Below are 57,671 nucleotides of genomic sequence, written 5' to 3' on the forward strand. Positions count from 1 at the left end.
CGCCCGTACGCGTCCCGTCATCACCGCGCGTTCCAGGACGGGTTGCGTCAGACTGGGGGACGACCGGGCGGACCACGGGGGAGGGGCGGGCCGATGACGCGGGCGCGGCCGTCGATGCAGGAGCTGATCGAGGGGCGGCGGCGGCACGGGTTCGTCGGGCGCGGGGCCGAACGGGCCACTTTCCGCGCCAACTTCGACCTGCCACCCGAGGACGAGCGGCACCGGTTCCTGTTCCACGTGCACGGCAACGCGGGCGTCGGCAAGACGTTCCTGGTCCGCGAGATGGAACAACTGGCGCGTGAGCGCGGCGCGCTGACGGCCTACGTCGACGAGAGCGTCGGCAGCCTGCCCGAGGCCATGGCGGCGATCAGCCGCCGGTTCGCCGCGCAGGGGCACCGGTTCAAGGAACTGGACCGCCTGCTGACGGCGTACCGCGAGCGGCGGCACGAGGCGGAGGCGGCCGCCCTCGCCCCGCCCGAGTCCGAGCGGCCCGGCCCTTCGGCGGGCAGCCTGACGGTGGCGCGGGCCGGACTGGTGGGGCTGGGGATGGTGCCCGGGGTCGGTGCCCTCGCCGGGGTCCTCGACCCCGCCCAACTGGCCCAGGGCGCGGACCGGTTGCGGGCCGGACTCAGCGCCCGACTCCGCAGCCAGGAGGACGTGCAGCTGGTCCTGTCGCCGCACGCCGTGCTCACCCCGGTCCTCATCGCGGAGCTCTCCGAGGCGGCGTCGGCCGTACCGTGGATCGTCCTGTTCTTCGACACCTACGAGCGGACGGGACCGTTCCTCGACGCGTGGCTCCACGCGGTGATGGCGACCCGGGAGCACGGCCTGCTGCCCGCCACGGTCGTCGTGGTGACCGCAGGGCAGCGCCCCTTCGACACCTCCCGCTGGGGCGGCTTCACCGACTTCGTCACCGACCTGCCCCTCGGCCCCTTCACGGAGACCGAGGCGCGGGGCCTCCTCGCCGACAAGGGGGTCGTGGCGGAGCCCGTGGTCGAGGAGGTGCTGCGCCTCACGGGCGGACTGCCCCTGCTCGTCTCGACACTGGCCGAGCAGCGCCCCGCCGACCCCGACGACATCGGCGACCCCTCGGCCACCGCCGTCGAACGCTTCCTGAAGTGGGAACCGGACCCGGTCCGCCGGGCGGTGGCCCTCGCGTGCGCCCTTCCCCGGAGCCTCGACCTGGATGTGTTCCGGGCGGCCGTGGAGTGCGCCGACGAGGACGCCGACGCGCTGTTCGGCTGGCTGCGCGGGCTGCCGTTCGTGGACGGCCGCGGTGACCGGGTCCGGTACCACGGCCTGGTCCGCGAGCCGATGCTCCGGTTGCAGCGGCGCCTTTCCCCGCGCGGCTGGACCGAGCGCCACGAGAGGCTCGCGGAGGTCTTCGGCCGCTGGCGCGGCGAGGCGGGGAGCGGACTGTTCGCTCCCGACGAGGTGTGGAAGCACGAGCCGTGGCGCCGGCTGCTGCTGGAGGAGTCGTACCACCGGCTGTGCGCCAGGCCGCTCGCGGCGCTGGGTGACGTGCTGTGCAACGTGGTCGAGGCGTGCCGCGCCGATCAGGTGGCCGGGCGCAACTGGGCCAGGATGCTCCAGGAGGCCGGAGACGCGGCGGGCGACCCGGCCCTGCGCGAACTGGGCCGGGGACTGAGCGAGGCCCTCGCGGACGACGAGGACGGGGTGTCCGGGGCGATGGATCTGCTGCTGGCCCGCCCCGCGCTGCGCGGCCCCGGCCGGGCCCTGGCGCACGGGGTGCGGGCCAGGGAGCTGCGCAACGGCGGGGAGTACGAGCGGGCCCTGGCCGAGTACGACCGGGCGGTCGAGATCGACCCGGACGAGGCGCGGGTGCACTACGGCCGTGGCTTCACCCACCAGCTGCTGGGTGACTTCACCGCGGCGCTGGCCGCTTTCGACCGCGCGGACGAGCTGCGGCCGGACACGGGGTGGATCATCGCGGAGCGGGCGGAGACGCACCGCCTGGCGGGCCGCTTCGAGGAAGCGGTGGCCGACTTCGACCGGGCCGTCGCCCTCGACCCGACGGACGCCGAATCGCTGGCCTCCCGAGCGGTGTGCCGGCACGCCCTCGACCAGTTCGAGGCGGCGGGCGCCGACTTCGACCGCGCGCTGGGCATCGACGAGCACCACCTCTGGACGCTGGTCCGCAGGGCCCGGCTGCGCCGTGACACGGACGAGTGGGACAAGGCGTTCGCCGATCTGGACCGGGCGGCCCGCCTCGAGCCGGACTCCGCCTGGGTCGCGTCGGAACGGGGCGACGCCTACCGACTCGCGGGCCGCTTCGAGGAGGCCGTCGCCGAACTCGGCCGGGCCATCGGCCTCAAGGCCGACTACGCCTCGGCCCTCGCGGGCCGCGGGGTGTCGCACCACGAGCTGGGCGACAGCGCGCGGGCGCTGGCCGATCTCGACCGCGCCGTCGCGCTGGAGCCGGACTACTCCTGGGCCCTGGTGATGCGGGCCCGGGTGAGGTGGCGGCTGGAGGACCTGTCCGGCGCGAACGAGGACCTGCGGCGCGCGCTCGCGGCGAGTCCGGAGGCCGACTGGATCGAGGTCGAGCTGGGCAACGCCCTCCGGATCGAGGAAAGGCACCAGGAGGCGATCACCGTCTTCCGGCGCGTACTGGAGCGGGATCCCGGCAACGCCTCGGCGCTCGGCTGCCTGGGAGCGACCTACCGCGACCTGAAGGACTACGCGGCGGCGCTGACCTGGCTGGACCGGGCCCTCGGGGCCGAATCGGACTACGCCTACGCGTACGACCAGCGAGCCCACGTGTTCCTGGCAACCGGGCGGACCGAGCAGGCCCTCGCCGACTGGGAACGGCTGATCGCCCTGGGCGGGGCCGGAGGCCGGGACCGGGACGGGGACACGGCACGCTGCAAGATCGTGGAGACGCTGCTCCACTGCGGCCGGTGGGACGAGGCGATGGCCCGGCTGTCCGAGGCGGACCCGGCGCCGGGCCAGGACGACCCGCTCGACCTCGACCTCGACCTCGACTACCTGCGCGTCGAGGTCTTCCGGCACACCGGGGAGTGGGCGCGGGCCCGGCACCTCTCGGAACGGCTCCGTGCCGAGGAACCGGTACCGGGCACGTTCCTGCTGGCGATGACCGAAGCGCGGTCCCGGGGCCGGGCGGCCGCGGAACCCTGGTGGCGTGAGCTGGAACGGCTCCTGGACACGGAGGAACCGGACGAGCTCACCCGTCTGTCGGGCCGGTGCATCATCGGCTGGGCCCTCGGGGACTGGGCCGACGCCGACCGGGGGCTGGCCGAGGTCCTGGCCGCGGACCCCGACTGGGACGACCTGGCCGAGCTCGCGGACATCCTCACCGAACTCCTGCTCGGCCCCGGCAGCGACCATGCCCGTCTCACCCCGCGCCTCACGACGGTCACTGCGGCCCGCGACGCGATCCGGGCGCGCTACACGGACTGACGGCGGGCGGGTCCGAAGCCTGCGAATTCTCCCGAACACTGCCCATACCCGACCGCTTGGGGACACCAGGACCACATCCCCTTTATGGATCCGCGGCCTCAACCGACCGTTCCCGTTCGATTACAGTGCTTAGCTGTCGGACGTACGGACGGTGCCTCAGGAGGTCTCGGTGGGTGCGACAGCCGGTGCCGTCTGGGGCCGTGGTGAACAGCAGGACTTCCGCAGCCGGGTCCGCGGAACGCTGCTGGGCGCGGCCGTCGGTGACGCCCTGGGCGCGCCGCTCGACGCGCTCTCCCTGGAGGAGATCCGGTCGGCGCACGGCGCGGAGGGTCTCCTCGACCTGGCCTCCGCGTACGGCCGGCGCGGCGCCGTCACGCACCTCACCCAGCTCGCCCTGTTCAGCGTCGACGGGCTGATCCGTGCCCAGGTGCGCCGCGACACCGGCGCCTGGCATCCGCCGTCCGACGTGCACCGCGCCTACCGCCGCTGGGCGGCCACCCAGAGCGACTGGGGGCCCGACGAGCGCCGCAAGGACGACGGCTGGCTGGCCCGCGAGGAGTGGCTCTACGCCCGCCGCGACCCGGCCAGGGCCAATATCCTCGGCCTCGCCGACGAGATCATGGGCACGCTCGACGCGCCCAAGAACCCCGGCGAGCCGGGCCCCGAGGCCGCCGCCCGCTCCGCGCCCTTCGGGCTGCTGGTCGGCTGGGAGCCGCAGCTCGTGATGCAACTCGCCGTCGAGTGCGCCGCGCAGACGCACGGTCACCCCACGGCCTACCTGACGGCGGGCGCGTACGCCGTGATCGTGCACGCGCTCGCCCGCGGCGAGAACCTCGACGCGGCCGTGCAGCAGGCCCTCGCGCTGCTCGCGACCCGTCCCGGGCACCAGCGGGTCGCCGACGCGCTCCAGCACGCGCTGGGCGCCGTACGGCAGGGGATGCCCTCACCGGCGGTCGAGGAGCTCGCCGCGGGCGGCACCGCCGAGGGCGCGCTCGCCGTCGCGGTGTACTGCGTGCTCGTCGGCGAGGACGTCCGGCACGGTCTGTGCCTCGCGGTGAACCACGGCGGTCCCTCCGCGGTGACCGGCGCCCTCACCGGCGGACTGCTGGGCGCCCTGCACGGCGAGACGGCCCTCCCGCCGGCCTGGCTGGCCGAACTGGAGGGCCGTCCCACGGTGCTGGTCCTCGCGGACGACTTCGCGATGGAGATGACCCAGGGGCCCGCGCTGCACGGGCCCACCGGATCCTCCCCGGGGTGGCTCGCCCGCTACCCGCGGGCCTGAGCCGTCCCGGAGCGCACGCACCGTACGCCCCGGACCTTCCCTGACCTCTCGCTCCGTTCGTCCTTCTAGTCCTTCACCGGGGTGCCCACCACCCCGTCCGGCGCCCCCGCCGGGGCCGGGACCGCCGCGGCGGCCGATCCGTCGTCGTCCGTGTTGATGATCTCGATGAGGGCGTCCCGCTCCGGGGTGTCCTCGGGCTTCAGGAAGCCGATGAGGATGTACAGGACGAGCGAGATGGCCATCGGCACGGAGACCTGGTACTCCAGCTTCACGTCCGTGCGCTGGGAGAAGTCCAGGTTGTAGTTGACGAAGAAGAAGGCGAGCAGACCGCAGGCCCAGCTGGTCAGCGCCGCCGTCGGGCCGGACTTACGGAACGGCCGCAGCAGACCCAGGATGAACGGGATCGCGATCGGTCCCATGAGCCCCGCCACCCACTTGATGACGACGGTGATGATGTCCTTGAACGTGGGGGAGTTGACCTGGGTCGCCACCGCCATGGAGAAGCCGAGGAAGGCGACGGTGGTGACGCGGCCCGCGATGAGCCCCGCACGGGTGTCCCAGGCGCGCGCCGCCTTGGAGAGCACCGGCGCCACGTCCCGGGTGAACACGGCCGCGATGGCGTTCGCGTCCGAGGAGCACATGGCCATCGTGTGCGAGAAGAACCCGACCACGACCAGGCCCAGCAGACCGTGCGGCAGCAGCTGCTCGGTCATCAGCCCGTACGCGTCCGAGCCGTCCGGCTTCTGCGCCGTGACGAGGAGGGGCGACAGCCACATCGGGATGAACAGGATGACCGGCCACACGAACCACAGACCGGCGGAGAGGAAGGCGGACCGGGTGGCCTGCTTCGCGCTGCCCGTCGCCATGTAGCGCTGGGCCTGGTTCCACATGCCGCCGTTGTACTCGAACAGCTTGATGAACAGGTACGCGATGAAGAACACCGTCATGTACGGGCCCGCGAACCCGTCCGCGTGACCGTGCAGCTTCGGCGAGTCCAGCGCCTTGGAGAGGCCGCCCTGGTCGGAGATCTTGTTCAGCGCGATGATCAGCATCGCCAGACCGGCCAGCAACTGGATGATGAACTGGCCGAGTTCGGTCAGCGCGTCCGCCCACAGCCCGCCGATCGTGCAGTACACCGCCGTGATGCTGCCGGTGATGAGGATGCCCTGGGTGAGCGTGACGCCGGTGAAGACGCTGAGCAGGGTGGCGATGGCCGCCCACTTCGCGCCGACGTCCACGATCTTCAGCAGGATGCCGGACCACGCCAGCGCCTGCTGCGTCGGCACGTTGTAGCGGTCCTTGAGGTATTCGAGCGGTGAGGCGACGTGCAGTCGTGAGCGCAGCCGGTTGAGCCGGGGCGCGAAGGCCTTGGCGCCGATGGCGACGCCGATGGCGATGGGCAGTGCCCAGGTGACGTACGAGGTGATGCCGTAGGTGTACGCGATGCCGGCGTAACCGGTGAACATCACCGCGCTGTAGCCCGACATGTGGTGCGAGATGCCGGACAGCCACCACGGCATCTTGCCGCCCGCGGTGAAGAAGTCGCTGACATCGTCCACACGCTTGTGGGACCAGACACCGATCGCGGTCATGACGCCGAAGTACGCGACCAGGACGGCCCAGTCGAGACCGTTCATGTGCCCCCTCCAGGGGTCCGCCTTGTGAACCTGCAGATACCGGACGGCACTTCGCCAGTACCCATGGGGTCCCCCCTGCTCGAGCGAGCCCGAGAGCTTGGGGAGGGCGGCGCCCCCGTGCGGGAGCGGGGACTTCGGGGATTGAACCGCTGGTTCGACCAGCCGGTCAAGACCTCTCGTGGTCACAGATATGAACGCAGATCAGAAAGCAGAACGATTTTGCCTCTACTTTACCCGTCGGGCTGTTGTCGTGCTCGTGACGTGGAACACACGATGAGCGGGCACTTCGCCAGAACCACAGCACCACCCACAGCAGCACCACAGCAGCAATGACCAACCGACAGCCGTACGGGATGCGGGTCCCGTGCGCCTGGGAGAGGGGGCCGAGCCCACCGCGCCGCCTAGCGCATGAGTTCGCCCGCGTTCACGAGCAGGGACTGTCCCGTGATCGCCCGCGACCGGTCGGACGCCAGGAACACCGCGGCGTCCGCCACGTCCCCGTCCGTGGCCAGCTCGGGCAGGGCCATCCGTTCGGTGAGCCGCTTCAGCACGTCCGCCTCGGGCACCTTCTCGGTGTACGCCGTGAACTGCACGTACGCCTCGACGGGCGGGCCCCACATCCAGCCGGGCAGCACGGTGTTGACCCGTATCCGGTGCGGACCGAGCTCCCGTGCCAGGGAGTACATCGCGCTCGTCAGCGCGCCCTTCGAGGCCGCGTACGCCGCCTGCCGCACCTGGCTCGGCGCGGCGACCGACGACTGCGTGCCGATGATGACGACCGAGCCGCCGCGCTCCTTCAGGGCGGGCAGGCAGGCCCGGGTCATCCGCAGCGTGCCGAGCAGGTTCACGTCGATGACCGACCGCCAGGTCGCGAAGTCGGCGTCCTCCAGACCGCCGAAGTAGCTGTCCCAGGCGGCGACATGGACCACCGCGTCGAGCCGCCCGAAGCGCTCCGCCGCGAGTGCCGCCAGGGCCTCGCACTGCCCCTCGTCGGTGATGTCCGTCGCGCGGAACGCCGTGTGCGCGCCGTCCGGGTCGATTTCGGCCGCCGCCTTGGCCAGGTTCGCCTCCGTGCGCGCCCCGAGCACCGCGTTGCCCCCGTCGCGCACCACGGCCGCCGCGACCTGATGGCCGAGCCCCGCTCCGACACCCGACACCACGACGGTCCTGCCGGTGAGCAGTGGCATCGCATACCTCCGGGACTCTGGCGAATTTCCTGACGGGGCGTCAGAGTATGGGCGTCCGGCGGAGGAAGGAAGTCCCGCGCACGTTCCACCGAGGAAGGAGACCGTCCATGTCTGAGGAGACCCGCAGCGAGACCTACGCGGAGCTGGCCGCCCTCGGCCCGTACGGCGTCCACCCGGGCCACGCCCTGATCACCATGGTCGAACCGCACCCGGGCCACGAGTACGCCTACAACCGCTGGTACGAGGACGACCACTACTACGCCGGCGCCATGGCCATGCCCTGGATGTACGCCGGACGCCGCTGGGTGGCCACCCGCGACCTCCAACTGCTGCGCTACCCCGAGAAGTCGGCGGTCGCCCAGCCGGTCACCGCGGGCTGCTACATCTCCACCTACTGGGTCACCGACGGCCGCTACGACGACCACATGAAGTGGACCGTCGGCATCAACAGGCGGCTGAACCGCGACGGCCGCGTCTACCAGGACCGTACGCACGTCTTCACGGCCTTCCAGGACCACGAGGCCACCGTCTACCGCGACGGCGCCGCCGGCCCCCGGGACTTCCACGCCCTCGACCACCCCTACGCGGGGCTCGTGGTCGAGGTCGTCGACGCCGAATCGGCCGACCGGCGGGCCGAACTGCTGGAGTGGCTGCGCTCCCGCCATCTCCCCGGGCGGCTGGCCGGCTCGCCCGCCGCCCTGGTCACCCTGTTCCGGCCGACCCCGCTCCCCGGAGACCGGATGACCTACGTCAAGCAGGTCGAGGGCGTGGATACCCGGCTGACCCTGCTGTGGTTCCTGGAGACGGACCCGCGGGAGTGCTGGGAGGCGTCCTTCACGGGCCTGGACGAGGCCGTGGCCGAATCGGGGCTCGGGCGGGTGGAGTTGGTGGCCCCCTTCGTCCCCACGGTGCCGGGAACGGACACGTACGTGGACCGGCTGCGCTGAAGAAGGGTGCCCTGTGGCGAGTGAGCCGAAGGGGCGCGTCGGCTTCTCGGCACCGGCTCCTGCGCCCCGGAGGCGAACCGAGCCCCCGAAGAAAGGGCCGAGCCCCCTCGGCCAGGACGGCGGGCCGGTCGAGAGGGCTCTTTCGGTGGAACGTATGGAGTTGTACGGCCATGTGGCGTCGGACGGATCAGACGAGGTCGGAAGACCCTCGGCTCACCTCGGCCACGAAGGTGTTCCACGCGTCCGCGGGAAAGGCCAGCGTGGGTCCGGCGGGGACCTTGGAGTCCCGTACGGCCATCGCCGAGTGCACGGGGGACTTGACCTCGACGCAGGCGCCGTTGCCGGTGGAGTAGGAAGACTTGGTCCACGTGTCGGTGGCGCCCTGCTGAATTGCCATGATCGCTCCAGAAAGCAGTCGTTCTTCGATGAGTTGCCGCCATCGACGCCATCGCGGCGCTGTCACCGGGCCGCGGACCCGTCAGGTGACCCGCGGTTCGGTTTGCGCCAACGTTGTTGCTTGGTGGCGTGATCGACGCTACTCGCCAACATCGGCTGGCGAAGCGACTATTCACTCGACTGGATGGCATATTCCAGTGGGGTCTTCCGCGCTGAGGTGACCAAGGTGTATTGTCCGGCACCTCATCGGCGGGGGCGCCCTCGCGAGGCCGCCCCCGGGCCCCTCAGCGCGCGTAGTCCTTCGCGAGGTCGGCGATGAACTGACGCGACTGCTCCACGTTCAGGGCCTGCGCCCTCAGGTGCTCGTACATCACGCTGTACTTCTGGACGTCGTTCGCCTTCTCCAGGTACAGGTCGCTGGTCACGCCCTCGATGTAGACGACGCTGGAGTCGGCCGCGTCGGGGAACTCCAGGATCGCGTACTGGCCGTTCAGGCCCGGGTGCGCGCCCATGTCGAAGGGGATCACCTGCACCGTGACGTGCGGCAGTTGGGACTGCTCGGCGAGGTACTCCAGCTGCTCACGCATGAGCGAGCGGTTGCCGACGGCACGGCGCAGCGCGGCCTCGTCGAGGACGGTCCACAGCCGCAGCGGGTTGTCCGGGGCGGAGATTCGTTCCTGCCGCTTCAGCCGCACCTGGACGCGCTTGTCGATGTCGGCGGCCGCGGTCTCCGGCAGCGCCCCAGCGATCAGCGCCTCGGCGTACGGGCGGGTCTGCAGCAGCCCCGGGACGACCTGCGGGTCGTACACGCGCAGGCTCGCGGCGTCCGTCTCCAGGCCGATGTAGACGCTGTACGGGATGTCGCCGAAGGAGTGCCACCAGCCCTGCTGGCGCGAGTCCTTGGCCATCTGCATCAGCGAGTCGACGATCCGGTGGTCCTCGACCTCGTAGACCCCGCACAGATCGCGGACATCGCGCTGGCTGATGCTGCGCCTGCCGTTCTCCAGGCGGCTGATCTTCGACTGCGAGACCAGCAGTCGCTCGGCGACCTCTTCGGCCGTCATGCCCTTGAGCTCGCGGAGCCGGCGCAGCTCCTGGCCCAGCCGGCGCCGCCGGACGGTGGGATTGACACTTGACGCCACGGGACGTGCACCTCCGGCTGCGGGCCTGTACTTTGCGTATCTGCTGTTGAGCAGATTGCCACCAAGGTGCTTTCTACCGCTGGGAAACGGCGTATATGCGCTGGGTGGGCGCACATTCGCGGATTCGGCGTGTATACGCGGACCTGCGCGGTCTCCGCGGGCCCGCGAACTCCCTTTGGGAGATCCGTCGATGAGGTCCCGCAGAGGCGGACACGGCCCCTCGGAGAAGTGCTCTCCCCGGACGCGGCCGTCCTCGGATGCGGCCGCGCGGGGCGGCGGAACCGTGTCGTCGTCCGGACGTACGGTCCCACCACCCCGCGCGAGCCAGCGGCTCCCGAACCGGATCATGGGGACTGCGGTGCGGCACTCATGTCTTACGGCGGTGCTGGCGGTGCGGGTGCTGTGGGTGCTGCGGGTACTGCCGGCATTGCGGTGGTGCGGGCCGCGGTGGGGCTGCGGCTCAGTGCGCCACGGCGCGCGCCATCGAACCATGACGCGGTTGCATCGGAACACCGCGGGCGGTCTCCGGTGCGGACCTGACTCCGGCGGTGGCCGGACGGCCTGCCGGTGCCGGGCTGCGGCGTGGCTGTGCGGCCACACCGTTCTGAACGTCCATCACGGCGTGCGCCACGAGGCCGCCCATGGGGTCGTGCCTGATCAGATCCCGCAGCCGGGATCGGGACGACCGTCCCTCGTTCCCCGGATACAGGTGCTTGCCGAGACCGACCGCATGGGCCAGCGCGGCGAGCGCCGCGGTCCGCGGGTCCGGCGGGACGCCGGTGCGGATCGCGTTGTCCAGCCGGGTTCTGATCTCCCGGCTGATATCCGTGTCCGTCGCTTGGTAGCGAGTCGTCGGAAGCACCCCGCACATCTGGCCGGCCACGGCATGGACCATGCCGCACCTCTCCAGATGCGAAAGGTAGGTCTGGCGCAGCCCCAGTCGGGGTCCGCCAATCCAGTTGACCGCGCGTACGGGTGCTCCGCGTCGGCGAAGCAGTTCCAACGCACAGTCCAGTGTTGGATCTCCGGTCGGCCGTGGCACCACCACGGCGATACGATCCCCGTCTGGGGCTATCCGTCCGGCCAGCGCCAGCTCCACTAGCTGTGCTCCGGCCAGACCGAGGTCGAGCGACTGCGGCTGCGCGGTGGTACCCGTGGCCGGGTCCAACGCCAGCAGCAGAAGCTCCTCCGGAATTGTTCTGCGGCTCTTGCCCATCCATGCCTCCCCGCGTGGATGAATGACAGGGTGACCCCTCTCACATTGGTCTGTCGAGAGCGCCTGACCGGAATATGAGGGAACCGGCAGGTATGTCGTTCTCGTCTACCGCAGGGGTCAGGCCCTCAGACAGGACACTGGTACATGGTTCGGACAGCGGTGTCCGGGCGGCGGTTCAAGGGTTTGACGGTTCGGTTCGGCGCGCGGAGCGCGTGCGTCGCATGGAGGAGGCATCGGTGGCGGGCGAGTCCCCCGACAGGTCGAAGCAGCACGAGTCGTCGGCGTCGTCGGCAGAAGCGACGCCGGTGACACCGGCGCCGGTTCCGAGTCCGGCGCGGTCGGGCGCGCCGGTGTCGACGTCGACCCAGAGCTCGGCTCCGGCCGACCCCCGGATGGCGATGGCCCGTGAACGGGCCGCCACGGTACGGGTGGATCAGGCGACGGCGGTGTTCTCCACGAAGGCGCTGTCGGCGGACGCCTCCCGCACGGCCGAGTCCGAGCGGACCTCGGAGTCCGAGGCCGTGACCGACGCCGCCGGGGGCAAGACCGCCGAGGGCGACACCCGGCTGCGCGCGGCGGTGGCCGCGTGGGTCGCCGGATCGGGCGAGCCCGCTCCGGCGGGCGCGGACGCCGGACCCGGGGACGGTGACGGCGCCACGGCCGACACGGACGGCGCCGCGACGGACGGCACCGACACGGACGGTGCCGACCCGACGGCCGACGCCACCGGCGACGGTGCCGACGACGCCGGGCAGGAGCCCGGAGGGGCCGACGACGCGACCGACACCGCCGACGCTGACGCGGCGTCCGAGCGGGACGCGCAGACCGCCGCCGCATCCGCCGCCGACCTCGAGACCGACGAGGAGCGCGAGGCCGACCAGGAGCCGGAAGCCGCCTCCGGCGAGACTCCCTCGCAGGACGAGTCCGAGGACGAGTCCGGCCCGACGTCCGCGCTGGACGCCGCTCTCGCGTCCCGAGCCGCCGCAGAGGCCGCGGACGAGGCCGCCGCCGCGGCCGCGGACGAGATCCGGCCCGAACCGCAGACCGAACCCCAGGACGAGCCTCAGGACAAGCCCCAGGCGGCTCGGGACGACGAGCCCGAGGACCGGCCCGCGGCCGCCTCCGCGCGGGCAACCGCTCCCGCGCCCGAGCCCGCGGCCGGCGACCGGCCCACGGACGCCTCCAAGGGCCGTCCCGGCAGCGACTCCGGCTCCGCCGACGAGACCTCGGACACGAAGCCCGACGAGACGGGCGAGACGGGCGAGACCTCGGACACGGGCGCGGACTCCGCCCCCGAGCCCCCCGTCGATCAGCCCACCGCCATCTTCAAGGCTCCGCGGCCTCCGGCCGTGGACCAGCCCACCACCATGCTCAAGCTGGGCGGCGCAACCCGCGGGCCGGCCGACGGGAAGCCCGCCACCGGGCCGGCCGGCAAGCCCGCCGACAGGCCCGCCAAGGCCGACGAGAAGGCCGCCTCCAAGGCCGACGAGCGGCCCGCCGACGAGCGGCCCGCCGACGAGCGGCCCGCCGACGAGCGGGGCGCCAAGCCCGGCGACGAGCGGGGGGCCAAGCCCGGCGGCGACCCCGAGCGCACCAGCAGGTTCGTCCCCCTCAAGCGGCCCGACGAGCCCGCCGCCCCGCCGCGGCCGAAGCCCGCACCCGCTCCGGGGAGCACCGACCGGCCGGCGGCGGCCACCACGGCCATGCCGCAGGTCGGTCCCGAGCGCACCACCCAGCAGCCGCTTCCGCCGAAGCCCCCGCTCGACCTGCTGGCCGAGCTGACGAACACGCCGCCGCCGCCGCAGACCCCGGTCCGGACGTTCGTGCGGCGGGTCAAGATCTGGACCCCGCTGGTCCTGCTGCTCGTGGTGATCTTCGCAGTCGCACAGGCCTTCCGTCCGTTGCCGGCCCCGGGTCTCACGCTGACCGCCGGCGAGACGTACACCTTCGACGGCGGCACCCTCGACCTGCCCTGGCCCGGTCAGGGCCAGTCCGCGATCGAGGTCGAGGGCGTGGGAAGCCTCGGGACCGACGGCAAGCAGACCCCCGCCCCCGTCGCGAGCGTCGCCAAGATCATGACGGCGTACGTGATCCTCCAGGAGCACCCGCTCAAGGGGAACGAGGACGGCGAGAAGATCACCGTCGACCAGCAGGCCGAGGACGAGTCGAAGCTGCCGGACGAGTCGACGGCGGCGATGTCGAAGGGCCAGCAGTTCACCGAGCGCCAGATGCTCCAGATGCTGATGATCCCCTCCGGCAACAACGCGGCGCGGCTGCTGGCCCGCTGGGACTCCGACAGCAAGGGCTTCGTCGCCAAGATGAACGCCGCCGCCAAGGACCTCGGCATGACGAACACGACGTACACGGACCCGAGCGGTCTGCAGAAGACGACGGTCAGCACGGCCACCGACCAGATCAAGCTGGCCAAGGAGGTCATGAAGAACGACGTGTTCCGCAGCATCGTCGGGATGGCCAAGGCGGATGTCCCGGGGCTGGACAACACGATCTACAACAACAACGACCTGCTGGTGAAGCAGGTCGGCGTGATCGGCCTGAAGACCGGTTCGTCGACGCCCGCGGGCGGCAACCTGGTGTGGGCCGCGACCAAGGTCGTGAACGGGAAGACGCAGACGATCTACGGCGCGGTGATGAACCAGAACGCCGGCACCGGCAAGGTCTGGGACAGCCTCCAGCTGGCGCTCGGCAACAGCCAGAAGCTGATCGACAAGGTCCAGAAGAGCCTGATCACCGCCACCGTGGTGAAGAAGGGCCAGGTCGTCGGCTATGTGGACGACCAGCTCGGCGGCCGGACCCCGGTCGTCGCCACCAAGAACATGTCGGCGGTCGGCTGGCCCGGTCTGAAGACCCGGCTGTCGATCGGCGAGGGCACGTCGGCGGTCCCGCACTCCGGCAAGGCGGGCACCGTCGTCGGTCAGCTGACGGTCGGTGACGGCTCCAGCCAGGCCGTGAAGATCCCCGTCGCGCTCCAGTCGGACCTCGCCGAGCCCGGCCTCGGCGCGAAGCTGACCCGCGTCGGCTGAGCGGACCCGGACACCGATGACGTACGCGCGCACGCATCGGTGACGTACACCGGGGAGCAGCACCCGCACGCACTCTGTCGGACGGCGCCCCACCCGGGCGCTGTCCGGGGGAGTGCGTGCTAGCGTCGCGACAATCGGGGCTGCTCGCGAGCCGCGGGTCCCGGCCCAGAACGGACAACGGGACACGGGGAGAACCTTGCAGTGGCGACAGCGGAGAAGACCCACGCCGACGACGCCGATCCGGGCAACGGAACGGGCCCGCGAATACCGCTGAACGGCCGTACCCACGAGGCGGTCCGCGGCGAAGGCGAAGGCGGCACCGAAGGCCCCGGTGACACCGAGGACCCCGACGGGACCGGACCTCCCGCGTCGGCCGGCGCCGCGCTGTCGAACCTCTTCCGCCGCCATCCCGTCCTTCTCTCCACCGTCCTCGCCGGCGTGCTCCACGTGGTGTGGTTCTTCACGTTCGCGAACAGTGGTGGGGACCTGGCGGCGCAGGACGCGTGGGCGGAGTTCGTCGGCCGGCACCCGGACTCGGCGTACAACCTCGCCTGGTACGGCGGAATGCACCCGGTTTCGTACAGCATGGTCTCGCCGTATCTGATGTCGGTGCTCGGCGTCCGGACGACGATGATGATCGCCGGGACGCTCTCGGCCGGCCTGCTGACCATGATCCTGATCCGCAGCCGGGCGGTCCGGAACCCGGCCGCTCCGGCGCTCGCGGGTGTCTTCGCGCTGCTCTGCAACGCCATCTCGGGCCGGGTGACGTACGGCCTCGGCACGATGTTCGCGCTCGCCGCGGTCGCCGTCGTGTTCTGCTGGCCCTACCGCTGGCGCTACAAGCGCTGGGCGAAAGCCCTGTGCGCGGCGCCGCTGGCCGCGCTCGCGACGGCCGCCTCACCGGTCGCCGGACTGTTCGTGGGTCTGGTGGCGGTGACCCTGTTCCTCCAGAAGCGCCGCCCCGGCGCCTACGCCCTCGGCATCGCCCCGGCGCTCGTGGTCGCGGTCTCGGCCTGGCTCTTCCCGTTCTCCGGCACCCAGCCGATGGAGTTCTACTCGGTCATCCTGCCGTTCGCGTACGCCGTGCTGGTCTACCTCCTGGTTCCCAAGGAGTGGCTGACGGTACGGACCACGGCGGCGGTCTACGGCCTCGGAGTACTCCTCGTCTGGCTGATCAGCTCCCAGATCGGTTCGAACATCACCCGCCTCGCGATGCTCTTCGCGGGCGTCGTCCTGATCGCCGCGCTGCCCTTCACCGTGCGGAAGTCGCGCAAGTGGTACGCCATCGTCCTCGCCGTCCTCGTCTTCAACGGGTGGATCGGCTTCAAGTCGATCGACGACATCGTGCACACGACCCCGGCGGCGTCCTTCGGGCGCGAGTTGGCGCCGCTCGTCAACCAGCTCCAGGTGGTGCACGCCGAGAAGGGCCGCGTCGAGGTGATCCCGGCCCGCTCGCACCGCGAGGCGTCCGCCCTCGCCCCCTACGTGAACCTCGCCCGCGGCTGGAACCGCCAGGCCGACATGGAGCGCAACCCGCTCTTCTACGACGACACGCTCAACTCCGCGAACTACCACGAGTGGCTGCAGCGCTGGGCCATCCACTACGTAGTGCTGCCCAAGGGCGAACCGGACGGCGACGGCGGCCTGCGCGAACGGGAGCTCGTCCAGCGGGGCATGCCTTATCTCCGGCAGGTCTGGGCCGACGCCAACTGGCAGCTCTTCACCGTCACCGATCCCACTCCGCTCGCCGAGCCGAACGCCGTCGTCGACCGCGCCGAGCAGGGCGAGCTGACCATCGAGGTGAAGAAGGCGGGCCGCATCCTCATCCGCATCCCGTACTCGCCGTGGCTGAGCATCGTCGACGAGGACGGCAAGAGCCTGAAGCCGCCGCAGGAGACGAGGGCGTCGAAGGACAGCGGGGACGGCGCCTCGAAGGCGTACGACAACCTCAACGGCTGTCTGATGCCGACGGAGGAGACCGCGGCGGGCGACGAGTGGACGGAGCTGCTGGCCCCGAAGCCGGGCACCTACCGGCTCGCGGCGCCGTACCAGCTCCCCCGGGGCACCCCGTGCCCGGAGGAGCTGCGCTGAGTCCCGGCCACCGGTGCCGTACGGGCACCGGTCCCGCGTGAGGTGACGGGCACCGGTCCCGTGTGACGCGACAGGCACCGGTCCCGTGTGACGCGGCAGGCACCGGGCCCGTGTGACGCGACAGGCACCCGGGCCGTGGGGTGTGACAGGCACCCGGGCCGTGTGGTGTGACAGGAACTAGAACTGCTCGAAGGGCCCGCAGTAGGGCAGGCCCGCGTCCTCCGGACGCTGGTCGCGGAAGAACCGGACGAGCAGATCGCAGAAGTCCTGAGGCCGCTGGAGATGGGCCAGATGCCCGCACTCCGCGATCGTGGTGAAACGCGAGCCCGGCAGGTCCGCCGCCACCGAGCGGACCATGCCGGGCGTGGTGAGCGTGTCGTGCTCGCCGGTGAACGCGAGATACGGCACGGCGGGGACGGGCGCGCGCCGGTACCACTCGTGGGCCAGCAGACGCCGGTTCCGCTCGACCGTCACGGCGACGTCGCGCGGGGTCTGCGCCGCGAACTGCCGGTACATCAGCCGGGTCAGCGCGGCATGCTTGCGTACGGTGCGGTCGCCGGGCGGCGGCACGAAGCACCGTACGAACTCCTCGGCGGTCTCCTCGACGCGCCCCTCCTCCAGAAGCCGCACCCATCCGACGAGCGCCTCGGCGAACCAGTCCGGAATGTGGTCCGACATCCCCTGTACGGCGACCCGGCGCAGCAGCTCCGGATACCGCTGGGCCAGCCGGAGCCCGACCGCCCCGCCGTAACACCCCGCGTACAGGTTCACCGGGCCGAGCCCGAGCTCGCGCAGCAGGTGTCCCGCGCACTCGGCGAGGAAGTCGATCCCGTGCTCGGCGGGCAGGAAGTCGGCGTCCCCGAACCCGGGCAGATCCACCGTGACGACGGTCCCGAGCTCCCCGAGCCACCGCTCGTGCCGCACCCAGGAGTACCGCGTCTGGTCCGAACCGCCCAGCACGAGCAGCGGCTCCGTGACGGGGGCGCGGTGCCGTGCGACCCGGGCGGTGTACGCGTACCCCTCCCACGAGAGCCGGCGCTCCTCGACTTCCGTGGATGCCCCGCCTCCCGGCGCCTGGGCGGGAATGTCGAGCGAGGAAGCGACAGAAAGCACAGCGAACTCCCGAGAGGGGACGAGACCACCGAAACTCCCACTCGTACACGGCTACCGGGTGCGACGCCCGCAATGTCACACGAAGGTGGGCGCTGCACCACACGAAGGTGGGCGCGGCGCGGCACGTCGGCCGCGCCACGCCGTCACCTCACTTCGCGTCGCCCCACTTCACCTCAGGTCGCCTCACCTCACCGGGAACGCCACGTCGCACACGGCGTCGTCGGGCCCCGCCGCGTCCCAGTCGGCGAAGTAGATCTCCCGGCACGGGCCGTCGGAGGACAGTCCCCGCTCGGTGATCCAGCTCTCGACCGCCTCGAAGGCGGCGAGGATCTGCGGGTGGGCGACCTGCGCCTTGCTGATGCGGACATAGGCGATGCGCTGGGCCGGCTGGACCCGGACCTCCACCCCGGTGGCCCGTCCCCGCCCCTGTGCCCAGGCCCGCGCCGCGGCCTCGTCGGCGACCGGCACGCACGCCTCCGCGGGACCGTCGCTCTCCACGCTGACCTCGGCGTAGTACACGACGAAGGGCGGCCCCGTGACACCCCCGGCCTCCCGGGCACCCTCCTCCAGCCGTCCCAGCGAGCCGGGGATCCACACCGGCAGCTCGGGCGCCAGGACGTGCCGCTTCTCGGTCAGTACGACCTGCTCGGGCACCTCGGCGGTCTCGACGACGAACTTCTCGTACATCTCGGAACTCCTCCCGGAAAGACGTCCACGGAGGTAGTCGGCGAGCGCCCGCTGCGAGGCGAACCGCGCCTCGGCGCCGTCCCAGTACGTGGCGAGCAGCGCGGCCGCGTCGGCACCGCGCGCCTCCACCACGTCCGCGATCCGCGCCAGCGGCATGTCCAGCTGGCGCAGCAGCGCGACGAGCCGGGCCCGTTCGGTCTGCTCGGCGCGGTAGTAGCGGTAGCCGCTGTCCGCGTCGACATACGCCGGGGGCAGCAGCCCCAGCCGGTCGTACAGCCGCAGCGCCTTCGCCGAGAGCCGCGCCCGTGAGGCGAACGCGCCGATGGTGAGCAGATCCTTGTCCACCCTGTCATCCTCCGTCACCGGGCGCCTTCCGCCCGGTGACTAGGACGCTTTCCCTTGCCCCAGGGGCAAGGTCAACGGCAGGGCTCAGCCGATCGCCTTCTCGACGGCGGAGACGAGCTCCGCCGACTCCGGCTCGGTCTGCGGGGAGAAGCGGCCGACGACCGTGCCGTCACGGCCGATCAGGAACTTCTCGAAGTTCCAGCGGATGTCACCGGTGTGCCCCTCGGCATCGGCGGTGCCCACCAGACGCTCGTACAGTCCGTGCCGCCCGTCGCCGTTCACCTCGACCTTCTCGGTCATCGGGAAGGTCACGCCGTAGGTCGCGGAGCAGAACTCGGCGATCTCCTCGGAGCTGCCGGGCTCCTGTCCGAGGAACTGGTTGCAGGGCACCCCGAGGACGGTGAAGCCCTGGTCGGCGTAGCGCGCGTGCAGCTGCTCCAGACCGGCGTACTGCGGGGTCAGACCGCACTTGGAGGCCACGTTCACGATGAGGACGGCCTTGCCCGCGAACTGGGACAGATCGGCGGAGCCCCCCTGGAGGGCCCCGATCTCCACGTCGAGCACAGAGTTGTCAGTAGTCATAAGCGGATGCTAACTCCGGTAGGTGACGGGTCCGCCGGTCCCGCCGGTCCGACCGTCGCGCTGCGCTGTGACAAGCACCTCACCGGCGGCCGTCCGCGAGTACAGCACCGACCGCCCCGCCCGCCGCCGCTCCACCAGCCGCGCGTCCAGCAGCACCCGCAGATGCCGCCCGACCGACCCCAGCCCCTGCCCGGTCACGGCGACCAGCTGACTGGTGGACAGGGGGGAGTCGAGGAGGACGAGCACCCCGGCGCGGGCGGTTCCGAGGAGCGCCCCGAGACTCTCCGGCACCGCCTCCGCCCGTACATCGGCCAGCGCCCCCGTGCACGGGTAGACCACGGCGTAGCGGCGGGACTCCTCCCAGGACACCCAGCCCGCCTTCGGCGTGACGGGCACGAAGACCAGCTGGGCGCCGGAGATCTCGCGTGGCGGGTACTCGTGGAGGTTGACCTGGAGCCGGTTGCCGCCGAGCCAGCGCGTTCCCGGCCGCAGTCCGTCCAGCGCCGCCGCCCAACCGCCCTGGCTCAACTGCGCGGTCCGCGCCACCACATCGGCCTCCAGGACGCGCCGCCGTCGTTCCCAGTCGGGGCGTACGGACTCCTCCCAGAGGGCGGTGAGCAGCGCGGCGGCCCGCCCGGGCAGATCGTCGCGGTCCGCGAGACCGGCGGGCAGCGGACCGCCGACCGAGCGGGCGAGATGGGCGCGGGCCTCTTGGGGCGAGGCCTCCCGCACCCGGGCGACCTCCGCCTCGAAGGTCTCGTCGCCGTAGGGAGTCGGGGTCAGGAAGTCGGCGATCCACGCCTGCCCGAGCCCGCAGCGGACGAGCAGCGCGGTGACCGGGTCGGCGGCCAGCCGCTTCCGGTACGCGGGCAGATGGACCCCCAGCCAGCCGCGCTCACCGGGATGCGTCGCGGTCCCCGCGTGCAGCATCTTCAGGCAGGCGAACGTCTCCGCCAGCGGCGACAGCACGAAACGGCTCCCGGCGAGCGTGTCGGCGTTCACCTGCCACCAGCCCATCCCCGCACCCCCTTCTCCTCGGGCCCCTTCTCCTCGGGCCCCTTCTGCCGGGACCTGGTTTTCATCGGGACTCGGTTCTGGCCGGGACTCGGTTCTCGCGCGCCGGGACCCGGTTCTGGCCGGGACCCGGTTCCCGGGCGGGACCCAGTTCCTCCCGGGAACCCTTCTCCCCGGACGTTTCGCCACTGCGCGAAACATTATCGACCGCCCGTCCGGCCCCGGAGACTCCGCGCATGCGCAGCTACTCCGAGCTCTTCCGCACGCGGGAGTTCACCCCGCTCTTCCTCTCCTCCTGCTTCAGAACCGCCGCCTCGACGGTGAGCGGTCTGGCCCTCGCCACCCTGGTCTACCGGGCGACGCAGTCACCGCTGCTCACCGCGCTCAGCATGTTCGGCCCCTCGCTCGCCCAGGTGGTCGGCGCGACCACCCTGCTGTCGGCCGCCGACCGGCTGCCGCCGCGGGCGACGGTGGCGGGTATCGCGGCCCTCTTCGGGCTCGGCACGGCGGCCATGGCGATCCCCGGTCTCCCGGTTTGGACGATCTTCGCCCTGCTCCTGCTCCTCGGCCTGATCCAGTCCTGCGGCGGCGGGGTCCAGTGGGGCCTGCTCAACGAGGTCCTCGCAAAGGAGGGCTATCTGCTGGGACGTTCGGTCTTCAACATGATGAGCGGAGTGGCCCAGGTCGTGGGGTTCGCGACGGGCGGCGTCCTGATGGCCCTGCTGTCCCCGCGGGTCACGCTCCTCCTCGCCGCCGGCCTGTACCTGGCGGCGGCCCTGACCGCCCGGCTGGGCCTGACACCCCGCCCGCCCCGCGCCACCGGCCGCCCCTCCATCGCCCGGACCTGGCGCACGAACGCCCGCCTCTTCTCCTCACCGGAACGCCGCACCCTCTATCTCCTGCTCTGGGTGCCGAACGGCCTGGTCGTCGGCTGTGAATCGCTGTACGTGTCGTACGCGCCGAGCCGGGCCGGCGCGCTGTTCGCCTTCGCGGCGTTCGGCATGTTCGTCGGGGACGTGACGACCGGCCGCTTCCTGCCGCCCCGGGTGCGCGCCCGTCTGGGCGTCCCCTTCCTGCTGCTCCTCGCGACGCCGTACCTCTTCTTCGCCCTGCGTCCGGGTGTGGCGGTCGCCGCCGTCCTCGTCGCCGTCGCCTCGATCGGCTTCGGGTCGAGCCTGATCCAGCAGGAACGCCTGGTGGCCCTGATCCCCGACGAACTCAGCGGCCACGCCCTCGGGCTCCACACGGCGGGCATGCTCACGATGCAGGGCGTGAGCGCGGCGCTGGCGGGCGGGATCGCCCAACTCGCCTCGCCCGGAACGGCGATGACCGTGATGGCCGCCGCCTCGGTCGCCGTGACGCTGACACTGGCCCCCTCGCTGCTCCGCCGCCGCGGCGCGTCCCCCGATCGCGGACGTCCGGAGGTGCCCGCACCGAGCGGACGGCAATCCGAGCTGAACTCCCCCTGAACGGCCGAAGGTTGTACGACAGCGCTCACAACCACCCGCCCCTCGCCGGAGTCGCGGAGTCGCGGAGTCGCGGAGTCGCGGGGTCACGGGTTACGGGGTCGCGGGTCGCGGGTCGCGGGTCGCGGGGTCACGGGGGGCACGGGGGGCACCGAGTCTGTCGGGCAGACCTCCTGAGGCCCGGGCCTGCCCGGTAGGCCTGCTGAGGCGGGGGTCTGCCGAGGCCTGCCGGGCACGCTTCCTGCGCCGGGGTCTGCCGGGCAGACGTCCTGAGGCTCAGGTCTGCTGGGGTCTGCTGGGCACGCTTCCTGAGGCCAGGCCTGCGGGAGTCTGCCGGGCAGGCCTCCCGCGCCGGAGTCTGCCGGGCAGGCCTCCCGCGCCGGGGTCTGCCGGGCACGCCTCCCGCGCCGGGGTCTGCCGGGCACGCCTGCTGAGGCGGGGTCTGCCGAAGCTCGCCGGGGTGGATCCCCGGAACCGGCTCCCCGGCTTCGCCGCTCATGGCCGGAGGCGCCGGTCGCGCTCTCCGGCCAACCTCTTGCGCACCCACAGAAGCCCCGCCACGCCGCCCACGACGGCCATGTACGCCGTCAGCGGCCCGTCGTTCAGCAGGAGACCCGGCGAGGCGACGCAACCCACGATGAGCAGCCATCCACACCCGGCGACCACGAGGTCCGCCCCGTCAGGACGCCGCCGCTCTTCATCCATGCTTCCCCAACTCCTTCTCTCCTGAGGCCTGTTCGCAAGCCTGCACCCGCGTATCGCGACTCGCCGACCGCCGGCGGGAGCGCTGCGGCTTCTCGAGCCGGGAGACGCGAGACGTCGCGGCATTCCGGATTGCAGACGTCCAGGTGTCCAGGCGTCCCGGCACTGCCGTGCGGCGGGGGCTACCGCTTCAGCGCCCTGCACCGCTTCATCAGCGCGGTGATCCGTGCGGGGTCGGCCCGACCGTTGAGCTCGGCCACGAGATCGTCAGGACACAACTCGTAGAGATCGCCCCACCATCGACGCCCCCGGTTGTCCCAAACCCGGTACCCACCCGGCACCCCTCTGGCGACGTAGCGTCTCCGGCTCACTGTCCCCCCGCTCCCGGTACAACCGCGCCAGTCGGGCGCTGTCCCTCGACCCCGCGCTGCCGTCCGTGGCGGGCTATTTGGTGAGCGCGTCCACGAGAGCCACGAACACGCCCACGCCGAGGACGGCGAGGACAACGAACACGAAAGCCACCAACGAGCAGCACGAGGCGACGGCCACCATGAACCACGCCCGGCCTCTGGCCCGTTGATACCCGGCGTCGTCGTCCCAACCCTCACCGCTCACGTCGCCCCCTCTACCTGCACTGTACAAAGCGAACGCCGGAGCGCATCAGACCTGGGCTCCTTCCGCCTGGCGGAGATCGGCGATCCGCTCGCCGACACGCATCTCGACCGCCACGTTGAAGGCGGGTGCCGACAGCAAGGGCGACAAGGCCGTTTACGAGGTCCGGCTCACGGGTCCGAAGAACTGCACCGTCGCCATGTCGGACGCGAAGCAGATCACCCTCGGTTTCACCTACACCGCCGTCTGACCCGCGCGAAGGGCCGGCCCGGGAGGAAATCCCTCCTGAGCCGGCCCTTCTGTCTGTGTGCCCCCGGCAGGATCCGAACCTGCGATACCCGCTTGAGGAGTTCGATTCCAGCCCGCTACCGCTGCTGCCGACGGCCGCGGCGCGTGGGCTGCCGCGGTGGCTGGGTCAAGGTGATCTGCCGGATGAGTTGGTGGAAGCAGGTGAGGGACGCGAGAGCAGGCAGGCAAGCCCCAGTGATACCGGTGAAGGTCCTGTCCGCCTGTGCTACGCACAGCACCATCGCGACGGAGGAGAAGAGCAGAACGACGAACCATGAGTGCACGGCTCGGCGCTGATGCAGGGCAGTCCGGAGGATGGAGAGAGAGGCCACCATCCAGGGGCCGTACACGAGAAGAGGCCACAACGGGAGCATTCCGCCTCCTGTTCCGGACGTGATGCTCTGCAGAGGCTTGTAGGCCACCATGCCGCCGAAGACGCTGACCATCGCCACGATGACGGCAACGAGTGCGACGATGACGAAGCTGGCGATCTGCAACCACTTGAGCCGGACCTTTCGGACCCGCATCTTCCGGTGCCCGGCAGAAGAGCGCCGGGTGCGCGGCAGCTGAGCGGTGAGGTGCGCCAGACTCTCCATCGGGTCGGTGAAGTCGGCATCGGGCGAGGACTCGCTGCGAGGCGGCGGCACCCTGGCCGTCTGCTCCGCCGGAACGGCCTCCTGCATGAGATAGGCGAGTTCCTCGACCGGGTCCCAGCCAGCGTCGGGTGGGGTCAGGGGAACCCCTTCGTGCACGCTGTCGACAGGTCCGCCGTTCCAGCCGGTGCCCGACCCGTAGGAGTATGCGTCGGAATACCCTTCGCGCCGCGCAAAGGGCGGATCTACATAGTCATGATTCATAGGAATGCGCCCCTCGGGCGCGGTCCACGTGACGGCCGGAGCCCTCCTGGCCGTTCCACCGCGAATCGAGTTCCTCCCGGATCGCCTCCAGCAGCGCGATGAACTCGCGAAGCAGTGGCTCCGTGATCTGACGTTCGATCCGCACGCCGTCCCCGATCACGGTGTCCTGTACCGCAAGGGCCGAGTACGCCGCACCAGGCGGGGAAGCGTATTTCCCCACTGTCAGATCACGGACCGCAGACAGGCCATCCGTCCTCGCGTTGCGTTGAGGCAGGCCCTGGGACCTTGCTTTTGTCATATACCGCTAACGCCGCTCCCCCTCCTCCAGATGCGCGGCAGATGAGTGACCCTGTCGTTGTGAAACGTGAGGAAGGAACTTCTTGATTGATTTCCTATGTATCTCACTCGCACTTTATGGGTCGAGCGGGTCTTCTTGTGTTTTCTTGAGTAGCAAAGAGGATTCACCGCCGGTGGCCAGGGGCGATGAACACCTGCACAGGTCGACGGATGTCGCACTTCAGGATTCGAACCTGCGGCACCTGCTTCGGGAGTTCGATCCGAGCGTGCCCCGGCAGTGTGCCTGCTCGGCTGCCTGCTCGGCTCAGCGCGCGAAGTTGGCTCCGAATCGGGAATCCTTTTCCGGCGCGTTCAGTGTGCTGGGGCTGAAGGAGGCGATGTTGGTGGTCGTCAGGCCGGTCTTCGAGCCGCGCAGGAGCCAGGCCGCGCCCGAGTTCTGGTAGGTGCCGTCCTCCTGGGGAGTGCCCACGGCGAGGTCCGCGCGATGATTGGCGTTGACGTCCGCGAGCAGTACCGAGGCGCCGAAGTTGTCGCCCTTCTCGGATGCGCCCGGCACGCCGGACGTGGACTGGTTGAAGGCCTGTGCCCCGGTACCGGTGAGGCCGGCCGCGCCGCCCTTGAGCAGGACCACCGCGCCTGCCTCGCGGACCGAGCCGATGTCCTCGCCGGGTACGCCCACCGCGATGTCCGGGTAACCGTCGCCGGTCACGTCACCGGCGGCGAGCGAGTAGCCGAACTGGTCGCCGTAGTCCGTGTCGCCGTTGCCCGCCTCGCCGACGCCCGGGACGCCCGCCGAGTCCTGGTTGATCTTGACGGTACGGGTGGAGAAGCCGGACGCCGAGCCGTAGACGACGCGGATGTCGCCGGCCTGGTACTCCCTCGTCTCGGAGACGTGGTCGACCTGGCGGGCGATGAAGTCGCCGTAGCCGTCCTTGTTCACGTCGGCGACGATCCCGCCGACCGTGTAGTAGCCGGAGGACTGGAAGGTCTTGCTCAGCCCGGTGGACGTGCCCTTCCACAGGCGGGACGTGTACTGCATCTCGTCGAAGCCGTGCTGGGTGACGACATCGACCTTGCCGTCCCCGGTGACGTCGCCGACGGTGAAGTCCTGCGGGCCGTCCTCTTCGTCGAAGGCGAGCGTGTCGGTCGACGCGGGCACCCCGGCGCGGGTGAAGGGACCGAAGCGCACCTCCAGCGCACCGCCGGTGTTGGCGACGAGGTCGGCGTGACCGTCGCCGTTGATGTCCCCGGCACCCACGTCGTACGTCCTGCCGGCGAGTGCGGCGCCGCCGCGGAGTCCCTGTGCGGAGCCCCACAGCACCACGGGCGTGCGGTAACCGCCGACCACGAGGTCGGTGTAGCCGTCCTCGTCGAGGTCGCGGCCCGCTGTCCAGCTGCCGAAGGAGTCGTACTCCGTGACGTCCCCGGGGACGCCCTCGGTGGCGCGCGTGATCAGCTCGGAGTGCGTGGTGTCGGCCCCGGCGGAGGAGCCGTACACGACCGACAGGTAGCCCGCTTCGCCGACGCCCGACACCGTGGCGTTGGGGGCGCTGATCGCCAGGTCGGCGAACCCGTCGCCGTTGAAGTCGATCACCGGCGTCGTCGTCGTGGCGGAGGCCGGTGCGGCCAGAACCACGGGGGCGGTCAGCAGCGCGGCGAGCGCGGCACAACTCACGGCGGAACGACGGCGGGTGCGGTTGGGCACGGAGACTCCCGGTATCGGTACCTGGTACATCGGTCGTTCATGTTGACCACCGCCGCTGAGAAATGGTTGTGGTGCGCGTGACTTGGGCCGGAGAACGAGCGAAGCACCACTAGGACGACGGCCCGCACCACAAGCGGCCACCCCGGGCCAGTCGTGCGGCACCCGCAAGCGCCCATGAGGCGGAAACGGAGTCGGCCCGGCACGAGGCCGGGCCGACTCTGCCTGGCCGTCGAGTGCTACTGCACGTCGACGTAGTCGCCGGTCGCCGAAACGGCCGGAGTGGTCGTGGTGCCGGCGAAGTTCCAGCGCCAGTAGCCGTCCACGGACGCGGTGGTCGTGGTCTGCAGGTCACCCGTGCTGGAGGTGCTCACCGTCTTGATGGTGGTGTAGGTGCTGGTGCCCGCCTTGCGGAACTGGAGCTTGACGGGCCGCGCGGTGTAGCCCGCGTAGACGTCGGTGTCCCAATTCGCCCGGGTGAGCTTGCCGGTGACCTTGAGCGTCTTGCCCTTGGCTATCGGTTCCGGGCCGGCGTTGACGGTCAGTTTCGAGTACCGCTGGAGGCGGGTGGTCGTATAGGCGTCCCGCTGGGTCCAGCTGTCGTCGTTGGCCCATACGTCGACTCCGACCTTCCAGGTCCCGGCGTCGGCGTTGGTGAGCCACCAGTCCGGTTCGAAGGTGAAGGTCTTCGAGCAGGTGGATGTGGTGGCGCTGGAGGCCACGCAGTCCGCGGGGGTGGTGTCCTCGTTCGGCGTGATGTAGCCGTCGGGGTTGTCGGGATCCGTTCCGCGCCACAGGTAGAAGTCCGCGTCCCAGATGCCCGACGGGTCGGCGGCGGTCACCGAAACCGTGACCGTCTTGTCGGCGAGGCCGACAGCGATGCTTTTACCGCCGTTGACGGAGACGTCGACGATCTGGATGTCGCCGACGGTCTCGTCCGCGTACGCGGCAGGGCCGGTGAATCCGCCCAGCGCGGAGGCGGCGGCGAGCACGGCGAAGGTTGCGCGCTTGCGCATGAATCTCCCACAGTGAAGAGGACGCGCCCGCCGGATACATGACACGGCGGGCAGGATGAAGGGGCTGACGCTCCGGTCAGGACTTGGAGAGCCTGACCTCCGACTCCTGCTGTCCGGTGTCGGCAGTCACCGGGTAGTCCCGGTCGTTTGCCCGGGCCCTGCTACGCATCGTTGCGGGGCCGGCTTGGAAAGAAGTGCCAGATTCCTGGCTGGTGAGGCTGACAGACCATGGGACGGGCGAGCCCGGGGTGCAGGCCACGGCTGTCTCGTAGGACGCGGCCGGTGTTCCCTTCTTCTGGATCTGGAAGATCTGGCCGACGAGCGAGACGCTCGTCGGCTTGTTGCACGTCACGGTGCCACCGACGGTGATCCGACCCGCCGGTACCTCCACCGTGCCCTCGGGGTTGACGTCCATCCCCATGGCGAGTTCAAGCGGAGGTTCGGGCATGACCGCGTGAACCGCACCGCGCAGAGGCACCGTTGATCCATTGCAGTACTGCTCGAAGGTGGCGTCGAGCTCATGGACGTAGCCGTAGGGGCCGAACGTGATGTGTTCGATGGTGAAGGAGCCGGAGTTGGTGTTGCACCATTTCTCGGTGCCGTTGTCGGTCCCGCTGAACACCAGTTCCGGATCCCCCGGCTGAGCGTCGGGCCATTGCTTCGTGCCGGTGTACGTGGTGCCCTCGGTCAGCTTCTGACCATCGGGGGCGGCGATGTTGAGACGCCAGAGGGTGCCTTGGTCCGCGTCTATCGCGACGGTGAGGCTGTTCTCGTCCGTGCTGCCCTGGACGTCGAACATCTGGACTGCTCCAGTCGTGTACTCGTACGACTGACCGCCTGAAATGGGCTCACCCGCATCGCCGCTGAAGCTCAGCGTTCCCGATGTCGAGCTGTAGGCCTGCGCGGTGTCCGTCAATGGCGCGGCCGTGAGCGCAACCGTCATCGCCGCGACAGCGCCCACTGCCCGGGCCAGTACGCGTTTCGGCATGGCGCTTCTCGTCAAGTCTGCCCCAAGGAAGTATGTCGATCTTGGCCGATCGGACGTGCCGCTCATGTGCCGCTGAGGGCCAAGTCGGACGAAACGTGAGTGTGGGTGAGGCCGTCGAACCTCACTAGAGGAGCGCAGAAGCTTCAGCAAACGTCACAGCAGCCTCACAGGTCCCGTTCGTCGGATGCGGCCTGGACCGCACAGGGCGGGCACCGGCGACGGCGACCCGGCTCCTGCCGACCGTCTCTGCGCCGTGATCCGCGACGGGCGAGGACATACCTCCGGCCAGGACGGCAACGACTGGTCACAGTCTCTCGGCCCGCGGTGTGAGGGCGGCGCAACTGAACTTCTCACGCGGCCTAACAGGTCGGAAACCGGCCGCTACGGCGGTCGGACTAGCTTCGTGACTATGAGGGTGTGGACGCCAGTACAGCTGGCGCTAGATAGATTTGACGCAATCGGCAAGAGCGTTTTAGGCAAGGGCAGTTCGGGGCGCCGCCGCAGTGGCCAAACGCCTCCTGGCCGTCGGCCGGTGCCTGGTTGGCGCAGTATCAAGGGCCGTGTGGCGGTGGTCATCGCGGTCCCGATCTGCCTGCTGCTGGCGGTGGCCGGTCTCGCCGTGCACGGCCGCGCCGTGGCCCTCGGTGACGCCCGGACGACCCGTTCCGAGGTTGGCCTGAGCCTGCGAATCCAGGCCCTGGTGCACCAGCTGCAACGTGAACGCGGCCTGACCAACGGCCTGTTGGGAGGCGAGGAGGAGTTCCGCCCACCGCTCGCCGCTACTCGCAAGCGCGTTGACACGGCACTGCGCGGAATGCGCCACGAAAGCGCCGTCGACGATGTCATTCAGCGGCACTTGCGGCGCCTTGGCGACATCCGGGCCGCCACCGACAGGGGCAGCGCCGACAAGGGCACCGCAGACCGGGCCGCGACACTGAACTTCTACACCACCGCCGTCGAAGCCCTCAACGCCGTCGACCCGGTAGTGGAAACCGTGAACGGCACCGACCGTCAACTGGGTGACGGACTCACGGCGTTGCGGGAACTGGCCGCGGCCAAGGAGTCGGTCGCTCTCGAACGCGGCCTCCTCAATGGCGTGTTCGCAAACGGCGGCTTTCACGGCCGCGAGTACCTCACGTTCACCGAGGTACGTGCCACGCGCGTCGCCGCCCTCGCCCGTTTCCGGCAGATCGCCACCGCACCCCAGCGCGCGGCTCTGAAGAACGCCTTCGGCACCGAGGACGCCGAACGCGCCACCGTCTACGAGAGCCGGGCGGAAGGCGCCGCCGATGGCTCCGCGCTGCACGCCGACGCCGGCGCCTGGTGGGATGCGATGACCGTACTCGTCGACGATCTGTACGCCGTCCAGCAGTCGGTCGGTGACGACGCGAGGGACCGGGCCGACCGGCTCAGCCACGACGCCGAGATCGGCCTCGCCGCCTATCTCGTCGCGGGAGCGCTCATTGCCGCCTTCGTAGCGGGCCTCGCCGCTTTTGCCTCCCGCTCCCTCACCCGCCCGCTGGGCGCGCTCGCCGAGGCCGCCCACGACGTGGCGCGGCACCGGCTGCCCGCGACTGTCGCCCGTATCCAGCAGTCCCTGCAGGACGATGCTGAGATCCTCCCGCCGGCGGACGCGCCGGACAACCTCGATTCACGGCTGCTGGGCGGCGCGGCGGAGATCGCCGAGGTCGCAGCGTCCCTGCACCAGGTGGAACACACCGCCCTCCGGCTGGCTGCCCAGCAGGCCGGCCTGCGCCGTAACACCACCGAATCGCTGGCCAATCTCGGCCGCCGCAACCAGAACCTCGTGCGTCGTCAGCTCAGCCTCATCACCCGCCTGGAACGGCAGGAACTCGACCCGGACGCCCTCGCCGAGCTCTTCGAGCTCGACCACCTCGCCACCCGTATGCGGCGCAACGCCGAAAGCCTTCTGGTCCTGGTCGGGCAGAATTCGCCGCAGCCCACGGCAGCACCCGCCGACGGCCTGGAAGTCGTCCAGTACGCCGTCGCCGAGGTGGAGCAGTACCGACGGGTCCTGATCGCCACCGTGGAGCCGGTGCGGGTGCGCGGGCACGCCGTCGCCGATGTCGCCCACCTCCTTGCCGAACTCATCGAGAACGGGCTGACTTTCTCGCCACCGACCGAACCGGTCGAGGTTCACGGCTGGTACGACACCGAGGACAACACGTACTGCTTCGCTGTCGTCGACCACGGCATCGGCATGTCCGAAGCCGACAAGGAACGTGCCAACGCCCGCCTCTCCGACGCCGGCGAGGAAGCCTTCCTCGCCACGCCCACTCGGTTCCTCGGCCACCTCGTCGTCGGCCGACTCGCCCACCGCCTCGGTGAAGGTGCCCAAGTCCACCTCTTCGACACCACCGGCGGCGGCCTGTCCGCACTCCTTGCCCTCCCCGGACGCCTGCTCGCCCCCGTGGAGGCCCCCTCCGTCTCACCCCCGCCCGCCAGGCCCGCTGTCTCCTCCCTGCTCAACGGCTTCCGAGCAGGTGTCGCCCGTGCCGAGGCCCGAAGCACACAAGGAGCGTCATAGTGACCACCGCCATCCAGAATTTCGGCTGGCTCATCTCGGAGTTCGTACGCACCGCCGACGGCGTCACCGATGCCGTCGCCGTCTCCACCGACGGCCTGCTCATGGCTGCCTCGGACAGCCTCGGCCGAGATCGCGCGGACCACCTCGCCGCCATCGTCTCCGGCATCACCAGCCTCGCCCAGAACGCGTCCACCACACACGGCTTCCGCGGCATGAAACTCGTCATGATCGAAATGCTCGGGGGTTTCCTCATGGTGGGTCGCATTCGCGACGGCAGCTGCCTCGGTGTCCTCGCCGCCGAGGGGTGTGACGTCGGCCTGGTCGGCTATGAGATGGCCACCCTCGCCGACCGCGCCGGAGAACTGCTCACCCCGCAGTTGGTACGCGACCTCCACTCCGCTCCACTGGTCGCGGGATAGTCGCGGCGCGCTCCGGCTACCTGCGTCTCGGGCCCCTGCATCCGCGACAGATCCCCGCTGTCCGCGCGCGCACCGCATGCGTGCCATACGAGATGCGTGCCACGAGCGCGGGGGCTCTCCTGTCCGCCGGACAGAAGGGCCCCCGGCCCGGTGCTTCTCTGTGCCCCCGGCACTATCCGAGACGCGGAGCCCCGGGCCGTAACAGTCCTGGGGCTCCGTGGTCTTCAGAGAGCGGACTCGGGTCCTCCGCGTGCAACGAGCGCGCGGGCGGCGACAACGACCTCTTCCTTGAGCTGTTCCAGCGGAGTGCTCCAATTGGCGTCCCAGTCGTTCAGCTGAACGGCACAGGCGACGATCGGTTGCAGGCGGTTGGGATAGCCGAGTTCTGACGCTGCTTCGACCCATATGAGGTCGGCGCCGGTCGCCGGGTCCAAGGAGCCGTCGACGATCTGAGCGGCCAACCAGTGAGCCAAGGCCCACCTGGCAGCGGTTGGGTCCGCCGGCACCTCGAATCCCAGCCCCAGCTCGTCCACGACGTGATCGAACAGCTCCCGTGCCTCATGCTCCTCACGACGGCCCAGGCCGGCGAGGAGGGCAAGCGACGGGGCATCGACGTCGGCTAGAAGAGCGTCGAGGCCGGCCTGGATGAGGCGGTCCGAGCCGACGTGACGTCCGAATGCCTGAGCTCGTGCCAGTTGCCTCAACCGGTCGAGAGCCTCGTCTCTTGTCACGCCGGATGCGCTCCGTTCCGTCCCCGTTGACGTCAGAACTGGATGTCAAAGGCCCCGGACCATGATCGGTCCGGGGCCTTTTCCCGTGTGCCCCCGGCAGGATTCGAACCTGCGACACCCGCTTTAGGAGAGCGGTGCTCTATCCCCTGAGCTACGAAGGCGTGCGGATCGTGTGCGATCCGGTAGCTAGCGTAGCGGATGCGGGATGGAGGCTGGGAAAGTTCCCGTCCGCGCAGTTGGGGCGGGGCTGGGTCGGCTGGTCGAGGGGCGAAGGTCGAGGGGCGAAGGTCGGGGGTCGGGCGGCGTCGGGCCTCGGTCATCTGGCCGGAAGGCTGGAGAGGGCCGGGCGGGTCAGGTGGAGCATGCGGGTCAGCCACTGGTCTCCCGTTTCGCGCGGGGAGTGCGAATGAGAGTGGGAGTGGGAGTGGGGGGCGCGTGGGGGCTGGAGGGGCGGTGGGGTGCTCGTGGGGACGCGGGGGAGGGCCGTGGTGCCGGTGATCATGGACAGCATCAGGGCCGCGGCTGTGCGCACGTCGACCTCGGGCAGCAGCGAGCCGTCGCGGCTCGCCCGGCGCAGGGTCCCGTGCAGCGCGCCGAGCCAGTTGAGGTGACAGTGGAGTGAGGGGTCGTCGGGGGTTCTGATCTCCTGGGTCAGGCGAGCGCCCGCACGGACGACCAGGTCCGTTTCGAGGAGGCCCACGAGGGTGTGGGCCATGGCGGTGGCAATCTCGAAGGCCGGGGTCTCGCGCCGCATCAGCTCCACGAGCGCGGCGCCCGACGTGACGCAGGCCTCCGCCTGGACGGCCCGGGCAAGATCGGACTTGGCCGCGAAGTGGAAGAACAGGGCGCCCTTGGTGACCTGCGCGCGTTCGCTGATCACGGAGAGCGTGGCGCCTTCGTAACCGGCCTGGTCGAACACGGTGGAGGCCGCTCGGATCAGGTTGCGCCTGGTTCGCTCGGACCTCTCCTGCTTCACCACGACGCGATCACCCGGACGCTCCTTGTCGTTCGGCCGCTGTTTGTCCTGCCGCCAGCGACGCTAGGAACCTGCTTTCGGGTCTGTCAACGGGGCCGGGTCGTACAGATCATCTTCACGCCATTGCGGTAATCCCCAGGAGAGACAGGGGAGTTGCGCGGGCGGATATGGCCGGAGACGGGCGGGACGGCGGCTCCGGTCATCGCGTCTCAGGTCAGCTGCACCAGCCGGAAGCGGCCCGCGACGCGCAGGTCCGCCTCGATGCGGGTCGCCGTCGCGTGGAGGTCGGGCAGTACATCGCGGACGCACTCCTCGGCCGTACGGCGACTGCTGTGCATGGCGACGTTCAGCGCGGCCACGACTCGTCCGCCGCGGTCGCGCACCGGGACGGCGATGGACCGCAGCCCCTGCTCCAACTCCTCCTCGACCATGGCGTATCCGGCCTTCCGGACCCGGTCCAGCTCGGCCCGGAAACGTTCCGGGTCCGTGATGGTCCGCGGGGTCAACGGGCTCAACTGCTCGGGCAGCGCGGCGGAAAGACCACCCCACGGGCCGACGGACGGCTCTCCGGAAGGGTGTACGGAAGGGGCCACGGGCTCACCGGGGCGTCCGAGGAGTCCGTCCTCGAGTCCCTCCGTCCCGCGGGTCTCCGGCAGATCGGCCAGGATGACGCGGCCCAGCGAGGTGGCGTACGCGGGCAGCCGGGTGCCGACGGTGACGTTCACGCTCATGATGCGCCGGGTCGAGACCCGCCCGGTGTACTGGATCTCGTCGCCGGCCAGCACCGCGAGCGACACCGAGTCGTGCAGCCGCTGCGAGAGTTCGGTCATGTGCGGGGTCGCGATCTCGGGGAGCGAGGTCCGCGAGAGTGGCGGGAAGCCGAGGCTCAGGACGCGCGGGGTGAGCCGGAAGAAGCGGTCGTGCGTGCTGACGTATCCGAGGTGTTCCAGCGTGATCAGGGCACGGCGGGCGGTCGCTCGGGCGAGTCCGGTCGCCTGGGCGACCGCGGTGAGGGTCAGTTCGGCACGCCCCTCACCGAACGCGGTGATCACGGTCAGTCCGCGGGCCAGCGACTCGATGAACTCCCGCCCCAGTTCGTGCTTGGAGGCGCCGGTCCAGTCGGCGAGCCCGGAGGGCGTGGTGGCGTCCCCGGCGTCGGCCCGCGCGTACCTTTCCGCGGCGAGCGCGCTCTGCTCCGGTGCCGCCTGCGTCGACGCCTCCCGTTCTGCCGCCGTCCGCTCCGACGCCCTCCGCTCCGGCGCCGGCTCCGCTTCCAGCGTCAGCACCCGTTCCATCTCGGCCACCGCCATCCGCAGCCGTGGCAGCAGCACGTCCCGCAGGTCGGTGGCGCTGTGCCGGCTCGTGTGGCTCACCACGTTCACCACGCAGGCGATCCGCCCCGCCTCCCGTACGGGCATCGACACGGCGACCAGCCCGGGCTCGATCAGCTGGTCGTCCAACGCCCAGCCCGTCCTGCGTGCTTCGGCCGCCCGCTGCTCGAAGTCGTCTCCGACGGTGGGGAGTTGGCCGGCCGGGAACGCGGTGGTTTCCGTCCTCCCGTCGTACGGTCTGCTCCGTGCCGGTACGGCGGGAAAGCCGCGGTCCTCCGGGTCGGTCGCGCGGCGTTCCCGCCAGCGTGCCCACTCCTCCTCGCTCCATTCGGAGGCGAACAGCGCGCCCGGCGCGGTGCGTTCGGCGGGGAGCAGGTCGCCGATGCGGAAGCTCAGGGACATCGCGCGGCGCCGGGTCGCCTGATGGATGAAGCGGATGCCGTCCTGGTCGCCGACGGCGAGGGACACCGACTCGTCGAGTTCGTCGGCGAGCGCGTCCGCGTACGCGTCCAGGAGGCGGGGAAGCCGGAGAGCGGCGAGATAGGCGTTGCCGAGTTCCATCAGCCGTGGGGCGAGTATGGCGTCCCGGCCGTCGAGGCGTACGTATCCCATGCGCGCGAGGGTCGCCGTGATCCGGTCGACGGTGGACCGCGCGAGCCCGGTGGCCCGCTCGAGTCCGCTCAGACTGGACGCCCCGTCCGCCTCGGTCAGCCGGCGCAGTACGGCGATCCCGCGGATGAGCGGCGTGACCGCCTCGTCAGGCACCTCGGCCCCGGCGGAGGCCCGGGCGGAGATCCCGGGCGAGGTCCCCGAGACGGGCACCCCGGCCCCCTCCCCCGTCCCGACTCCGGTGGTCGATGCCCCGGTGCCAGGCCCAGCGCCCGACCCCGAACCAGGCCCCGACCCCGTGCCAGGCCCTGTGCCGGAGCCAGACCCCAACCCTCTGCCCGACCCCGTGGTCGGCCCTGCGTTCGATGACGTGGCGTTCGATGACATGGGCTCTCCGTTGCGGCTCTCAGAAGAGTCACCGTGTGGCGGATCTCGGATGAGTCACCGTGTGGCGGATCTCAGGTGAGTCACTGTGTGGCTTGATCTCAGATGAGCCACGGTAATGCTTGCCCGGCCGTCGAAGCAGGTCGGCCGCTCCTCGGCGCGCGCCGATCCGCCGCCCGCACCCCTGCCCGTCCGCCTGTCCGTCCCGTCCGCCCGCTCATCCGGCTGCCAGGCTGCCCGTGCCGCCGGCTGTCCGTGCGCCCGGTTGTCCGTCCGGCAGCCCGTCCGGTCGCCCGGTGGCTCCCCTGGCGGCTCCCCGGTCAGCGGCGCGTCACGTACACCCGATACTTCCCCGCGACGTCCGCCGCCGCGACCCGGACGGTGAGTCCCGCCTTCGGGTCCTTGAAGGTCTCCCCGGGGGCGAAGGGTGCGTCGGAGAGTTCGGCGTGGACGTTGGGGGAACGGGTGCAGCCGCCGCTGTCCCGGTGGGAGTCGTACACCGTGACGGGCCCGTTCCCGGTGTCCACGTCCGCGTCGACCTTGTAGACGAGGATGCCGGGATGGCAGACCGCGGAGTCGTTGCCCGCGCGGGTGCGCAGTTCGAGGACGAACCCGCTCCGGGCGCTGGTGGGTATGACGACCAGCTTCGCGCCGCCGGGCCGGGCCAGCGGGGTCAGCTTGTACTCGGTGGTGCCGGGCGCCGCCGCGCAGCTCACCTGGGAGGCGTCGAGCCAGCCGAGCTTCCACTTGTGCCAGCCCAGGAGGTCGTTGTCGGCCCCCCAGTCCTCGCTCATGATGTCCCAGTGCCCGACCGCGCCGCCGCCGTCCTGGGTGTAGAGGTCGGGCAGACCGAAGGTGTGGCCGTTCTCGTGCGGCAGTACGCGGTAGCCCGTGTCGGCGTAGGAGCCGGAGCCGTCGTCCTGGCGGCTGTAGACGAAGGACGCGTTGGCGACCGGGACGCCGTCGGCGACCGGCGCCTCGGTGTTTCCGGCGAAGGTCACCGACAGCACGGTGTCCAGCGCGGAGGGCCCGGCATTGGGTGTGACCAGCACGTTCATGATGTCGTACGAGCGGAAGTCGACCTCGGGATCGGCCGCGGCCACGATGTCCTGGACCAGTTCGCGGTACCCGGGGTCGAAGGGCGCGCCGCGTTCTATGCCGTACTCCTTGAAGGGCTTGGGCATCCGCAGCCAGTGCCGGACGGGGGCGTCGGGGCGGTAGTCGAGGCGGCCGTAGGAGGCGGTGCGGAACCATTCCTGCGTCTTCGGGAAGAACTCGTCGTACCGGTCGCGGGCGCTGCCCTTGCCGGGTGCGTCGGAGAAGTCGACCATCAGGGTCAGTGCCCGGACGGTACCGGTGGAGCGGGCGTAACCGGACGAGGTCGGAATGCCTTCGCCCATCTGGATGCCCGACGGGCCGTTGATCATGCAGGGACCGAGCGCCGTGGAGCGGGCCAGCGCGCTGGAGCCCGCCGTGGCCGAGCCCGCCGTCAGGTGCCCGGTGCCGGCGGCGGTGCTGACCGCCATCGTCAGCACGGTCACCGTGGCGAGCGCGGCCACACGGCGCGGGCGTATCCGGCGGGTGGACGGCTGCATGCGGGGGCCCTTCGCTCCACGGCAGCCGCCGGTCTCCGACTGCACCCTTGCGATCACCCTGAGTCGCCGACGCGCCGGGCGCGCGCTGGATGGGCCCGATCGGGTTTATCTCCGGGAGGACCTGAAACGGCTTCCGGGGGGAGGGCGCAGCGGGGTTCCGGTGGCCCCGGGAGGCAAGGCGGGAGACCGGACTGGACACCGGACTGGAGGCAAGGCGGGAGGCCGGACGGGTGGCAGGGCGGGAGGCCGGACGAGAGACCGGACGGGAGACCGGAAAGGCTCGGCGGACCTGGGCCAGAAAGGCCCGGCGGACCTGCGCCGGAACCGCCCGGCGGACCTGGGCCGGAACCGACGCGGGATCCGTCAGGGATCCAAGGGTCCGGCGGGGTCCGGCAGGCCCCTCGGGGATCCCGTAGCGATGTGACGCAGGTCACACACTTCTCTCTCGATCGGGGAAATAACCGGGGATCGTTTCCCCGTTTAGTCATACGTCCGAGCGAAACGGGGAGCGAATCCCCGGATCGCACTCAAGCTCAGAGACGCTTCGAGGAGTACGCCGTGGAGACCGCAACCCCCGTGCAGCGCCGAGTGGCCAGGCCGCGTGCCGACGCCCTGCGCAATCGGGAGCGGATCGTCGCCGCCGCCCGCGAGATGTTCGTCGAGTTCGGCGCCGAGGTGCCGTTCGACGAGATCGCCCGCCGGGCAGGTGTCGGCAACGCCACGCTGTACCGCAACTTCCCCGACCGCGACGCCCTCGCCCGCGAGGTCGTCTGCTCGGTCATGGACCGCACCTCGGAATGGGTCGAGGAGGCGCTGGAAGCGGGGGGCGACGCCTTCGAGTCGCTGAGCGGCTTCGTGCACTTCGCCGCCGACGAGCGGATCGGCGCCCTGTGCCCGATGCTCTCCGAGAACTTCGACCAGAACCATCCCGACCTGGTCGCCGCACGCGACCGGATCACCGACCTGCTCCAGCAGCTGATGGCCCGCGCCCGCGAGGCCGGACAGCTGCGCCCCGACGTCGAGTTGGGCGATCTGATGATCGCCGTCAGTCAGCTCACCAGGCCGCTGCCCGGCACCGCGTGCCGGGGTATCGACCGTTTCGTGCACCGTCATCTGCAGCTGTTCCTGGACGGTATGCGGGCTCCGGCCCGCTCCGAACTGCCCGGAGCGGCCGCCAACCTGGAGGAACTGCGACGAGCGTGACCCTGCGCGGACGCCGTGATCGTGGGCGGACCGACGGACCGGCCGATGAGGCGGCCGGTCGACCGGGAGCCGATGAGTCCGGCACCCGGCGCCGGTCAGAACTCGTGACCCGTACCCGTACTCAGCGCTCGTCCCCATGACCCGTATTCATCACTCGTCCTCATAACGCGCACGGCGCACTCGTCACTCGGGCGAGTCGTACCGAGCCGCTTCCCGGCCGTCACCGTCGACGAGCCGTGCCTTTTCACTGACTTTTTCGCTACGAAGTCCCGGAGTGGGTACCCCCATGTCTGAAACAGGAATCACCAAGGCAGTCCCGGACCCAGCGTCCGACGCGCACAGCAACCGCTGGAAGGCGCTCGTCTTCATCGCGCTGGCCCAGCTGATGGTGGTGCTGGACGCCACGATCGTGAACATCGCGCTGCCTTCCGCCCAGCAGGACCTGGGTATTACGGACGGCAACCGGCAGTGGGTCGTCACGGCCTATGCCCTCGCCTTCGGCGGTCTGCTCCTCTTCGGCGGCCGGATCGCCGACCTGTGGGGCCGCAAGCGGGCGTTCGTCGTGGGCCTGGTCGGCTTCGCCCTGGCCTCCGCCCTCGGCGGCGCGGCCCAGAGCGGCGCGATGATGTTCGGCGCCCGCGCCCTGCAGGGTGTGTTCGGCGCGCTGCTGGCGCCCGCCGCGCTCTCGCTGCTCGCCGTGATGTTCACCGACGCCAAGGAGCGCGCCAAGGCCTTCGGCATCTACGGTGCGATCGCCGGTGGCGGTGGCGCCGTCGGCTTCATCCTCGGCGGTGTCCTCACCGAGTACATGAACTGGCGCTGGACCTTCTTCGTCAACATCCCGTTCGCGATCGTCGCGGCCGCGGGCGCGTACTTCGTCATCCGTGAGCCGAAGGGCGGGCGCAACCGTTCGCCGCTCGACATCCCGGGTGTCGTCCTGTCCACCCTCGGTCTGGTCTCCCTCGTCTACGGCTTCACCCGCGCCGAGTCCGACGGCTGGGGCGACTCCACGACGGTCGGCCTGTTCGTGGCTTCCGCCCTGCTGCTGGCCGCGTTCGTCTTCACCGAGTCCAAGGTCAAGGCCCCGCTGCTGCCCCTGCGCGTCATCACCGAGCGCAACCGCGGCGGCGTCTACCTCTCGCTCGGTCTCGCGATCATCGCGATGTTCGGCACCTTCCTCTTCCTCACCTACTACCTGCAGATCGTGAAGGGCTACTCGCCGATCTCGACCGGCTTCGCCTTCCTGCCGATGATCGCGGGCATGATCACGGGCTCCACGCAGATCGGCGCCCGTCTGATGACCCGGGTCGCGCCGCGGCTGCTGATGGGCCCCGGCTTCCTGGTCGCCGCGCTCGGCATGCTGCTCCTGGCGCAGCTGGAGATCGGTTCGTCGTACGTCTCCCTGGTGATGCCGGCGATGCTGCTGCTCGGCCTCGGCATGGGTACGGCGTTCATGCCCGCCATGTCGCTGGCCACGCACGGGATCGAGCCGCGTGACGCCGGTGTCGCCTCCGCGATGGTCAACACCTCGCAGCAGGTCGGCGGCGCGATCGGTACGGCCCTGCTGAACACGATCGCCGCCTCCGCGACCACCGTCTACATCAAGGACCACATCGGCGGCGCCACCTCCGCGTCGCAGCGTCAGCTGGTCCAGGCGGAGGGCATGGTGCACGGCTACAGCAACGCGATCTGGTTCGCCGTCGCCATCCTCGTGGTCGCCGCGGGAATCGCCTTCACCCTCATCAACACCGGCCGTCCGGACGCCACCGCGGTCTCCGGTTCGACCACGGGCGAAGGCGCCGAGGACGAGCTGAAGGTGCCGGTCATCGCCCACTGACGGCCCTTGGGTACCCCGGGTACTTCGCCTACGGCGCGCACGTCGCGTACGGGCGGGGGTGGGGACGCCCCGCCCGTACGACTCCCAGGGACTGCCCCGGCTCCGAAAGCGACGGAGCCGGGGCAGTCCCGTGTCCGGACCCGGCTCCGAACGCGGCGGAGCCGGGGCGGTCCTGTCCGGACCCGGCGGACGCACTCGCGTGTGCCGGCAGCAACCCGGCGGGGACGCGTGCCACCGGCGTGGCCGGGGAGTGGCGCACGGCGGCCGGGGGAGTGGTGCGCGGCGACCGGGGGAGTTCTCGCGCGGTCAGGAGTCCTGGCCGGTTGAGTCCTAGCGCAACCAGGGCAGGTCGGCGCCCGCTTCCTTCGGCTGGAGCCCCTCGGCGATGATCCGCATGGCCTCGCCGAAGGCCTTCTGCTGGTCCGGACCGAGCCGGTCGAACAGGGCCTGGCGTACGGCGGCCACGTGTCCCGGCGCGGTACGCCGCAGCACGTCGTAGCCGTCGTCGGTCAGGACCGCGAACTGCCCCCGCTTGTCGGACGGGCAGTCCTCACGGCGTACCCAGCCGCTCTTCTCCAGGCGCGCGACCGCGTGCGAGAGCCGGGAACGGGTGATCTTCGCGTTCATGGCCAGCTCGGTCATCCGCAGCCGGCGGCGCGGTGCCTCGGCCAGCTGCACCAGCAGGCCGTAGTAGATGTGCGGCATGCCCGCGTCGCGCTGGAGCTGACGGTCGAGGTGGTCCTCCAGGAGGGTCGTGGCGTGCATGTACGCGCGCCAGATGCGCTGTTCCTCGTCGGTGAGCCAGCGCGGCTCTTCAGCGGGAGCGGGTGCCGTGTTCATGTACTCCACTGTACGAGCCCTTCCTTGAAACTTAAACAAACTGGGCGTAGCCTCGGTGAAGAACTTGAGACTTTAAGCAACTGCTTCAAATATCAAGCACCGCGCCGTACGATTGAACCCTCTGGAGGGAGCCGCCATGTCCGCCGCCACCGAGGAGCGCCCCGCGCCGGAGCGCATGCCCGCCCTCTATCTCAGCCATGGTGCCCCGCCGCTCGCCGACGACCCGGTCTGGCCCGGCCAGCTCGCCGCCTGGTCGGCCGACCTGCCGCGCCCCAAGGCGATCCTCATGGTGTCCGCCCACTGGGAGGAGGCCCCGCTCGCCCTCGGCGCGATCGAGACGGTCCCCCTCGTGTACGACTTCTGGGGCTTCCCCGAGCACTACTACCAGGTGACGTACGCCGCCCCCGGCGCCCCGCTGCTCGCCGAGTCCGTGCGCAAGCTGCTCCGCGCGCCCGGTACGCCGGTGCAGGACATCCCGGACCGCGGACTCGACCACGGCGCGTACGTCCCGCTGAAGGAGATGTTCCCCGAGGCCGACATCCCGGTGCTGCAGATCTCCATGCCGACGCTCGACCCGGTCCGGCTGTTCGAGATCGGCCGCAGGCTGGCGCCGCTGCGCGACGAGGGTGTGCTGATCGTCGGCTCCGGCTTCTTCACCCACAATCTCGCGGCCCTGCGGCACACGGGCGGAGGAGTCCCCACCTGGTCGAGCGAGTTCGACGACTGGGGGCACCGAGCGCTGGAGGCCGGTGACGTGGACGCGCTGCTCGACTTCGAGCGCAAGTCCCCGGCGGGCCGCCTGGCCCACCCGCGCACGGAACACTTCGCCCCGCTCTTCGTGACCATGGGCGCGGCGGACGCCGCCGGAGAGCTGGACGGGCAGCGGTCCGTGATCGACGGATTCTGGCTGGGAATGGCGAAGCGGTCGGTGCAGTTCGGCTGAGTGCCGTGTGCCCGGCGGTCCGCGGTCCCGGTCCGGGGCGGCCGGACGGCGCTGCCTAGAGGTCGAGTTCCTTCTCGTACCAGGCGACGTCCCAGTAGCGGCCGAACTTGCGGCCGACCTCCCGGTAGGTGCCGACATGGCGGAACCCGAAGCGTTCGTGCAGCCGCACGGACGCTTCGTTGGGCGGCACGATGCCCGCGTAGGCCCGGTGCAGGTCCTCGGTGGCGAGCGCCGCGAAGAGAGCTTCGTAGAGGAGCGTGCCGACACCGCGGCCCGCGGCGTCCGGAGCGAGGTAGACGGTGACCTCGACGGAGGTCGAGTAGGCGGGTTTCACGCGAAAGGCGCTGGATGTGGCGTACCCGAGAATCGCCTGTGAGTCCGCGTCCGTGGCAACCATCAGGCGGTGCGGTCCGTCTTCAGGGTGGGAGAGCAGCCACGAGCGTCGCTCGTCCGGGGCGAAGACGGCGGTGTCAAAGGTGACGGGCGTCTCACGCACGTAGTGGTTGTAGATGTCGGTGAGGGCGCCGAGGTCGGCTGCGACCCCCGGCCTGACCTGCACATCTGTACGTTCTGACGACATCCGCCCTCCCATGTGGTGCGACAGGGTACTGCATGATCAGAAAAATCGAGGTACGGGTTGGGAATTCTGTCCTGATTCCAGTCGTTGTTTCCATCAGATGCCGGGCACCCGGGAGGGTGAGCCCGATGTCCAGGTCCACCCGCAAGCCCACCATCGCAAGGGAGCACGCATGGCAACCCGTGCCGTCGCCCGTCGTAAGTCCGCCACCGGCGGGACCGCCGACGCGGCACGCAGTGTTCGCGCCGGAGGCGGCGAGATCGCCGATCGCGACCTGGTCGGCATGTACCTCGACGAGATCGCGCGTACACCGCTGCTCGACGCCGCCAAGGAAGTCGAGTTGTCCCAGGTCATCGAGGCGGGTGTGTTCGCACGGCAGATCCTCGACGGCGAGGCGGAGGCCAAGGCGGACGCCTCTCGTGAGGAGCTGGAGGCGCTGGTCGCCGACGGCGAGCGCGCGAAGGACGTCTTCATCCGCTCGAACCTCCGGCTGGTCGTGGCCGTGGCGCGCCGTTACCCGCGCAGCGGCCTGCCCCTGCTCGACCTGATCCAGGAGGGGAACGCCGGCCTGGTGCGCGCGGTCGAGAAGTTCGACTACCGCAAGGGCTTCAAGTTCTCGACGTACGCCACCTGGTGGATCCGGCAGGCCATCACCCGTTCCATCGCCGACCAGTCGCGCACGATCCGCCTCCCCGTCCATCTGGTCGAGGAGCTGGGCAGGATCCGTCGCGTGCAGCGCGAGTTCAACCGTGAGAACGGGCGGGAGCCCGAGCACACGGAGATCGCCGCCGAGCTCGGTTCGACGCCGGAGCGCGTGGGCGACGTCCTGGACTGGGCCCGCGACCCGGTCTCGCTGAACATGGCGGTGGACGACGAGGGCGAGACCCAGTTCGGTGACCTGCTGGAGGACACCTCGGCCGTGTCGCCCGAGCAGTCGGTGCTCACGCTGCTGCGCAGCGAGGAGCTGGACGGCCTGATAGGCCACCTCGACCAGCGCACCGCCTCCATCATCAAGATGCGGTACGGCATCGAGGACGGCCGGGAGCGGACGCTCACGGAGGTCGGCAAGGAGCACGGTCTGACGCGCGAGCGCATCCGCCAGATCGAGAAGCACGCCCTGCTCGAGCTGAAGAAGCTGGCACGCGACACCGGATTCGACGCGGCGGCGTAGCGGTGCGGGGGTGCGGCACGCGTACGGGGCGAGCCGGGTGAGCGCGACGCGTGGGCCGTTCGGGTTCACTCGTCGAGGGGGCGCGAGACCCGCCTCGCCCGGTTCGCGCACGGGCACCCACGCCACGTTGGCCACAAGTCGACCAGACATGGCCATGTAAGGCCGCTTCAACCTGCTGGGCTCTGGGAACAAGACTTCCGGGCCCACGCTTCAGAGTCCCGACCAGGCGGACGCGAGCCGCCCCCAAGAACCGAGTCCCGACGCACACCCCCCCCGCGCCGGGACTCTCCCAGAGCCGAGCTTCGGCGCCTCCCCCCCCCTGGCGCCGAAGCTCGGCTCCACTTCTGTCCTGGGGGCAGCGGCGAGAGCGCGGGGCGCGCGCGGTGGGGTTTTGGGCAGGACGTTGACGGGCCACCCCGAACCTGAACCCCGGGGTGACCCGGAGGGCAGATTCTGCCACAGCGACATAACCTGCCGTACCTGACCGGCCCCGGGGCGTCACCGGCTCCGCGGCGTCCCCGTCGGCCGTGAGGTGCCGTCAGCGCGCGGACCCACTCCCGGCCCGGCTCAGCCGCGCCCCCAACTCCCTTATGTGATCCGCCAGTTCCCTCGGCTCTTGTACGGTGAACTCGCAGTCGACCATCGCGATCCGCACCGCCAGCCACTCCACCGAGTCACTGGCGGAGGCGCGCAGGCGGCAGCTGCGTTCGTCGATCGGCTCGGGCGACCCGATCCAGGCGGGCACGCGCGCCGCGACGAAGTCGGCCGGCGCGGCGAAGGTGACCTCGAACGCGTACGTCTCCTGACGCCGGTACATCGACTGCCGCAGGTATTCGGCGGCGTTCCCCGTCGGCAGCTCGCGGGGGGCGAAACGGGCCCCCGTCGCGAAGGGCTCGGTCACCCGGTCGACGCGGAACGTCCGCCAGTCCTCGCGGTCGAGGTCGTACGCGACGAGGTACCAGCGGCGGCCGGTGGAGACCAGCCGGTACGGCTCGGTCAGCCGCCGCGACGGCGTCCCGTCCCCCGAGCGGTACGCGAACCGCAGCCGCTCCTGTCCGGCGACGCTGGACGCCATCACGGTCAGCGTCTCGGGTGCGATGCTCGCCCCGTCTCCGCTGGTCAGGGGGGTGGTGGCGGCCTGGAGTGTGGACACACGGTGCCGTAGCCGGGCCGGCAGCACCTGCTCCAGCTTGGCGAGGGCCCGTACGGAGGCCTCGTCCACGCCCGCGACCGCGTGCCCGGCGCCGGCCCGCAGGCCCACCGCGATCGCCACGGCCTCCTCGTCGTCGAGCACGAGCGGCGGCATCGCCTTGCCCGCCACCAGCCGGTAACCGCCGTCCGCGCCCTTGGTCGCCTGCACCGGATAGCCCAGCTCACGCAGCCGGTCGATGTCGCGGCGGACCGTGCGACGGGACACCCCGAGGCGCTCGGACAGCTCGCCGCCGGGCCATTCGCGGGGCGTCTGGAGGAGGGAGAGGAGCTGGAGCAGCCTGGCCGGTGTGTCGGTCGTCATGTTTTCCAGGGTGCCGCAGAACTAGGACATGATCTGACCTAATCGGGCCGTAGCTTTACAGCATGACTTCCACCGAGACCTCTGAGACAGCTCTCAGCAGCCCGGCACCCGGCGCCGCGGCCGACCGACGACGCTGGTTCGCCCTCGCCATCGTGATGACCGCGGCCTTCATGGACCTGGTCGACGTCACGATCGTGAACATCGCGATCCCGTCGATCCAGCGGGACGCGGGCGCCACGTTCGGCCAGATCCAGTGGATCACCGCGGGCTACGCGCTGGCCTTCGCCGCGGGACTCATCACCGGTGGGCGGCTCGGTGACATCCACGGCCGCAAGCGGCTCTTCCTCCTCGGCATAACCGGCTTCACGATCGCGTCGGCGCTGTGCGGCTTCGCGGTGAACCCGGAGATGCTGGTCGCCTCGCGCATCCTGCAGGGCGCCATGGCCGCGATGATGGTGCCGCAGGTGCTGTCGATCGTGCACGCCACCTTCCCGGCCCACGAGCGGGGCAAGGTCTTCGGCCTCTTCGGCGCGATCGTCGGCCTGGGCGCGGTCTCGGGTCCGCTCCTCGGCGCACTGCTCACCGAGTGGAACCTCTTCGGCCTGGAATGGCGGCCGATCTTCCTCATCAACCTGCCGGTCGGCGTCGTCGCGCTGATCCTGGGCCGCCGCTTCATCACCGAGTCCAAGGCCCCGCGGGCCCTCAAGCTCGACCTCGTCGGCGTCGCCCTGGTCACGCTCGGCCTGCTGATGCTGCTCTACCCGCTGACCCGCGGCCGTGAGCTGGACTGGCCGCTGTGGGGGTACCTGTGCATGGCCGGCTCCCTCGTCGTCTTCGGGGCGCTGGTGGCGTACGAGAAGCGGAAGTCGGCGCGGGACGGTTCGCCGCTGGTCGAGCTGTCGCTGTTCAAGGTGAAGAGCTTCGCGGCGGGCATCGCCGTGCAGACCGTCTTCGGCATCGCACTCGGCATCTTCTTCCTGGTCTGGACGCTGTACATGCAGACCGGGCTGGGCTGGAGCGCGCTGCGGGCGGGCCTCACCGGAGTGCCGTTCTCGATCGCGGTCTCGGCCGCGGCGGGCATGTCCGTGCAGCTGCTGGTCCCGCGCTTCGGACGCAAGGTGCTCCAGGCGGGCGCCCTGCTCATGGCGCTCGGAGTGCTGCTCTACATCTGGGAGTCCGACCGGTACGGCATGGCCATCGCCTCCTGGCAGATGGCCCTTCCCCTGGTGGTCATGGGCGCGGGCATGGGCTTCATCGTCGCCCCGCTGACGGACGCGGTGCTCTCGGAGGTCCCGCGTGAGCACGCGGGCTCGGCGTCGGGTCTGATCAACACGGTGCAGCAGATGGGCAACGCGCTCGGCCTCGGCCTGGTCTCGGTCGTCTTCTTCGGCGAGATCGGCGACAGGCTGACCCTCGACCAGGTGGGCCCGGCCTTCGTGAACGCCTTCCAGCACGCGCTGGGCTGGGTCGCCGTGGTGATGGCCGTCATCTTCCTGGTGATGTTCGCGCTGCCGAAGCGGCCGGCCCAGCATGTGGAGGGGGCGGAGGACGAGACGGCCGCCCAGGACCAGGTCCAGGACCGGAAGGCGGAACTCGTCGGCTGAGTCCCGTCCAGGTCCACCACCGGTGCGACGTGGAAGTCCGAGCCCGAAGGGGCCCCGGCACCTCAGGTGCCGGGGCCCCTTCGGGTTCTCCGGGTGCTGCACGGCCTCGCCGTTGGAGGGCCGACGCGCCCGGCGAGCGCCGGCGCCGATTGCCGGCCCGGACGCCTCGCGCAGGGGCGGCGGGCGCAGTCGGCCCCGCGCCGGGCAGGGTTCGCCCCGCGCGGGAAGGGCTCAGCGCGGTCGCGCGGCGGCCCGGGTCGGACGTCGGCCTCATCGCGCCGCGCCCCGGTCGGACGTCGGCCCATCGCGCCGCGCGGGTCGGACGTCAGCCCAGGCGTGCTGCGCCCCGGTCGGACGTCAGCCCAGGCGTGCCGCGCGCCGTTCCATCGCGTCGCGCGCCGCGTCCTCCGACGCGTACACCTCGCACATGTGCCGCCGGTCCGGCGTCGCCGTGTGCTCGACCTCCCACAGGGAGATCTCCTGCCCGTCGCGCAGCAGGAACGCGTGTTCGTAGAGGGAGAAGCACAGGCCCGCCTGGCCGGCCCGGCAGGGGCGGCCGAAGGCCTGGGTGATCTGGTGCGCGAACGCCTCCCGGAGCAGGAGCGTCGTGAGGTCGGCGCCCGGCCGGTCCGGATTCTCCGCGCGCCGCAGGAGCCGGCGCGCGTGATCGGCGGAGTCGTCGGGCACGTACGTGTGACGCGGCTCGGGGATCGCCGACAACTGCACGAACACGGGCAGTTCGAAGTCCGGCGCGTCCGGCGGCAGGGGGAGTCTGGCCGTGGCGGCGCGCAGCTCCTCCTCGTCGACGTAGACCTCGTGCTGTGCTTCGCGGCCCGGCGCCGTGTTGTGCACGAGCTCCCACAGCGTGACGGCGGAGCCGTCGGCGAGCAGCCACGTGTGCCGGTACGTCTCCCGGTGCAGCCCCGCGCTGTGGTGCGCGGAGTGCAGCGAGCTGTCGTGCGCCAGCGCGCAGTCGAGTCGCCGTATCGTCTCGTCGGGCAGCTCGAACGAGTTCAGGGCGCGGCCCAGAAGTCGCGCGAGATGCTCCTCCGGAGACTCGGGCGACTCGGGTGGTTCGTACGCTGCTGTCTCGTACGGAACGCTCAAGGTTTCTCCCGGCGTTGCTGCATGTCACCTTGTGGGTGCATACCGTAGCCCCTCGGTCGGACATCATGTCCGCGAACCGAGAAAACGTACGGACGGAAAACGGGCGGGCCGCGCGGCAAGTTCCCGCGCGGCCCGACCGGGCGTCAAAAGGCCCTCGTCAGACGGCACTTCCCGCGGTCCACGCGCTCCACGACATGTTCCAGCCGTTGAGCCCGTTGTCCGGAGAGACGGTCTTGTCGGGGGAGTTCTTGACGGTCACGACGTCCCCGACGAGCGAGTTGTCGTAGAACCACTTCGCGGTCGTGTCGCCCTGCGCGCCCTGTACGTCGGCGAGGCCCACGCAGCCGTGGCTGGTGCCCTGCCGCCCGAACGGCGGATTCCCGCGGTTGTACCAGTAGTTGCCGTGGATGAACGTCCCCGAGGACGTCAGACGCATCGCGTGCGGCACGTCGGCGATGTCGTACTCGCCGCCGAATCCGACCGTGGAGCCGTTCATCCGGGTCTGGACGAACTTCTCCGAGATCACCATCTGCCCGTTGTACGTGGTGTGTTCGGGGGTGCCCGCCGAGATCGGGACGCTCTTGAGGGGCTCGCCGTCACGCACGACCGTCATGGTCTGCGTGCCGACGTCGACCGTGGAGACCTGGGAGCGGCCGACGGTGAACGTGACCGTCTTCTTCTGTACGCCGTACACGTTGTTCGCGCCCTCGACACCGTCCAGGGCGATCCTCATCGTGACCTTGGAGCCGGCCTTCCAGTACTCCTCGGGCCGGAAGTCGAGGCGCTGCGCCCCGAACCAGTGCCCCACGACCCGCTGCCCGCTGCTGGAGGTGACCGTGATGTGCGACTGCACGGCCTTCCTGTCGCCTATCGCCTTGTCGAAGGTGAACGACACCGGCATGCCGACACCGACGGTGGAGCCGTTGTCCGGCGTGTACGTGCCGATGAAGCTGTTGCTCGAAGAGACCGTGGTGAAGATCGAATTGGCCGCCGCGGTCCGACCGTCCGCGTCCTTCGCCAGGGCGGAGATCTGGTACTTCGTCCCGCGCTCCAGCTGCTCCTTCGGCTTCCAGGAGTGGCCGTTCGCGGATATCGCCCCGGGCACGGCCGTCCCGCTCCCGGACACCGTCATCTTCACGCCGGTCAGCCTGCCGTCGCTGACCTTCACCCCGGTCGCGTTGATGGACGCGCTCGTCGAACCGTCCTTCGCCGAGATGGCGATCTTCGCCGTGGACGTCCGGCCCGCGTTCTTCCCGTCCTTGCCGCTCGCGCTGTCGGCGCTCGCGTCGCCTCCGCAGGCGGTGAGGGTGAGGGCGCCGACCATCAGGGCGGCACAGGCCCCCAGTGCACGCGCTGTCCTGTCCGGCGTTGTCACGGGCTGCTCCCAGGTCTCGTCATGTGTGATCCGCTCGAGTACGTGGAGAGAGAGCGAGCAGTGACGCGACAGGTTCCCGTCGGCCCGGGCTGGACACCATCACGTGACAGGACCGGGACAATCGCCCGACTACCGGTACAGCTCCTCGTACGACGGCCACACCCCGCCCGGCCCGTCCACCGGCTCCGCGGCACGCACCGCGCGCACGATCGCCCGCGTCACCAGGTCCGCGCCCGCCGCGAGGATCTCGTTGAGCGCGAGCGGGTTATCGGCGGCGAGCGGCAGAGCACCCGTCGCCAGCGCGAACACCGTGTCCCCGTCGTTCAGCAGATGCACCGGCCGCACGGCGCGCGCGATCCCGTCGTGCGCGGTGCCCGCGAGCTTCTGTGCCTGGGCCCGCGTGAGATCGGCGTCGGTGGCGACAACGGCGAGCGTGGTGTTCAACGGCGGCGGCGCGTTCCTCGCGGCGGCCTCCGCGAGCCTGCGCCCCGCGGCCTCGCGCACCGGGGCGGACGGATGCGCCGTACGCCCTCGCGCCAGTTCCCCGTACAGCGCCCCCGTTTCCGGTTCCACCACCGACCCCGCCGCGTTGGCCACCACCAGCGCGGCCACCGTGATGCCCGACTCCAGCACGGCGCTCGCCGTCCCGACCCCGCCCTTGATCTGCCCGACCACCGCCCCGGTGCCCGCGCCCACGCCTCCCTCGCGCACCGGCGCGCGCAGCGCACTCGCGTCGGCCGCCTCGACCGCGGCCCTCCCGGTGGAAGCGTCCGGCCGGGACCGGAAGTCGCCGCCGCGTCCCAGATCGAAGACACAGGCGGCGGGCACGACGGGCACGACATGCGCCGGGTCGGGCCCCACGCGCACCCCGCGTCCCCGCTCCTCCAGCCACGCCATCACGCCCGACGCCGAGTCCAGCCCGTACGCGCTGCCGCCGGTCAGCACGACCGCCTCGACCCTCTGCACGAGGTTGCGCGGATCGAGCGCGTCCGTCTCCTTGGTGCCGGGCCCGCCACCGCGCACATCCACCGCGGCGATCGCACCTCCTTCGGGGGCGAGCACCACCGTTGTGCCCGTGAGCCAACCGTCGCCGGTCCGCGTCGCGTGCCCCACCCGCAGACCGGCGACATCCGTCAGAGCGTCAACTGTCATGGCCCCAGTGTTCCCCGGCCGCAGGCCGCGACAGCGACTTCCCCCTCAAACGCCCCCGGCCGCGTTCCCCGCCGCTTCCCGCCCGACCATCCGCGTCGTCAGCACCACCCCGACCGCCACGGCCAGTGCCGAGACGATGCCCGAGGCGAGGACCGCCCAGTCACCGAGGAAGGTGCACAGGATCACGAGCAGCGCTGTGGTCGGCAGCACCAGCTGCTGGGCGATGCCGATCTTGAAGTAGCGGGAGTGCAGCGCCCAGACGGAGAGGAAGTACAACGCGGTCGGCAGCGTCACCGCGGCGGACGCCGAGAGCGTCGAGATGTGCGCCTTGCCGACCGTCTGCTCCACCGCGACCTCCAGACCCGCGCCGATCGCGGCCGCCGACGCGAAGATCAGATAGTGGCCGTAACCCCACAGGAAGGCCTGTCCGCTGGACCGCAGATGTCCGTGGATCGGCACCACGAAGTAGATCCACCAGGCGGAGAACACGATCAGCAGCCCGCCCGCGGCGATGGGCAGCAGCTCGCCCAGCGCGTCGTGCTCGTCCACGGCCGACTTCACCGCGACGGTGGCCGCGGCGATCGTCTCGCCCAGCACGATGATCGTGAACAGTCCGTACCGCTCGGAGATGTGGTGCGGATGCCAGGACGTGGTGAAGGCCTTCTCCGCGAACACCGGGACGCACAGCTCCGCGATCGCCACGACCAGGAACACCCACGGGCGGCCCGGCTCCGGCGCGATGAGCAGACCGAGCCAGCCCACCTGGCACAGCAGCACGCCCCCCGCGTACCGCAGCGCCATGGTTCTCTCGGCGCCCTCGGAGGACCGCGCCACCCGCAGCCACTGGGCGATCATCGCGAACCGCATGATCGCGTAGCCGAGCCAGACGACCAGGAAGTCGTGGCTCCCGAACGCTTGCGACACCCCGGCCGCGAGCACCAGGACGCCGGCGATCTGCACCAGGGTGACGACCCGGTAGAGCACGTCGTCGTTGTCGTACGCCGACGCGAACCAGCTGAAGTTCATCCACGCCCACCAGATGGCGAAGAAGATCATCGCGTAGTCGAGGATGCCCTCACCCGCGTGCCCCTCCGCCACGGCGTGCACCAGCTGGGCGCCCGCCTGAGCGATGGCCACCACGAAACACAGGTCGAAGAGGAGCTCCAGCGGCGACGCGACCCGGTGTGCCTCGTCGCGGCCGCGTGCGGTCATTCTGCGCAGCGGTCGACGGCCCGCGGGCCGTGGTGTCGCGGCGGACTCCGGAGTGGATCTGGACGTCATACGGCCAAGCACAGCAGAAAAGTCCCGGAAATTCTTGTGAATGCGTTCACAAGCGTGCTCGGTGCCGGAATCTCGGCCGGATGCCAGGTCAGACGTGTCACGGGGATCCGGATCGGCCGGGCCGGAGGGCCTCCTGCCCTTGATCGGGGACCCGTGCCCCTCGCCGGATCGTGGTGGCCGCCCGACCGCCACGGCGCCGAGACGCCCGGCCGGGCCGGGGTGGGCCGCCACCCCCGCGGCGTACTCTTGGGGCATGAGTCCCGCCCCCGCCCCCGAACCGCGTGATCCGAAGTCGGCACTGGTCTTCGACGATCCGTTGAGCCGGCAGTCCTCGGACGATACGGACCGTGGGTGGGGCGAGCGGGCCGACAGCACGGGCGACAGTGCGGCCGACCTGAAGCGCTTCCTCGACGAGAAGCCGCCCCACCACCTCTGAGCCCGGCCCCTGATCTCCCTGCCCCCGCGCTCCGGGCCTCCGCGCCCTGCCGGCTTCCGGGCGCGGGTCCAGGGATGTGTCAGTGCTCGCGGGGTCCCGGACCGCGCTGCGCGACTATCGCGTCGCGGATCTCCTTCAGCACCTCCAGCTCCGACACCTCGATGATCTCCTGCGTGTTCTCCTTCGCCTTCTGGCGGGCCGCCTGCCGGGCCAGGAACTTGGCCATCGGCAGAACCATCAGGAAGTACACGACGGCCGCGGTGATCACGAAGCTGAGCGTGGCGCCCAGCACGGAGCCCCACATGAGGCGGATGCCCGTGGCGGTCTCCCCGGTACCCGTGCACGGGCTCTTCAGGCAGGAACTGTAGCTGTCGAGGTTCTTCGTCCCGACAGCACCGACCAGCGGGTTGATGATGCCCTTCACCACGGAGTTGACGATGTTGGTGAAGGCCGCGCCGATGACCACGGCGACGGCCAGGTCGATGACGTTGCCGCGCATCAGGAAGGCCTTGAAGCCCTCCCAGACGCCGGGCTGCTTCTTGTCGCTCACCAGGAGGCCCCTCTGCACAGGTTGTGGAACAAACAGCTCCGCAACCTACGGCAGGGTCCGCCGGGCCTGTCCAATTGGGTAGCTCGAACGAGAGACTTGACACGGTTTCGTCACTCATCGCAGCGTCACCGCCAGCCGTGACGTGGCGCCGGCGCCGGCCAGCCGAGCGGCCGTCGCGCGGGGGACGGAGAGGACGACCAGCGCCCCGGTGCCGGTGGCGCCCACGTCCGGAATCCCGGTGACCCGCGCCCAGGCCGCGACCACCCGCGCCTCGCCGCCGCTGTCCGCCGCGACCACGTCGACCCGGTCGCCGGGCCGCAGCAGGCCCACCGTGGCGCCGTCGGCGATCCGGACCGGCGCCGTCACCGTCTCGACCGCCCGCTGCCCGCGTACGGGCGCGGAAGCGGTGGCGGAGGTGGACCCGGCAGGGGGCGCGGACACCGGATGTCCGCGCGCGCTTCCGGCCTCACCCGGGCCGGCCGCCACGAGCGCGGCCGCCGTCATCGCCAGACCGGCGGCGACCGCCCGCCTCCTGTGCCGCGCGAGGCGCCGCAGCCGATACCGTCCGCCGCGCACACGGACGGGAGCGAAGTGCGGCACCTCGCAGGTCGGAGGCGCATCCGCGCCGGGCGGGCGGACGAGGGGAGAGAGCTGTGCCATGGGGACCACCACCTGCGACGAGGGATCGGCTTGCGATCCCACGATGAGGCGTCGCGGCGAAGCCCGCCGAGGCCCGTGGATCACCGACGGTTTGTGGACAACTCCCTCACCCGAACGGGAGGTTCCGCCCGCGTTCCGGCCCGGGGAACTCCGGCGTCACGGCAGGTCGAAACCCGGGTCCATCCCGCCCAGCGCCGTCGTGCACAGGCAGTCCCGCGTTCCGTTCGCCGGCAGCCCCGCGACCGTGTCGAAGAGCACGCCCCGCAACCGGTCCACATTCGCCGCGAACACCTTCAGCACGTCGTCGTGCGAGACGCCCTCGCCGGTCCCGGCGCCCGCGTCGAGATCGGTGACCAGCGTCAACGACGTGTAGCAGAGCTCCAGTTCACGGGCGAGCGCGGCCTCGGGGTGCCCGGTCATGCCGACCACCGACCAGCCCTGTGCCCGGTGCCAGAGCGATTCGGCCCGGGTGGAGAACCGCGGACCCTCTATGACCACGAGCGTGCCGCCGTCCACGGGCTCCCAGGCCCGTCCGCGAGCCGCCTCCAGGGCCGCCCTGCGCCCGACGGGGCAGTACGGGTCGGCCAGCGACACGTGCACCACGTTCGGCACCGTGCCGTCGGGCAGCGGCAGCCCGTCGAAGTAGGACTGGGGCCGCGACTTCGTACGGTCCACGAACTGGTCCGGCACGAGCAGCGTTCCGGGCCCGTACTCCGGACGAAGACCGCCGACGGCGCAGGGGCCGAGGATCTGCCGGGCGCCGACGGAGCGCAGCGCCCACAGGTTGGCGCGGTAGTTGATGCGGTGCGGCGGCAGATGGTGGCCGCGGCCGTGGCGGGGGAGGAAGGCGACCCGTCGGCCGGCGATCTCGCCGAGGAACAGCGAGTCGCTGGGCGGTCCGTAAGGGGTGTCCACCTGTAGCTCGGTCACGTCGTCGAGGAAGGAGTAGAAGCCCGAGCCGCCGATGACACCGATCTCGGCCAGGACCGTCGACTGCTCCCCGGCCGGGGTCTGGGAGTTCTCCGTGTTCGCCATGGACGGCACCCTAGCCGGGACGGGAGAACGCCGAAGACCCCGTCGTCCTACGACGACGGGGTCCCGTGCGAACGAGCCTGGTGAGGCCTCGCGGCGCCGGGGCGGGAGCCTCGGCGGACCGGGGAGGCCTTAAGCGGCGGAGCTGCCGGCCGAGCCGGTGCCCGACGACTTCGAGTCCGAGGACGACGACGCGGACGTCGACGACGAGGACTTCGAGTCCGACGAGGACGTGGCCGTGGACGGCTTCGACGCCGGCGAGCTGCTCGACGAGGAGCCGCGGCTGTCGTTGCGGTAGAAGCCGGAGCCCTTGAAGACAATGCCGACGGCCGAGAACACCTTCTTCAGGCGGCCGTTGCAGTTGGGGCACTCGGTCAGGGCGTCATCGGTGAACTTCTGCACCGCCTCGAGGCCCTCGCCGCACTCGGTGCACTGGTACTGGTAGGTCGGCACTTGTCTTCCTCCTGGCACTCTCACTCAATGAGTGCTAACGACGGTCCATACTGACGTATTCCGCGAGATCAGTCCACTGTCACCGGCACTCGGTGACCGACGCCACGTGCGACCGTCCTGCTCGGGGCCTGTGTGGTGAGGCGTGAACGCAGTGCCACCAGGGTCGCCAGGGCCAGTGCCGTACCGGCCATCGGCACCAGGAAACCGGCGCCGTCCCAGAGCCGGTCCTCCAGCTGTCCGGCGACGGTGACGGCCGCCGCCTGGCCGAGCGCGACGGCGCCGGTGAGCCAGGTGAAGGCCTCGGTGCGGGCGCCCTGCGGAACCAGGCTCTCGACCAGGGTGTAGCCGGTGATCAGGGTCGGGGCGATGCACATGCCGACGACGAGACCGAGGCCGGCGAGCACGATCCCCGAGTCGGCGGCCCACAGCCCGGAGGCGGCCAGCGCGAGGGCGGCGTACCCGAGGACGAGCCGTCGCTGCGGGGCCGCCTTCCAGGCGATGGCACCGCAGACGATGCCGGAGAGCATGTTGCCCGCGGCGAAGACGCCGTACAGGACACCGTTCAGGCCGGGCTCGCCGATCGACTCGCTGTACGCGGCCAGGGAGACCTGCATGCCGCCGAAGACGGCGCCGATGCCCAGGAAGGTCACGATCAGGACGCGCACCCCGGGGATGCGCAGAGCGGAACCGTGTTCCACGCGCGCGTGACGGTCGACGGCGACCGAGGGCTGCGTGCTCTTCTGTGCGGCGAACAGCAGACCGCCGACCAGGGTCAGCGAGGCCTCGGTCAGCAGGCCCGCGGCGGGGTCGACGGCCGTGCACAGCGCGGTGGCGAGCAGCGGGCCGAACACGAAGGTCAGCTCGTCCGTGACGGACTCGAAGGCCGCCGCGGTCGTCATCAGGGGCGAGCCCTGGAGCTTCACGCCCCAGCGGGCACGCACCATGGGGCCGATCTGCGGCACCGAGGCGCCGGTCGGCACGGCGGCGACGAAAAGCGCCCACAAGGGGGCACCCGACAGCGCGAGCGCGGTCAAGGAGAAGCCGGACACGGCGTGCACGAGGACGCCGGGCAGCAGGACGGCCCGCTGTCCGTGCCGGTCGGCCAGCCGTCCGGTGAAGGGTGCGAACAGCGCCATGGAGACACCGGTGGCGGCGGCGACCGCGCCGGCCGCGCCGTAAGAGCCGGTGGTGTGCTGCACGAGCAGCACGATGGAGATCGTCAGCATGGCGAACGGCTGACGTGCGGCGAAGCCGGGGAGCAGGAACGTCCAGGCGCCGCGGGTGCGCAGCAGCTGTCCGTATCCAGGACGGGAGGTGACCGTGGATGCCACGGCCCGTGCCTTTCTGCCGCCTGGTAGCGCGCCCGTGCGGGGGGCGCCGAGAGCTGTCCTCTTGCGCGGATCTGCGGTAGATACCGGCGTCTCCTGCGGGAGGACGTCACGGCCGCCATACGGTCGCGCCAGCTCTGCGTCAGGCAGAGTTGGTTCGATCAAGGTGTGCCTTCATCGTACAGGGACGATCGAGGCCACGCCTGTGAAACCGAGCACCACGGGAGCGCCGGCCTGTGAATTGCCCGCCGCGCCTCAATGTCCCGTTTGGTGTCTCGTTCGGTGGTGTTCCGTTCCGCCGTCCTCGGTGCCCAGCCAGCCGGCGAGCTTGCCGCCCTGGCCCACCGCGCGCAGCCGCTTCTCGGCCGCGTCCCGGACCGGGTCGGTGGCCACCACCAGCAGCTCGTCGCCGAGCCGCAGCACCGTCGTGGGCGCCGGCACGAAGGACTCCGCGTCGCGGACGACGAGGGTGACCGCCGCGCCCGGGGGCAGCCGCAGCTCGCCCACCTCGACGCCGTGCATCCGCGACCCCTTGGGGATCGCGACGGACAGCAGATGGCCGCGCAGTCGCTCCAGGGGCGCCGATTCGATGCCCAGGTCGGCGGCCCCGGGGGACGCCCCGAGGCGGAGTTTGCGGGCCAGCCAGGGCAGCGTCGGGCCCTGGATGAGGGTGTAGACGACGACCAGGACGAAGACGATGTTGAAGATCCGCCGGCTCTCCGCGATGCCGCTCACCATCGGGATCGTCGCGAGGATGATGGGGACGGCGCCGCGCAGCCCCGCCCAGGACAGCAGCGCCTGCTCCTGCCACGGGATGCGGAACGGCAGCAGGCTGACGACCACGCTGAGCGGTCGCGCCATCATGGTCAGCACCAGGCCTATGACGAGTGCGGGCCAGATGTCGTCGGCCATCTCGTGCGGCGTGACCAGCAGGCCGAGCAGCACGAACATGCCGATCTGGGCGATCCAGCCGAGCCCCTCGGCGAAGCCGCGCGTGGCGGGCCAGTGCGGCAGCTTCGCGTTGCCGAGCAGCATGGAGGCGAGGTAGACGGCGAGGAAGCCGCTGCCGTGGGCGAGCGCGCCGGCGGCGTAGGCCACGACCGCGATCGCCATCACGGCGATCGGGTAGAGGCCGGAGGCCGGCAGTGCCACGTGCCGCAGCCCGAACGCGCCCAGCCAGCCGACCGCGATACCGATGGCGGCACCGATGGCCAGTTCCAGCGTTATCTCGCCGAGCAGCGCGTACCAGTGCTCCACCGGCCCCGCGGTGGAGAACGCGACGACGAGGATGACCACGGGGGCGTCGTTGAAACCGGACTCGGCTTCCAGGATGCCCGTCACGCGCGCGGGGAGGGGGATCTTGCGCAGGACCGAGAAGACCGCCGCGGCGTCCGTCGAGGACACCACCGCTCCGATGATGAGAGCCTGCCGCCACTCGAGGCCGATCAGGTAGTGCGCGGCCGAGGCCGTGACGCCCACGCTCACCGCGACGCCCACCAGTGCCAGCGAGGAGGCCGCCGGCAGGGCCGGCTTGATCTCCTTCCACTTCGTGCCGAGACCGCCCTCGGCCAGGATCACGACCAGGGCCGCGTACCCGATGACCTGGGTCAGCTCGGCGTTGTTGAAGTGGACGTTGCCGACTCCGTCCTGGCCCATCGCGACGCCGATCCCCAGGTACACGAGCAGCGTGGGGAGCCCGCTGCGTGAGGAGATCCGGACCGCTGCCACCGCGATGAGCAGGACGAGCGAGCACACGAGCAGGAGCTGGTTGAGGTGGTGGACAGTCAGGGGCTGTTCCTTTCTCGCCGATCCGGTTCCGCCGGGGGGCGGCAGCCGGCTCTGATGCACCGGAAACCGGGCACTTCACTGCAAGTACTTCGTTACCTTACCTAACTCTTGACGCTTTCTTGACGTTCCCGAAGGCAAGATCGAACAGTCGTGCTTCCCGGTTTCCTACTCCGCGTCAA

The 57,671-nt window shown here is 70.8% G+C and carries 49 protein-coding genes and 1 tRNA gene; 15 read left to right on the top strand and 35 right to left on the bottom strand.

Annotation, left to right across the window (positions count from 1 at the left end):
* Positions 1-93 precede the first annotated feature (93 nt).
* Positions 94-3,441 carry an ATP-binding protein gene (locus tag OOK38_RS16115; RefSeq protein ID WP_266759791.1) on the top strand — a complete coding sequence of 1,116 codons (3,348 nt, stop codon included), beginning with the start codon at positions 94-96 and terminating at the stop codon, positions 3,439-3,441.
* A gap of 169 nt (positions 3,442-3,610) precedes the next feature.
* Positions 3,611-4,723, top strand: coding sequence for an ADP-ribosylglycohydrolase family protein (locus OOK38_RS16120; RefSeq protein WP_266759790.1), 1,113 nt, complete (start codon positions 3,611-3,613; stop codon positions 4,721-4,723).
* Between the two features lie 65 nt (positions 4,724-4,788).
* On the opposite strand, the gene OOK38_RS16125 is transcribed toward OOK38_RS16120, so the two are convergent.
* On the bottom strand, positions 4,789-6,360 hold the full coding sequence (locus OOK38_RS16125) for a sodium:solute symporter family protein (protein WP_266759788.1): 1,572 nt from the start codon (positions 6,358-6,360) through the stop codon (positions 4,789-4,791).
* 401 nt (positions 6,361-6,761) lie between these two features.
* Positions 6,762-7,547 (bottom strand): SDR family oxidoreductase, encoded by a 786-nt coding sequence (locus OOK38_RS16130; RefSeq protein WP_266759787.1) that lies wholly within the window; start codon positions 7,545-7,547, stop codon positions 6,762-6,764.
* A gap of 107 nt (positions 7,548-7,654) precedes the next feature.
* Here OOK38_RS16130 and OOK38_RS16135 point away from each other — a divergent pair, with 107 nt between their 5' ends.
* Entirely contained in the window at positions 7,655-8,494 is an 840-nt protein-coding gene (locus OOK38_RS16135) for a hypothetical protein (protein WP_266759785.1), read from the top strand.
* Positions 8,495-8,681: 187 nt separating this feature from the next.
* Here OOK38_RS16135 and OOK38_RS16140 read toward each other — a convergent pair whose 3' ends face one another.
* The 3 genes from OOK38_RS16140 to OOK38_RS16150 form a co-directional block, all read right to left on the bottom strand.
* Positions 8,682-8,891 (bottom strand): DUF397 domain-containing protein, encoded by a 210-nt coding sequence (locus OOK38_RS16140; RefSeq protein ID WP_266759783.1) that lies wholly within the window; start codon positions 8,889-8,891, stop codon positions 8,682-8,684.
* Positions 8,892-9,174: 283 nt separating this feature from the next.
* Positions 9,175-10,032, bottom strand: a complete 858-nt coding sequence (locus tag OOK38_RS16145) for a helix-turn-helix transcriptional regulator (RefSeq protein ID WP_266759781.1) — start codon at positions 10,030-10,032, stop codon at positions 9,175-9,177.
* A gap of 460 nt (positions 10,033-10,492) precedes the next feature.
* On the bottom strand, positions 10,493-11,248 hold the full coding sequence (locus tag OOK38_RS16150; protein ID WP_266759779.1) for a GPP34 family phosphoprotein: 756 nt from the start codon (positions 11,246-11,248) through the stop codon (positions 10,493-10,495).
* Positions 11,249-11,469: 221 nt separating this feature from the next.
* On the opposite strand from OOK38_RS16150, the gene OOK38_RS16155 reads away from it, so the two are divergent.
* Entirely contained in the window at positions 11,470-14,289 is a 2,820-nt protein-coding gene (locus OOK38_RS16155) for a serine hydrolase (protein ID WP_266759777.1), read from the top strand.
* Positions 14,290-14,490: 201 nt separating this feature from the next.
* Positions 14,491-16,380 (top strand): MFS transporter, encoded by a 1,890-nt coding sequence (locus OOK38_RS16160; RefSeq protein WP_266759776.1) that lies wholly within the window; start codon positions 14,491-14,493, stop codon positions 16,378-16,380.
* 177 nt (positions 16,381-16,557) lie between these two features.
* Here OOK38_RS16160 and OOK38_RS16165 read toward each other — a convergent pair whose 3' ends face one another.
* From OOK38_RS16165 to OOK38_RS16180, 4 genes are all read right to left on the bottom strand, one after another.
* Positions 16,558-17,493, bottom strand: coding sequence for an alpha/beta fold hydrolase (locus OOK38_RS16165; protein WP_266759774.1), 936 nt, complete (start codon positions 17,491-17,493; stop codon positions 16,558-16,560).
* A gap of 183 nt (positions 17,494-17,676) precedes the next feature.
* Positions 17,677-18,543: a MerR family transcriptional regulator gene (locus OOK38_RS16170; protein WP_266759773.1), complete on the bottom strand. Its 867-nt coding sequence runs from the start codon at positions 18,541-18,543 to the stop codon at positions 17,677-17,679.
* A gap of 66 nt (positions 18,544-18,609) precedes the next feature.
* The gene (locus OOK38_RS16175) at positions 18,610-19,107 is read right to left on the bottom strand and encodes a glutathione peroxidase (RefSeq protein ID WP_266759771.1); all 498 of its coding nucleotides are present in this window, start codon (positions 19,105-19,107) and stop codon (positions 18,610-18,612) included.
* Between the two features lie 9 nt (positions 19,108-19,116).
* The gene (locus OOK38_RS16180) at positions 19,117-20,124 is read right to left on the bottom strand and encodes a helix-turn-helix transcriptional regulator (RefSeq protein ID WP_266759769.1); all 1,008 of its coding nucleotides are present in this window, start codon (positions 20,122-20,124) and stop codon (positions 19,117-19,119) included.
* A 233-nt stretch (positions 20,125-20,357) separates the two neighbouring features.
* On the opposite strand from OOK38_RS16180, the gene OOK38_RS16185 reads away from it, so the two are divergent.
* Positions 20,358-21,590 carry an MFS transporter gene (locus OOK38_RS16185; protein WP_266759767.1) on the top strand — a complete coding sequence of 411 codons (1,233 nt, stop codon included), beginning with the start codon at positions 20,358-20,360 and terminating at the stop codon, positions 21,588-21,590.
* A gap of 492 nt (positions 21,591-22,082) precedes the next feature.
* On the opposite strand, the gene OOK38_RS16190 is transcribed toward OOK38_RS16185, so the two are convergent.
* From OOK38_RS16190 to OOK38_RS16200, 3 genes are all read right to left on the bottom strand, one after another.
* Positions 22,083-22,292 (bottom strand): hypothetical protein, encoded by a 210-nt coding sequence (locus tag OOK38_RS16190; protein WP_266759766.1) that lies wholly within the window; start codon positions 22,290-22,292, stop codon positions 22,083-22,085.
* A 179-nt stretch (positions 22,293-22,471) separates the two neighbouring features.
* Positions 22,472-22,660, bottom strand: a complete 189-nt coding sequence (locus OOK38_RS16195) for a hypothetical protein (protein WP_266759764.1) — start codon at positions 22,658-22,660, stop codon at positions 22,472-22,474.
* Positions 22,661-22,733: 73 nt separating this feature from the next.
* Positions 22,734-22,904: a hypothetical protein gene (locus OOK38_RS16200; protein WP_266759762.1), complete on the bottom strand. Its 171-nt coding sequence runs from the start codon at positions 22,902-22,904 to the stop codon at positions 22,734-22,736.
* Between the two features lie 115 nt (positions 22,905-23,019).
* On the opposite strand from OOK38_RS16200, the gene OOK38_RS16205 reads away from it, so the two are divergent.
* On the top strand, positions 23,020-23,151 hold the full coding sequence (locus OOK38_RS16205; protein ID WP_266759760.1) for a hypothetical protein: 132 nt from the start codon (positions 23,020-23,022) through the stop codon (positions 23,149-23,151).
* Between the two features lie 115 nt (positions 23,152-23,266).
* Here OOK38_RS16205 and OOK38_RS16210 read toward each other — a convergent pair whose 3' ends face one another.
* From OOK38_RS16210 to OOK38_RS16230, 5 genes are all read right to left on the bottom strand, one after another.
* Positions 23,267-23,941, bottom strand: a complete 675-nt coding sequence (locus OOK38_RS16210; protein ID WP_266759758.1) for a DUF2637 domain-containing protein — start codon at positions 23,939-23,941, stop codon at positions 23,267-23,269.
* Between the two features lie 94 nt (positions 23,942-24,035).
* Positions 24,036-24,206 (bottom strand): hypothetical protein, encoded by a 171-nt coding sequence (locus OOK38_RS16215; protein ID WP_266848548.1) that lies wholly within the window; start codon positions 24,204-24,206, stop codon positions 24,036-24,038.
* A gap of 441 nt (positions 24,207-24,647) precedes the next feature.
* Positions 24,648-26,048, bottom strand: a complete 1,401-nt coding sequence (locus OOK38_RS16220; protein WP_266759756.1) for an FG-GAP-like repeat-containing protein — start codon at positions 26,046-26,048, stop codon at positions 24,648-24,650.
* A 236-nt stretch (positions 26,049-26,284) separates the two neighbouring features.
* Positions 26,285-27,061 carry a calcium-binding protein gene (locus OOK38_RS16225; RefSeq protein ID WP_266759755.1) on the bottom strand — a complete coding sequence of 259 codons (777 nt, stop codon included), beginning with the start codon at positions 27,059-27,061 and terminating at the stop codon, positions 26,285-26,287.
* Positions 27,062-27,137: 76 nt separating this feature from the next.
* The gene (locus tag OOK38_RS16230; protein WP_266848550.1) at positions 27,138-28,115 is read right to left on the bottom strand and encodes a hypothetical protein; all 978 of its coding nucleotides are present in this window, start codon (positions 28,113-28,115) and stop codon (positions 27,138-27,140) included.
* A gap of 496 nt (positions 28,116-28,611) precedes the next feature.
* Here OOK38_RS16230 and OOK38_RS16235 point away from each other — a divergent pair, with 496 nt between their 5' ends.
* The gene (locus OOK38_RS16235) at positions 28,612-30,597 is read left to right on the top strand and encodes a nitrate- and nitrite sensing domain-containing protein (RefSeq protein WP_266759752.1); all 1,986 of its coding nucleotides are present in this window, start codon (positions 28,612-28,614) and stop codon (positions 30,595-30,597) included.
* Positions 30,597-31,016, top strand: coding sequence for a roadblock/LC7 domain-containing protein (locus tag OOK38_RS16240; RefSeq protein WP_266759750.1), 420 nt, complete (start codon positions 30,597-30,599; stop codon positions 31,014-31,016). The genes OOK38_RS16235 and OOK38_RS16240 overlap by 1 nt, the downstream gene beginning before the upstream one ends.
* A 224-nt stretch (positions 31,017-31,240) precedes the next feature.
* On the opposite strand, the gene OOK38_RS16245 is transcribed toward OOK38_RS16240, so the two are convergent.
* The 5 genes from OOK38_RS16245 to OOK38_RS16265 all read right to left on the bottom strand — a co-directional run bounded on the left by OOK38_RS16245 (position 31,241) and on the right by OOK38_RS16265 (position 36,642).
* Positions 31,241-31,747: a hypothetical protein gene (locus OOK38_RS16245; protein WP_266759748.1), complete on the bottom strand. Its 507-nt coding sequence runs from the start codon at positions 31,745-31,747 to the stop codon at positions 31,241-31,243.
* 88 nt (positions 31,748-31,835) lie between these two features.
* A tRNA-Arg gene (locus tag OOK38_RS16250) sits at positions 31,836-31,908 on the bottom strand.
* Positions 31,909-32,063: 155 nt separating this feature from the next.
* Positions 32,064-32,726, bottom strand: coding sequence for a ScbR family autoregulator-binding transcription factor (locus OOK38_RS16255; RefSeq protein ID WP_266759746.1), 663 nt, complete (start codon positions 32,724-32,726; stop codon positions 32,064-32,066).
* 206 nt (positions 32,727-32,932) lie between these two features.
* Entirely contained in the window at positions 32,933-34,849 is a 1,917-nt protein-coding gene (locus tag OOK38_RS16260) for an IclR family transcriptional regulator C-terminal domain-containing protein (protein WP_266765730.1), read from the bottom strand.
* A gap of 518 nt (positions 34,850-35,367) precedes the next feature.
* Positions 35,368-36,642 carry a M6 family metalloprotease domain-containing protein gene (locus OOK38_RS16265; protein ID WP_266759744.1) on the bottom strand — a complete coding sequence of 425 codons (1,275 nt, stop codon included), beginning with the start codon at positions 36,640-36,642 and terminating at the stop codon, positions 35,368-35,370.
* Positions 36,643-37,200: 558 nt separating this feature from the next.
* On the opposite strand from OOK38_RS16265, the gene OOK38_RS16270 reads away from it, so the two are divergent.
* Together OOK38_RS16270 and OOK38_RS16275 are read left to right on the top strand one after the other, a co-directional pair.
* Complete coding sequence (locus OOK38_RS16270) at positions 37,201-37,845, top strand: TetR/AcrR family transcriptional regulator (RefSeq protein ID WP_266848551.1); 645 nt, start codon at positions 37,201-37,203, stop codon at positions 37,843-37,845.
* A gap of 286 nt (positions 37,846-38,131) precedes the next feature.
* Complete coding sequence (locus tag OOK38_RS16275; protein WP_266759740.1) at positions 38,132-39,682, top strand: MFS transporter; 1,551 nt, start codon at positions 38,132-38,134, stop codon at positions 39,680-39,682.
* 330 nt (positions 39,683-40,012) lie between these two features.
* Here the strand turns inward: OOK38_RS16275 and OOK38_RS16280 are convergent, their stop codons facing one another.
* The gene (locus OOK38_RS16280; protein WP_266759738.1) at positions 40,013-40,522 is read right to left on the bottom strand and encodes a MarR family winged helix-turn-helix transcriptional regulator; all 510 of its coding nucleotides are present in this window, start codon (positions 40,520-40,522) and stop codon (positions 40,013-40,015) included.
* Positions 40,523-40,658: 136 nt separating this feature from the next.
* Here OOK38_RS16280 and OOK38_RS16285 point away from each other — a divergent pair, with 136 nt between their 5' ends.
* Entirely contained in the window at positions 40,659-41,465 is an 807-nt protein-coding gene (locus OOK38_RS16285; RefSeq protein WP_266759736.1) for a dioxygenase, read from the top strand.
* A 55-nt stretch (positions 41,466-41,520) separates the two neighbouring features.
* On the opposite strand, the gene OOK38_RS16290 is transcribed toward OOK38_RS16285, so the two are convergent.
* Complete coding sequence (locus tag OOK38_RS16290) at positions 41,521-42,045, bottom strand: GNAT family N-acetyltransferase (protein ID WP_266759734.1); 525 nt, start codon at positions 42,043-42,045, stop codon at positions 41,521-41,523.
* 169 nt (positions 42,046-42,214) lie between these two features.
* Between OOK38_RS16290 and OOK38_RS16295 the strand changes: the two genes are divergently transcribed.
* Positions 42,215-43,213: an RNA polymerase sigma factor RpoD/SigA gene (locus tag OOK38_RS16295; RefSeq protein ID WP_266759732.1), complete on the top strand. Its 999-nt coding sequence runs from the start codon at positions 42,215-42,217 to the stop codon at positions 43,211-43,213.
* A 538-nt stretch (positions 43,214-43,751) separates the two neighbouring features.
* On the opposite strand, the gene OOK38_RS16300 is transcribed toward OOK38_RS16295, so the two are convergent.
* Positions 43,752-44,726, bottom strand: a complete 975-nt coding sequence (locus OOK38_RS16300; RefSeq protein WP_266759730.1) for a YafY family protein — start codon at positions 44,724-44,726, stop codon at positions 43,752-43,754.
* A 62-nt stretch (positions 44,727-44,788) separates the two neighbouring features.
* Here OOK38_RS16300 and OOK38_RS16305 point away from each other — a divergent pair, with 62 nt between their 5' ends.
* Positions 44,789-46,330 (top strand): MFS transporter, encoded by a 1,542-nt coding sequence (locus OOK38_RS16305; protein WP_266759728.1) that lies wholly within the window; start codon positions 44,789-44,791, stop codon positions 46,328-46,330.
* A gap of 357 nt (positions 46,331-46,687) precedes the next feature.
* Here the strand turns inward: OOK38_RS16305 and OOK38_RS16310 are convergent, their stop codons facing one another.
* The 4 genes from OOK38_RS16310 to OOK38_RS16325 all read right to left on the bottom strand — a co-directional run bounded on the left by OOK38_RS16310 (position 46,688) and on the right by OOK38_RS16325 (position 51,245).
* A complete protein-coding gene (locus tag OOK38_RS16310) occupies positions 46,688-47,437 on the bottom strand; it encodes a DUF6227 family protein (protein ID WP_266759726.1) in 750 nt (249 codons plus the stop codon).
* Between the two features lie 157 nt (positions 47,438-47,594).
* On the bottom strand, positions 47,595-48,812 hold the full coding sequence (locus OOK38_RS16315) for an Ig-like domain-containing protein (RefSeq protein WP_266759724.1): 1,218 nt from the start codon (positions 48,810-48,812) through the stop codon (positions 47,595-47,597).
* 129 nt (positions 48,813-48,941) lie between these two features.
* Positions 48,942-49,964, bottom strand: coding sequence for a P1 family peptidase (locus OOK38_RS16320; protein WP_266759722.1), 1,023 nt, complete (start codon positions 49,962-49,964; stop codon positions 48,942-48,944).
* A 45-nt stretch (positions 49,965-50,009) separates the two neighbouring features.
* On the bottom strand, positions 50,010-51,245 hold the full coding sequence (locus tag OOK38_RS16325) for a low temperature requirement protein A (protein WP_266759720.1): 1,236 nt from the start codon (positions 51,243-51,245) through the stop codon (positions 50,010-50,012).
* A 253-nt stretch (positions 51,246-51,498) separates the two neighbouring features.
* On the opposite strand from OOK38_RS16325, the gene OOK38_RS16330 reads away from it, so the two are divergent.
* The gene (locus OOK38_RS16330) at positions 51,499-51,681 is read left to right on the top strand and encodes a hypothetical protein (protein WP_266759718.1); all 183 of its coding nucleotides are present in this window, start codon (positions 51,499-51,501) and stop codon (positions 51,679-51,681) included.
* A gap of 79 nt (positions 51,682-51,760) precedes the next feature.
* Here OOK38_RS16330 and mscL read toward each other — a convergent pair whose 3' ends face one another.
* The 6 genes from mscL to OOK38_RS16360 form a co-directional block, all read right to left on the bottom strand.
* The gene (mscL, locus tag OOK38_RS16335) at positions 51,761-52,231 is read right to left on the bottom strand and encodes a large conductance mechanosensitive channel protein MscL (protein WP_266759716.1); all 471 of its coding nucleotides are present in this window, start codon (positions 52,229-52,231) and stop codon (positions 51,761-51,763) included.
* Between the two features lie 114 nt (positions 52,232-52,345).
* On the bottom strand, positions 52,346-52,891 hold the full coding sequence (locus OOK38_RS16340; protein ID WP_266759714.1) for a hypothetical protein: 546 nt from the start codon (positions 52,889-52,891) through the stop codon (positions 52,346-52,348).
* Positions 52,892-53,047: 156 nt separating this feature from the next.
* On the bottom strand, positions 53,048-53,926 hold the full coding sequence (locus OOK38_RS16345; protein WP_266759712.1) for an S-methyl-5'-thioadenosine phosphorylase: 879 nt from the start codon (positions 53,924-53,926) through the stop codon (positions 53,048-53,050).
* 129 nt (positions 53,927-54,055) lie between these two features.
* On the bottom strand, positions 54,056-54,376 hold the full coding sequence (locus OOK38_RS16350; RefSeq protein WP_266759710.1) for an FmdB family zinc ribbon protein: 321 nt from the start codon (positions 54,374-54,376) through the stop codon (positions 54,056-54,058).
* 68 nt (positions 54,377-54,444) lie between these two features.
* Positions 54,445-55,707, bottom strand: coding sequence for an MFS transporter (locus OOK38_RS16355; RefSeq protein WP_266759709.1), 1,263 nt, complete (start codon positions 55,705-55,707; stop codon positions 54,445-54,447).
* 252 nt (positions 55,708-55,959) lie between these two features.
* Positions 55,960-57,552 carry a potassium/proton antiporter gene (locus tag OOK38_RS16360; protein ID WP_266759707.1) on the bottom strand — a complete coding sequence of 531 codons (1,593 nt, stop codon included), beginning with the start codon at positions 57,550-57,552 and terminating at the stop codon, positions 55,960-55,962.
* Positions 57,553-57,671 lie beyond the last annotated feature (119 nt).

Source organism: Streptomyces sp. NBC_00568 (assembly GCF_026341855.1).
In the GTDB taxonomy this organism is placed as follows: Bacteria; Actinomycetota; Actinomycetes; order Streptomycetales; family Streptomycetaceae; genus Streptomyces.

Bases quoted from the DNA above. Each gene is read 5' to 3' on its own strand.
- OOK38_RS16115 (WP_266759791.1), top strand. From the start codon at position 94: ATGACGCGGGCGCGGCCGTCGATGCAGGAGCTGATCGAGGGGCGGCGG.
- OOK38_RS16125 (WP_266759788.1), bottom strand. From the start codon at position 6,360: ATGAACGGTCTCGACTGGGCCGTCCTGGTCGCGTACTTCGGCGTCATG.
- OOK38_RS16130 (WP_266759787.1), bottom strand. From the start codon at position 7,547: ATGCCACTGCTCACCGGCAGGACCGTCGTGGTGTCGGGTGTCGGAGCG.
- OOK38_RS16135 (WP_266759785.1), top strand. From the start codon at position 7,655: ATGTCTGAGGAGACCCGCAGCGAGACCTACGCGGAGCTGGCCGCCCTC.
- OOK38_RS16140 (WP_266759783.1), bottom strand. From the start codon at position 8,891: ATGGCAATTCAGCAGGGCGCCACCGACACGTGGACCAAGTCTTCCTAC.
- OOK38_RS16150 (WP_266759779.1), bottom strand. From the start codon at position 11,248: ATGGGCAAGAGCCGCAGAACAATTCCGGAGGAGCTTCTGCTGCTGGCG.
- OOK38_RS16155 (WP_266759777.1), top strand. From the start codon at position 11,470: ATGGAGGAGGCATCGGTGGCGGGCGAGTCCCCCGACAGGTCGAAGCAG.
- OOK38_RS16175 (WP_266759771.1), bottom strand. From the start codon at position 19,107: ATGACTACTGACAACTCTGTGCTCGACGTGGAGATCGGGGCCCTCCAG.
- OOK38_RS16180 (WP_266759769.1), bottom strand. From the start codon at position 20,124: ATGGGCTGGTGGCAGGTGAACGCCGACACGCTCGCCGGGAGCCGTTTC.
- OOK38_RS16185 (WP_266759767.1), top strand. From the start codon at position 20,358: ATGCGCAGCTACTCCGAGCTCTTCCGCACGCGGGAGTTCACCCCGCTC.
- OOK38_RS16190 (WP_266759766.1), bottom strand. From the start codon at position 22,292: ATGGATGAAGAGCGGCGGCGTCCTGACGGGGCGGACCTCGTGGTCGCC.
- OOK38_RS16225 (WP_266759755.1), bottom strand. From the start codon at position 27,061: ATGCGCAAGCGCGCAACCTTCGCCGTGCTCGCCGCCGCCTCCGCGCTG.
- OOK38_RS16230 (WP_266848550.1), bottom strand. From the start codon at position 28,115: ATGAGCGGCACGTCCGATCGGCCAAGATCGACATACTTCCTTGGGGCA.
- OOK38_RS16265 (WP_266759744.1), bottom strand. From the start codon at position 36,642: ATGCAGCCGTCCACCCGCCGGATACGCCCGCGCCGTGTGGCCGCGCTC.
- OOK38_RS16275 (WP_266759740.1), top strand. From the start codon at position 38,132: ATGTCTGAAACAGGAATCACCAAGGCAGTCCCGGACCCAGCGTCCGAC.
- OOK38_RS16280 (WP_266759738.1), bottom strand. From the start codon at position 40,522: ATGAACACGGCACCCGCTCCCGCTGAAGAGCCGCGCTGGCTCACCGAC.
- OOK38_RS16285 (WP_266759736.1), top strand. From the start codon at position 40,659: ATGTCCGCCGCCACCGAGGAGCGCCCCGCGCCGGAGCGCATGCCCGCC.
- OOK38_RS16290 (WP_266759734.1), bottom strand. From the start codon at position 42,045: ATGTCGTCAGAACGTACAGATGTGCAGGTCAGGCCGGGGGTCGCAGCC.
- OOK38_RS16295 (WP_266759732.1), top strand. From the start codon at position 42,215: ATGGCAACCCGTGCCGTCGCCCGTCGTAAGTCCGCCACCGGCGGGACC.
- OOK38_RS16300 (WP_266759730.1), bottom strand. From the start codon at position 44,726: ATGACGACCGACACACCGGCCAGGCTGCTCCAGCTCCTCTCCCTCCTC.
- OOK38_RS16305 (WP_266759728.1), top strand. From the start codon at position 44,789: ATGACTTCCACCGAGACCTCTGAGACAGCTCTCAGCAGCCCGGCACCC.
- OOK38_RS16320 (WP_266759722.1), bottom strand. From the start codon at position 49,964: ATGACAGTTGACGCTCTGACGGATGTCGCCGGTCTGCGGGTGGGGCAC.
- OOK38_RS16325 (WP_266759720.1), bottom strand. From the start codon at position 51,245: ATGACGTCCAGATCCACTCCGGAGTCCGCCGCGACACCACGGCCCGCG.
- OOK38_RS16330 (WP_266759718.1), top strand. From the start codon at position 51,499: ATGAGTCCCGCCCCCGCCCCCGAACCGCGTGATCCGAAGTCGGCACTG.
- OOK38_RS16340 (WP_266759714.1), bottom strand. From the start codon at position 52,891: ATGGCACAGCTCTCTCCCCTCGTCCGCCCGCCCGGCGCGGATGCGCCT.
- OOK38_RS16345 (WP_266759712.1), bottom strand. From the start codon at position 53,926: ATGGCGAACACGGAGAACTCCCAGACCCCGGCCGGGGAGCAGTCGACG.